The organism is Rhodococcus sp. T7 (assembly GCF_009872365.1).
GTDB lineage: Bacteria > Actinomycetota > Actinomycetes > Mycobacteriales > Mycobacteriaceae > Rhodococcus_F.
The window spans coordinates 237,316-294,986 of sequence record NZ_WXYH01000389.1 but is presented as its reverse complement, the minus strand read 5'-3'; the positions used below and the strand labels follow the sequence as shown (position 1 = coordinate 294,986).

Below are 57,671 nucleotides of genomic sequence, written 5' to 3'. Positions count from 1 at the left end.
GATTCCCCATCAGAATCTGACATGCCTCAACATTCCTGTCACCCGGCGTTCGGCATATCGATCGCTCCTTACAAGACCAGTCTGTTTATTTTCCGCGCTACGTGGCCGGTTGTCACTGGTTGTTCGACTGTCTAAGGGGTTCTGAGTACTGATGCGCGAAGGCGGTGGCAAGGACTCCATCTGCGAATTAGGTGACGCGCAGCCTCGGCGTGTGAGGTCGATCCTGATTTGACGATCCGTCTCAGGGCGGAGCCTGTTGCAGTGATCCGGAGCGAACCGGCCGTCGCGCATAGTTATGCGCTGTGATGCAGTGTTCTCATTCGTTCGATTACGGCCGACGAATTGCACCGATCGGGCGACATCGGCGACCTGCAACGACCTCCGGCCGAAACTATCGGCCGAAACCAAATCGGCCGAAACGTCGAGTTGGGCGTTTTCGGCCGGTCGACTAGACTCGGTCTCGACGCAGACGCGCGAACAGAGGGGGAACCATGTCGGATACTCAAATCGAAGACCGTCGGCTCACGATCGATCTGGTGGCTCTGTACGACATCACCCGCGACTACGCGATCGACCTCGAGTACCTCCTTCTCGAACACGAGGACGCCGCGGCGGACCCCACCGTCTCGGACCGATTCCACGAACGCCGCCTGGCCGTCAAGCGTGAACGGGAGAATCTGCCGCTCGGCACCGACCTCGAGGCACGCAAGGGATTGATTGCCGCCCAGGATTCCTGGCGCGGGGAGATCGCAGCCCTGCGCGCCGCATGAGGCCGCGCCGCAACCGCATCACCAACGAATACCTCGACCGCATCTTCACCACGAAGGTGCGGCGCCGGCTGTTCGATGACGCCCGCCCGCCGGAGACGGCCCGGCCGGTGCTGATCTTCGTCGGAGCCCAGCCCGGCGCCGGCAAGACCCGTGCGATGCACATGGCCATCCGCGACGTACCCCGCGCTCATCCCGTCGTGATCAGCGGCGACGACTTCCGCCAGTACCACCCCGAATACCGCCAACTCCTCGACGAGGACCCCATCCAGATGCCGATCGTCACCGCCGAGTTGTCCGGGCCGATGGTCCGCCGCAGCCTCGACTACGCCAAACAGGAGGGCTACAGCGTCGCCCTCGAGGGCACCTTCCGCGACGAGGTCATGGTGCTTGAGACCGCGCACGAATTCGCGGCCGCGGGATACGAGATCCACGTCGTTGCCGTCGCCACTCAGGCCGAGGTCAGCCGTCTCGCGATCGAGGACCGCTACCTGTCCGCACCATCGGAGCGGGCCCGCTGGACCCCGCCGACCGCGCACGATGTCCCGTACGTCAGCAGCGCCCACGTCCTCGAAGCCCTCGAAGCCTCCGACGTCGTCGATCGCATCAGCATCTACACCCGCGCCGACCGGGTCTACAGCAACGCACGCAACACCCAGGGCGATTGGGCCGAAGCACCCCGCGCACTCGAGATCCTCGAAACCGAACGTGCCCAACCACTGACACCCGCGGCCGCCACCGAGTGGCTCCGCGACTACGAACGCGTTCGCGTCGAAGTCCAGGAACGCCCCGGCTATCTCGAGGGTCCCGCCGGCAGAACCCACGACCAGCTCGAGCGCGATGCCGACACCGTGCGTGAATGGGCACACCCCACCGGACGCAGTCACGGTGAGGACCATTCGATCTCACCCGAACATCAACTCGGACACTGGGAGCATGAACCCTGGCACAATCCCATGCCCCACATCGACCCGCACCCCGACATCGAACACGGACGGCACCTGTGAGCATCATCGGCTACGCCAGAGTCTCCACCCTCGAACAGAACCCGCAGCTCCAAGAGCACGCCCTCCGCGAGGCCGGCGCGATCAAGGTCTTCACCGACTACGAATCCGGCGCCAAGACCGACCGCCCGCAGCTCCGCGCCTGCCTGAACTACCTGCGCGACGACGCCGGCGACGTCCTGGTGGTGTGGAAACTCGATCGCCTCGGTCGATCCCTGAGCGATCTCATCGACACCGTCAACGCCCTCGGCGAACGCGGCGTCGCGTTCCGTTCGCTCACGGAAGGTTTCGACACCACCACCGCCGGTGGCGAATTCCTGTTTCACATCCTCGGCGCGCTGGCGCAGATGGAACGACGGATGATCCGCGAACGCACCATGGCCGGCCTCGACGCGGCACGACGGCAGGGCCGCGTCGGCGGCCGGCCCAGTGTCATGACACCGGACCGCATCGAAACCGCGAGAATGCTGCGCGAGCAGGGCAAGTCATACGACGCGATCGCCGACACGCTCCGTGTCGGCCGATCCTCGGTGCGTCGTGCGCTCAGCGTGTCGTAACCGTCGCAACTTCCCGCGCAAGCTTCTTCTGTCGCCCGGACCGCGGGTCCTTCGCCATCATCACAAAGACCCAGCCCAAGATCAGCACCGCGATCAGGCAGTCGAGGGACGGAACCGCGAAAAGTGGCGCTAAGGAGTTACCGCAGATAGCGGCACACTATATGCGGTTAACCTCTGAGTCATCCTCGCTCGATACCTCTTTCGCGCCGAGGCGACTCGGGAAACTATCTGCGGTAGCTGGCTTCAGGTGCCACCCGGAATGGCGTCAAGTGCAAGAGAAGCGGCTTAGTGCCACTCTTCTCAGTCCTGCTCCTCGACCCCCGCGTAGGGCGGGGATGTGAAAAACAGGTCCACGCTCCCTGCCGGAAGCTCCGGTAAGAGTTCGGCTGCGTCACCGTGTACGACTCCATCAGCGAGTATTTGGTTCAGACGCACCCGATTCTTCATGCATGCATCGTATGGGGAGAGTCGGACAGAGCTTGGAGGCAGGTGCTGGGAAACGCGGGAGATGCCGGGCATTGGTGCTGCGACCCGACGGGCACCGTCTACGCTCGCCAGGCCATCACGGAGTCGTAGGTATCGGAGTCGGACAGCTTGCGAATGAGGTAGGTGACCCAGGACTCGGTGTAGACGTATCGCTCGAACGCATGGTTGTACCGGCAGAAATCTGCTTTCGTCTTCGCTGGGTCCTGAGCGCCCGAGGAAGGACGAACCTCGAAGTATCGCCACGCCTGAGTGTGGTGATGGAGAGTGAACGGCCGGGATATCGCCGCCGCGACTTTCTCGACAACTTGCACCGGGCGAAGCGTGCCCAGGTCGGACACAGGAACCTGCTTTTCTCGAATGATGGTCCGCACCTGGTCCATCACCGCGTTCTGTTCCTCCGTGAGATCCTCCGGACGGACGAAGGTCATCACGGCGTCGGCCTCGGTTTTTGCGCCCTTGTAGGGAATGAGGTAGATCCGGAAATCGAATCGTTGGTCAGCGGCGAGATCGGGTTCCAGCCCGGTATCGAAGTCCTGGACCCATTCGAGGACGCCCCGGGGCACTTGGGATCGCACTTTCTTCACCGCCTCGGCGGCGTCCTCCGTGATGGACGAGAGGAACAGCGGAAACCGCAGCTCGGAGGCTACGGCCTCGTCTTCCCCGAACAACTCGACGAGGGTGCTTTCGTAGTTGAGCAGGTATGCCTGGGTGCGGCCGGCAACCAAAGCCGCGATGTTCTTCTCGTGCCGATGCTCGATCCGATTGCGCAATCCCACGAAGAAGTCCAGGTTGACCTTTCGTGGGTCGTTCGGCTGGAAGAACTCGGCCATGAGCGCACTGAGAGACTTGTACTTCCAGTCGCCGTCTTCGTGCCGTATGCGCCGTCCACGCTGATCCCGGATGTAGACGTCACCACCGGACCTCTCGAAGTGGGCCTGCAGCAATTTCAGCCACCCCATCGACATGTGAACGATGAAGGCTTCGAGCTGACGTGCGTCCCCTGAGCGGTTGTACAGGTCGACAGCAAGTCGCACCTCGTTCTTGGATGCCTGAAGAACGTGCCACCAGTGCGGGCGAGGAGCCATGAACGCCAGGCTATGGCATGGGCCTTCCCGCCCGGCCAGGGGACCCGCGGGTGGGTGGGGGTGTGCGCGGGCAGCCCGCTGTTTGCGGGTGAAGCGGAATCGTATCCGCCGGCCGAATTCTCGCGGTTTCGGAACCCCGCGGACGCTCGCCACAACACCCGTCGAACCGAGGATTCTCACGGTACGAAGAAGATTAGCGCCGAACCACTCGTTCCGCGGTTTATCGATGTTGGTGACGACGCCTGTGCTCGTCTGCACGAAGGGCTGGACCGCTGCTGTAAATCGGTGCCCGAGGTGACGTTGGACAGGGTTTCTTCAGCCGACATCACGATGCGGGCCGTGCCGATGCCGTGCGGGGACGGCCGAACGGGACACCTGTGAACCCAGAAGTCAGAAGTGGTTGGAGCACAGCAGGTCTGGGGTCACTGCCCATCCGTGCCGCTCGAGCCAGGCCAGGACCGAGGCCGGAGGATCGTCGGTGCCGGGCTGCGTGCCGGTGACCAGGGGCCGTCGCCGCACCGGGAGCAGCTGACCACCAGGACATGCGTGTGGGGCTGACAGTGGGCGCAGTGGCGTGCCTCGCGCGGCTGGCCATGGTCGTCGAGGTGCAGCCAGACGGTCGCGAGGTCGGCGCGGTGCGGCAAAAGCTCCCGGCGCGTGGCGGGTTCGTGGCCGCAGGTCGGGCATGTCAACGGTCCGGCGGCCGGTGGAGGCGGCGCCGACACCGTGGACGGCGATGGCGGCTCCTCGATGGAGGCAGTTTCGGCGGTGAGTACCTCCGGCGGACGGGACGGGAGATGGCGGTAGAGGGTGGAGCGGGTCAGCCCGGTCTTGTCGGTGATCTCGGCGATGGTGGCGCCGTCGTTGCGCAGCTGGGTGGCGTGGGCGAGTTGGGCGTCGGTGACCACGCTGGGCCGGCCGGTGCGACGGCCCTTCTCGGTGGCCACGGTGCGGGCGTGGGCGGCGCGCTCGACCGCGTAGGTGCGTTCCATCTGCTCGAACAGCGCCAGCAGCGCCACCGTCAACTGTCCCATCGGGTCGTCCGGGTCGGTCGAGTCGATCCGGATCGGGTCCGCCAGGTTGCGGAACCCGATGCCGCGCCGGTGCAGGTCGTGTATCAGGTTCAGGGTGTCGCGGACGGTGCGGCCGAGCCGGTCGAGGGTGTGCACCACGATCACGTCGCCGGGGCGGGCGCGGCCGAGCAGAGCCTGCAGTCCGGGGCGCTCGGTGGTGGTCCCGGACTTCTTGTCCACGTATATGTTCGCCCGGTCGATGCCGGCCGTGGTGAGCGCGTCGAACTGCCGCCCGAGATCCTGCTTGCTGGCCGCCCGGGCATATCCCAATTCCACACCCGGAGCGTACCGAAAGTTATGTCCGCATCGGTGTTATGACACGCAATTATGGAATTAACTTTCGAGACGTGTTGACCAGCGGATTTGCCGATGGCCGGATTCGTCGGACCGCATCTCACTTCGGTTTTGGCGGTAGTAGTGGTCGGCGAGTTCGTTGCCGCGGGTTCCGCGGATTCGGTGACCGCATGCTACGTCCCGACACACCTGCGCCGACTCGGTGCCACGGCGTGCGGGAGCCTGCCCACATACCGAGGGAAGAAGCGATGGGTACTCGCCCCCCAGGACGTCGGCCGTGCGTCAGTTCTGCACGGAGATCGCCCAAACCTTCGACATCGATGCGGTCAACCCGACCGGCACACCGCCGCTGCGGCAGGTCAGGCTTCCGAAATGCGCGATTGACGCCGTCGGGCGGTCGATGGCTTGCAGTGAAACCGTGACGGAGCCGTTTTGCTCAACTCCGCGGGAGTCGGCCCACCTCGGGGGGATGGTCACGGTCGCGGTGTCGAAGTTGCCGCTGGTTGTTCGCAGTGCGCATGAGACGCCGTGGGGGTCGCGGGTCGGGTTCGTCAGCACGGTCTTGGCAAACACCGCGTGACCGCCGATGCCGCCGATCGGGTGGTGGATGATCTCCACGTCGGACGCGGGGGAGATCGCGACGGGGCCGTCACGGAAGGACTCGCTCATCGGCGGCACGGGCGCCAGCGGGAAGAAAGTGTGGTCTGCACGCGCCTGCTGCGCAAGGATGACAGGAATCGCCATCGAGGTGAGGATCGCGACCAGAATCCGCAGCGCGCGGGTGATCCGAACCGGTTGCCTTACGGACGAATACATGACTCCCACTCCCTGTTCCTACGATTGGACGTCCACCGAATCAGGGTGCTCCGACCCGGCACCCGTCGCGATCGGGGTGCGCCCGAACAGCCGCACCGGGTTCACCCGAAGCCGACGTTTCGCGCCGGTCGGGTTGGCGCCGGCTCACGCGGCGCCGACCCGGCCTTCACAACCTGGGGCGTGCGCAACCGTGGCATACACCACACCACTTCCCCGGACGACACGGAAGAATTCACATTTCTCCTTCGCCGATCGGTTCATTGGAGTGAATCACGAAGCGTGGCGGAGTGGCATCCGGATTGAAGGTGACGTTGACCGGCTTCTCATTGCGTGCGAGGTCGATGTAGTACGGAAAATGAACGATGTCGGCGTAGGCGACACCGGTCTTCGTCCCCGCGTTGAAGGTATTCGTGGAGGACGCCGCATCCTCCGTGAAGATCACGTAGAGCCGGTAATCATCTGCGCAATAGAAGTTGATCCTTCCGCTACCGCCGGACTGTGGGTACAAGGCGACGAAGTAGGTGTTTGCTTGTTTGATGAAAGCGGCCATGCATCCTCCCCCGACAATGCGGACATTTCCCTTTGTACTATGGCACTCCTGGCGAGGTCATGGGTCGATTCCCGGCAGGGAAGCGGCGGGGCCGCCCGGCGAAGTCGCTGAATAACGGTTGTGGCCTGTGGTTTCGGTGATCGATGACGTCGTGTCGAGCGGTCGAGAGCGGGCACGGTCGCTGCTGTGATGATTCAAGTTCCGACGCACACCCGAACGAACAGGAGAATCCGGCAGTCGGTCCCAGCCGGGACGATAGGGGCCCGCCCGAGGGCTCGGTCCGGATGTGGCGGGCAGGGCGACGTGCTCACCCCTGGCGGTCTGACGGGCTCACCGTCACCGCGTTCGCGGAACCGCTCACCCGCGCCGAAATCTGCATCGACGAAACACCGTCCACCTTGCCGCCGCACAGGGCTGCGTCATACCGTCCGGCCGGGCGAGGTCAATCTCTCAGCAACATGTAGGGTCCGTTACCAACTGGCTACTCCCAGCTGCCTTCAGTGCCATGTTGAGTGCGTCGCCGACAGGGTCCGCAGCCTTGACGACGACGTTGGGAATGGACCGTGGCCCCTCGCCGCAGTTCCAGTTGACGGTGTGCGTACCCGCAGCCAGACCCCGGAAGGTCAGCGAGACGGGACCTGTCCCGGTTGCTTGGTAGGTTTGGCTCGCACCCCCATCGACGTCGGCTCGGCAACCCGGTGCAAAAGCACCAGTGACGGTGGTGGTGATGAGGATCCTGGTGGGGCCACCCACGGCGGTGGTGGTCACATGAGCCGCTTGTGCCGTGCCCGCACCGGCGAAGAACATCAGGGGCGCAACTGCGATGATCGCGGCCGCGCGGTGAGCAAACTTCCGCATGACGAAACCTTCCGCGTTCACACCAGCCCTTCACATCCTGTGGGGCTGGATACCAATCGTGCGGTGAAGATCATTTGATTATCGTCCGTGCCGGTATTTGCACGCCACCCTTCGTCGACCCGGAATGCGGACACGCTGGAAGTCGATCCGGGGGGGGGTGGGTACTGGGCCGCCGAGCTCTGCCCCCGTTCACGTGCATGCACGATCTTCGCGCGGGGGTGTGACAGCGAATCCGGACGCCGGTAAACGATCAGCTCGTGCGGGTTCGTTGCGGTAGCTGGCTGGCGTGTCGTGTCATGCCGGGGGGTTGACCCCGAGCACCCGCAGCCACGCTTGGTGGCCGAACTCGTTGCCCAGCCACAACCCCTTCGCTCCCGTTGTCGGCAGGATGAAGGCCCGCGATTCGTTTCCCGCTTGGAGAATTACGCGGACAAGGTCGAGCTGGTACGCGTCGTCGTCGCTGGTGGTGAAGCCTCTCGCTTGTTTGCGGATGTAGACCTGCTGCACACTGTCCAGATCGATGCCCAGGCCCGCGGGATCGCACCGGCCGCCGGGCTCGGAGAAGTTCGGCCGGCGCCAGTCCGGTTGGGACGCCGGCGTCTCCCCGAGGACATACGTGATATGCGATCCGGCCTCAAAATCATCGCTTGGCGAATCCAGCGGAAACTCGCGACCGCCGTCGGTTCCAAAGATGCCGATGTAGAGATGGTCATCGGTACCCGAGCCCGACTCGGAGTGGGTCTGCAATTCGACCAGCATGCCTCGAATGTGTGACATCGCTTGTTCCCCTTCCCTCGCATGTGTCCTGACCGTCTGCCCAATCGCCGTCAGTGCGTAGCTAAAGCATGCGCGTTGGCGAGCTGTCCGAGGGCGTCTTTGCCGCGAACCGATTCTCGAATGGCGTCTGCACGGCCAGTGCGATAACTGAAATTATCGTGCCCGAGTGCGCATAGATCATGAGTGACACGGAGCGGCGGTGTCCTGGCTCGGTGAAGGTGGCGACGACGACGGCTCAGCGAACCTTGTGAAGTGACAGGCGGGTTGTCCAATTGACAACCTTTTTGTCCAATCGTGCCTACGGGGGCTTGTCCAGCCACTGAAGACCGCCCTCATGAAAGCCCCCCGACCGCGCTCGCTGCCCTGTGATCGCCGCAGGTCCGGACCCCCATCCCCACACGAGGATGGCTCCGGCCGGTCTTTTACGTTGGACAACGTCACTGACGCGACGCGCACGGAGACCGACGATTTTCGATCATTGGACAGGTTAATCGGCACACCGACCCGGCATTCCAGCAGCAACGCGATGGACAACTACCTGGTCCGATTGGACATCTTCGGTGTCACTTCACAACCGCGCTGCCGCCGGTGCCGCCGGTGCCGCCGCTGTCGATGGCTGCTCGGTGGAGTTCGTCGGAGCGGTCGTTGTGGATGTGCGCCCGAACTCACGGATCGATGCCCGGATTAGGCGCTGTTCGACAGGACGGTGTGTGGGTCGGTGGGCTGGGACTGCCGCCGGGCGGCGACGTACCGAGGGTGCGGGCGGCGAATCTGCGCTGGCTGTCCGGTTCGCATCCTCGCTGCCGCATGGCCGGACGGGCGTCGCATGGGTGCGGTATTCGCCTGTGTCGCGGCGGTTGGACGACGGTGGATGGGCGACGGTGTCGCCGAGGTAGGTGAGCCGATTTCGGTGGTGCCGATGCTGTTCTGCGTTGGCCAGTGCGTGGCACGAGGGCTGAACCCCCGAACCGTGAGGACGTCGAACCTGACCGATCGTGCCCGCGGGCAATCCGGACCGGGCGGAGTATCGGCGGCGCGCTCACGCAGCCGCCAGACGGCAGACCGCACCTGCCTGACGTGCCAGCCGCCGGGTCCTGGGACTCGTATTTCTATCCACCTCCCGATCACCGCACACTGCGCAACCTGTTCGACGAACGCCAATCCCCACGATCACGCCCAGCCATCCGGCCGCGCGTGAAACTACCAGCGCTGCGACGAGCAGCAGGACCGCGGCCGCCAGCAGTAGTGCCGTCATCGACGTGTGTAAGGTCACGGCCTGATTATCGATCTGCTCGATGATTCCGGCGGGGAAGCCATCGCGCAGATCGATCAGCGCGACGTCGCCCCGGTGCAATGCCGACGACGACGGGAGGAAGGCCCACGGCCGTCGGACACGAGTCGCAGTCGGTGAAGCCCTTGTGGGCACCGGCTTAGCGTAGAACGTGTTCTTGAAGCTGCAGCTCGCGGCGCTGGACGCTGCCGTCCCAGGACCCAAAGGGCGCGTGGTTGTGCAGCTTTCGGCGTGACGCTCGACCGCCTGGTGAGGGCCCGATCGGTTCGGTCGGATGGCCAACTGAACTTGATCCCCAGAATGCGGTGATTTTCCAACCCGGACCCTCCCCAAGCCCCGCAACCATACCGTTAGCAAAGTTCTCGAATCATATCCCATTCAACCTCCCTACTTATGCCGAAAGGACGGCAGAATCCCCGCTACGACCGACCAATTCCTCTCAGACACCCAGTTATAGGAGCCTAATGATTCCCAACTCCGGAAATGTCCTTCCTCCCCTGCAGTCATTGACAAACGCCGAGAACACGAGCGAGAATCATTGCATAGATCGTGATCCGAATCACATACCTGCACCAAACCTTCGGAATCCTGGACCAACGTGCGTAGCGCGCTGGCCCAGCCCCGGACTAATGAGATCTTCGTCGCCAAAAACGTCCACCGATGGGACTAAGTCGTGATCTCTTACAAAAGGCTCGAAGATGTCACTTCGCGTGATGTCGAAACTCTCTTTGCAAGTCGCGAGTCAGATTTGCACCGGAAGGTTGACGCCACTCGCGATGCATATTTCGGGTTTATCTTCCCAATTACTCGACCTGACTTCGTAGCTGTTGCGCGAGCGTTCGATCTGAACAACGAGATGGCAAAGGCTCTGTACAGCAGGGGGACTGCGTTCTCTACGTTTCGCCCGAATGGTCGTCTGGGTCAAATTACGAATCACATCGTTGGCTCGTCCCTGCTTGCCCTGCGCGACATGGACCTTGATACCGGACTGCGGGAAGTTAGCGATGAAACCCTCGCTGCGCTTATTTCGAGCAATGAGCACACGGTTGTAGAGATAGCGGAAGCTCGCCAGTCCTGGTTCGGACGGGTATTTTTTCCGGCGATTGCATTTGCAAATGCGATTGCAGTCTTTGGCGGAAGCGTCACCCCAGAATCTGTCTGGGACCTGGCGCAGGGCTACGGTTTCGCTGCCGCTGCAGGAGAACGACAGACCGTTCGCGGAGACTTCGGCATAGCCATGTGGCTGACGCTCCTCGCGCGCACGTAAAGCTCTCCGACTTGAACTATCACGAATCCCATTGCAAAGGTGTTCGACCAAATCGGAAGGAACGTAATGAAAGACGACGTACAGCGGCTGAGCCTAGACGAGTTCATGGAGCAGCCGCTCCCTGGCAACATTCACGAGCTCCTCGGCCATTTCAACGGTGGCTCGTTCATGGAGTGTCACCAGAAAGTCTTTGAGGCCACCGGCATTTGGGTAGACGAACTCGTGCCAGTGTTCCAACGTTTTGACGCGATGGTGGTTACCCGCGACGTCCGACCTGAAGCTGTACGTTAGCGCAGCGGGACCTGGCTGGTGAGTCCAGACCTTGAGACATCATTCGTTGACCTCCTTGATGAATGGGTTCCGCCTAACCAGGCGTTTCTCGCGAGGTCTGCAGGTCAATTAGTCAATGGATGGGCGCACGCTGAGGTAGCTTGCAGCAGTCACGCTTTGCTGGAGCCGCTAGTTCTTGCGTGGCTAACGAGTCCCACCCCGCATGTCAACTTGAATTCCCTGCTTGGCAGCCTTCCTCCGGACCAAGACTCGAATTGTGTGTCGGTGATCGTTGATGATGACGGCGTGGTGGAGCTGCCGGGGTTGGGTCAGTTCGACGGCAATCTCGCCGACGAAGTGTTGAATTTACGCCGGCTTGGCCACAACCGTGTACTCATCCGAGGCGATAAGGGCGAGACAGAAGCCGCGCTTCGGCCCATACCGATGGTTCCGGGTACACGCGCCGTCCTTGCCGGGAGCGCGCACCCGCTGCTAAAACGCTTCTATTGTGCCAACGCCGGCGAGTCGGCCATAGTTGAGACGCTGATCGAAACCCGTCGGCACTCCAGAAGTATCATCGAAGCCTTTTCGCTTCTCGCGCGCACTGTTCCCCTGCTACACGCTCATCTCGCGGACGCAGTCCGGCGAGTAACCGTTCACCGGGCAGGTCACGTGCACTCCTTTGCTACTCCGGCAGCGCACGGTGCTGTGTTTCTCGCTGCTGCGGAAGATGACACCGACATCGGATTCGTGGAAGATCTTGTACACCAGGGTGGTCACGTCCTTTGCACAGCTATGACGGTCGACCGAGAGGTATTCTTCACGGTCCCCGCCGAGACGCCGCTAGCCGACATCACCGGCATCGTTGACGAGACTCGTAGCTTGTATGAAGCTTTTCATGGCGTCTTCACCGAGGCCGCGATGATCTTGACCCTCAATCGCCTTCTCGATCTCGATGGGCTTACCCCCCGGCAGGCTCATGAGTCTCGGGGCCGGCTCGGGCTCATCGGATCACGTGCGGTCGCCGACTTGGCGAATGTTTGTAGACCTGGCCTCTTCACTGACGAAGGCCTACGTATCCTTAAGTATTGTCGTTTAGCACTCATCGAGACAATTGATCGTCGCCGAGAGGAGTTGGCGGCCCTCGACCTCACCGGTCAACCATATGCCTTCTCCTACGCTGCCTTCGTGGCCCGGAATCCGCTTGACCATGATCTCCCTTGACGAGCTAAGTCCAATAGGCTTCGGCTCTTATCGCGTGTCAACATCGGAGCATGGCTTCGCCCTTGCGGAGGCGATCCGGTTGGGCTGCAATCTGATCGACACTGCCGCTACGTATACCAACGGCTACTCCGAGCGTCTTGTCGGCGCCGTCGTGGCTTCAGTTCATTCCAGCGCTGACACCTTCGTAATCACTAAGGCGGGTTACCCCGACCCACCGGGTACGCAGCATTCAATCGCGCCAGATTTCCTCGCGGCAAGCCTGGATCGTTCCCTCGAACGACTTGGCCGCCCGTGGGTCGACGGATTCCTACTGCATAATCCTGAGCGCTTGCTTGACGATGGTGTGGAAACTGATGAGTTCGCCGACCGGGTTGCTGCAGCCTTCGTGTTTCTCGAAGGCTGCGTCTCCCTCGGGAAAATTCGATTCTACGGGATCAGCTCGAATGTCGTCGCCACTTCGCCCGACCCGGTGCTAGGCCTCGAGTCGTACATCACACTGGCAGCGCATGCCGCCACTCACCATCATTTCCGACTCCTCCAATTCCCCTGCAACCTTCTCGAGCGAGACGCCGTGTGCAACCCGGCTGGCGCGAGTCTGACCGTTCGAGCACGAGCTGCAGGTGTTGCGACTCTTGCCAACCGGCCACTGAATGCGTTGGTCGATGGCCGCCTCGTACGGCTAGCGAATTATGAATCCCACGCGGACAGGCCGACTAATGACGATTCGCGGCTGCTATCGATGTGTGTTGAAGCAGTGAGCGGACAGCTCGTGCGGTCAGGAGCGACAGCTACACCGCTAGAATTCCCAGTAATCCAGTACGTCGCCGACCACTGGGCTGACATCGAGACGACCGACGCAGTCGACGAGCTCTTCCTTGGACTCCTCCAAACCTTCCTGCGCGCACTCTACAAGGGCGACATACCTGAAGCTGAAGCGAGGCTTTTCGCTCGACTTCATCGACGTGCTCTTGATAATGCCCAGAAGAGAATGAGCGACCGGGCCGAGGCAACCAGGCGTGATCTTTACGCCAGCCGGATCCTGGATGCGACCGACAGTCACCCGCTACAGGTGGCGGCTTGTTCCTACTTACTCGACGCAGGGATCGACCATGTGCTCGTGGGGATGCGAAGCCCTGACTATGTGCACAGCCTACGAGAACTCATTATTAGCAACCGGAGGCCCCCGGGATGAGATAACCAACCACCAACCTCCTAACTGCTGGGCGCACGAGAACACCTCACTGCATAACATTCCGAGCGTTCACATTGCGTTCCGAGCGGGTTATTATAGACAAGTCGGGCACGGAGGCCGCATTCACCACAAGTGTGCCAACAGCGAGCACCATGGCGATTGCATGCGTGATCAGAAAATCAAGAACTTCCAATTACTTCGTGATTGCTGAGAGGTGGTTTCGATGAACATATTATCAATCCCTCGTATTGTGGATGCTCGCTTGGTTGAGCGATTCATATTTAATTTTAGGTTGAGACCGGATGCCTTGGACGAACGCCTGCCCGCCACCTGGTTAAAACCTCAAGTGTTCAACGGGTGGTCCGTTGCCTCATTCTGCGTATTGGCCTTGGACAGAATTACCGTTTGGCCTATACCGCCTTTCGCGGATATTAAAAATATCAAAACCATATCGTGCGCCTATCGCTGCGGTGCGGTAGACATTTCTAAGCCTACGGCGAATCCGACCGTGTACATTACGGATAGGAACGCAGACAACTCCGCTATCAGCTATCTCGCTCCGATGATCTTGAAAGACACTATCCCTCTCGTTAAAGCAGACATTGCACAATCTGACGGCACGACCGAAATCAGCATCAGTCATCCAGACGGACAGCGTCTCTTTTCGGCATTGGTACGTACCGCTCCAGATCCCAGTGCACTGGATTCCGAGGTCTTCGATTCTTTGGAAGCATTTGTTGCCTTCATTAAGGGCGGCGTTTCGAGCTGGACCCCGTCCGTGCAAGAGGGTGCATTGGCGCGAGTCGACTTGGCCAAGGAAGACGCGACCTACGAGGTACGAGAGGCTGATGTTGATTTCAACGCTCTCGAGAGCTTATGGCGAGATGCTGATCTGAAACTCGACAGTGTAGTACGAGCGACGGGTGGCAGATATCGATGGACTTACCGGGGCCTCGCTCGATCCGACCGCTTAGTCCAGTCGTCTCCACCGTCGGATCGTGGTCGCGCCAAAGCGTGATTTGTGCATGCTCCACGGTTTCAAGGGAGATTCAGTTCGCTAGAGTGTGGGCTCGTCCAGTTTCTCGCAGATTGTTGCAACCTGCCGTCGTGACGACGGGTAAGCAGCACACCGAGCGGGATCGTGGCACGTTACTGCACCAAATCCACTGGCTAGGAAACCAATCCAAGTTGCCGAGAATCTACCTTATGCCAACTAGTAAGTTGGTTATTCGCATGGTCTACGAAGCTTGATGTTCGTTGACGGGAGAGTGACATTTTTGACAGGTTTTGCGACACACTACGGTTTGGCGCTTGATTGTCGGGCATTGTGGCATACGGTCGTCTCGTAAAAACTTGATTGAACGCGCGTTTGAAACGCTGCGGGAAACGGGACCGTCGTGGCACAACTCACCACGCTCCGCAAGAAACGCACGCATCTACGACACCCCGATCCGCGACACCCAAGGGCGACGGCCCCCCAGGCGCCCATCGTCGACCTCGCCGAATCGCACCCGTGTCCCGTGTCCCGTGTCCCGTGTCCAGGATGAACACTGAAGCGGTTGATTGAATGTCGGAATCAAAGAACCACCGAGGACCTGAAACTGTTGTGCTGATTCGTCACGGGAAGACTGAGTGGAGCACCAAGGGTCGGTTTGCTGGAAGGATGGACGTTCCTCTCCTAAGCTCTGCCGAATTCGAGGCTATCGAAGTTGGTGATCGGATCCGGCGAATGTCATTCGACATGGTCATGTCCAGCCCCTTGTCGAGGGCTCGACGCACGGCCCAACTCTTGTGTAGCGGTGAGGAATTTATAGTTGATGACCGGCTTCGTGAACGTGACTACGGCGACTACGAGGGGCTCACTACTGCCGAAATCCGCCGCCGTCACCCGCGTTGGAATGTGTGGTCGGATGATGTGCCGAATGGTGAAACGCTTGAAGAGATGACATACCGCGTCGATTCACTGCACCGTGAGTTGCTCGACAGCTCGGCTGGTTCCGCCTTGATAGTCGCCCACGGTCACTGGATCAGGTTGTTCACGGCCCGCTGGTTAGGACTTCACCCCAGGCAGGCTGCGCTGTTCCGGCTCGAGGCTCTCGGAATAGTCAAACTAGGCTGGGAACGAGAGAGTCCTGTGGTGTTGGGTTGGGGCAATTGAACACCAACATTCTCCCTCTAGTTGGCATCCGAGGGTGCGTGACCAGAAGGCGAAGGGGAATGGCCCAAAATTTCAAGATGCCATTCAGGTGGTTTGGCCAGCATCGGCTGTAAAAGACGGGGGAGGAGTACTCCTGGACCTTTGTGGATCCAAAGTGATCCACTTGGTCGGTGAAGTTGCTTCTAACCTTATGGTTGACGTAGAAGTGGCAAAAAATCAGAACGCGTATCCGGTTATTTGCGCCAGAAAGTGACCTTTGAATTCTCCGGATTTTCCGCGCGTCTCAGAGGTACGCTGTCTCTATGCCTTCGGTAAGGGTCTGACCGAGGAGATTCCATGCGTGGTCCGATCGCAGCGGTGTTGGAGGATTCTCTTGCGCCGCGCCTGCAGTCTGATGCCCACCCGCACATCTACCATCCCGTTCCGCCCGCTCTCGGCGACGTCAAGCTGACCATCAGCGACACGACTAACGCCGTTGTTCGGCCGAAAGTCGACACGGTTGCAGGTACGGGTGGGGTGGAAGCTGTGGTGTGGGTGGGTCCAAACGCATACTTGAAGCTGGACTTCAACTTCCTTCACCGGACAGTTACCGAATACGTGCTGGCTCATCGACATGTCTATGGCGGAATAGTAAAAATGCACCGCACGGCTGACGTGAACTTTTCAGATCCCAATGCTAACAAGCCGTTACACGTCGGTCATCTGCGCAATAACTTCCTCGGCATGGCAGTGAGCGGACTGCTCGGGGCCACGGGTTATCGGGTCCGGCGTTCAGAGTTCATCTCGGATTGGGGCATCCACATCTGTCATGCCGTGGTAGCACACCGGCGGTGGGGGGGAGCTTCGACTCCGGCCACGGCGGGTGTGCGGGGTGACCGATTTGTTGGCGCGTTCTACGCCCGTTTCCATGCCGAGAACGCCGCCCTTAAGTCGGGGCGTGCAAAACGCTCGATCGAGCCTGGTGACGCCGACGGGGTCCAGACCGACATACGGACCGAACTAGAGCGAGAGGCGGCGCAATTGCTCGGCCGAATGGAGGCCGGCGATTGCGCTGCCGCGCGCGAGGTATTGCGGGCGGCAGCCTGGGCTGAGGAGGGTATCGGGTGCACGTACAGGCGGATTGGCACGCGCTTCGACGTGGTCATCAGGGAGAGTGAGGTGCTCGACCTCGGGCGCGAGATGGTTGAACGGGCGCTCGTGGCCGGCCACTGCGCCCGCCGACCGGATGGCTCGGTATATATCGATCTCGATGACTTGAACATGGGGGAGCTTACCTTCCTGCGGCAGGATGGCACGCAGACCGTCTACACGCGGGGATGCGCCGTGATGATTCCGCGTGGCGAGGCGGGGAACACTGACCGGATGGTCGACCTGCTAGGCCACCATTGGAAGGCCCGGTACGACGCTGCACTCCGAGCACTGTCTATTTTCGGGTACGAGTGGGCAGGGCGGGTTGAGCCGCTGTACTTCGGAATGGTCCGGACGCCCGAGGGGAAGGTGAGCTCACGAGAGGGCACCGCGTTGCTCGCTGACGCGGTCATCGACGACTTGATGACGAGGCTCAGCTCACATGGCCTAGAGGCGGCAGAACTGCTGGCTATTGGTTTGCTGAAGTATCACTTCCTCAGTATCCGGGCCGATCGGGACATTGTGTTCGACCCTACTGACGTGTGGCGGCGAAGCCTGCCTAAATTCGCCCTTGTGGTTCGCACAATCACGGCTCTTTCTACAGCAGAGTTGGCGGACTACGGCGTGGCAGCCGAAAAAAACGGTCCGGCGCTCCGGCGGCTTCTTCTGCACCTCGATGCGCTGCCAGGCGTGGTCGAGCGCTCGGCAGCGAGGCTGGACACAACCGCGCTCACGCATTACATAAACGTGTGTTGCCAGTGCGTAGACGCCTGTGCCCGAGACGGGATCGACCCGGCGACAGCTGGCGCGGTGGGTGTCATCCTCCAGCGCGCGCTGGGCATACTCAACATCCGGGTGCCAGACCAGTCCGACCGCCTCGGTCCGCCGTTCGCCTCAGCTGGCGGAACTGGTCGGGGTGGTCAGTCGCAATCACATCACCCGACCGAGGAGAGTGTCCAGTGACCGATGTCTTCCGGATCGGTGTTCTAGGCGCCGGAACCATTGCGGAAAAGGCCCATTTGCCGGGCCTGTTGCGCCAGGCCGACGTAGAGATCGTGGCTGTCTGCGACGTCAACGGCGAACGGGCACGCGTCGTCGCCGATCGGTTTGGCGTACCGGCGGCAGTTAGTGATCCCGAGGTGCTATTCGACATGGACATCGACGCAATTACCTGCTGCACGCCTAATGCTACCCACGCAGAACTGGCTACCGCCGCGCTTGAGGCCGGCAAGCATGTACTTCTGGAGAAACCGCCCGCCGTAGACGTGCCCTCTGTCCGGAAGATCGCTGCCGCGGCGCGCGCAAGTGGGGTCGTTTTCATGCCATTGTTTAACCACCGCTTCCGTGAGGAGGTTATCCTGGCGCGCCGCCTCTTCGTCGAGGGCCGAATTGGCTCGCCGTATTACGCGCGAACCACGCTCTGCGATCGGAGGGGCGCCACCCCGGGCTGGATTACCGACCAGAGTCGCTCTGGCGGTGGAGCTCTTATCGACCTTGGCGTCCATCATCTTGACTTCCTCATGTATGTGCTCGGGCACCCACGGGCCACGGTGGTGTCGGGCAGCACATATGCGAAGATCGGTGACTATCAGGTGCGCTACCGCCATGACGCGGCATGGGCCGTAGCAGACGAGCGTGGGCGTGACCTTCGACCGGGTTGGATGGGCGACGTCGAGGAGGCAGCTACAGGGTTGATACGGTTCGACAACGGCCTCAATATCTGTTTGGAGACCGCTTGGACCCTCAATATTCCGGGCAGGAGAGCCTGGGAGACGCTCGTCTTCGGTGACAGGGGAGGCATGCGAGTTGACCCAGCCCCCGTACTGTTGGCGCTGGACGAGGACGGGTACCTCGTCGACGCGGAGTATGCGGTTGAGCCGGTGCCCACCTATCCCGATACCCACTCGCGCGCCATCCGGAACTTCCTCGACACCATCCGCGGCGCGGCGGAGCCCGTCTCCACGCCGGCACATGCCATCCACTTAATGGAGATCATAGCTGCGCTGTACAGGTCGAGCGCCACCGGCCGAGAGGTCACCATCGAGACTGTTGAGGAGAACCAATGATCGTCACGCTTACCAATGAGTCCACAATTGAGAGCGTTGAAAAGTTCCTGGCGCGCTTCGATCTGCAAGTGCATAGGGTAGTCAGTCACCGAGGCATGCACGTGGCGACTTCGGGAGACGAGCGGGAAGTGCCGTTCGCCGAACTACGCCAGTTGGACGGTGTGGTTGATGTCATCGAGGTGCCGCCGCCCTACTACTTTGCCTCACGGGACTTTCACGATTCGGCGAGTACTGTGCAAATCGGCGGCGTGCCGATCGGCTTCGGAGCGCCACCGGTGGTGGTTGCCGGCCCGTGCGCGGTGGAGAACCGGACCGACACGCTCGATACGGCTGTCGCAGTGAAAGCGGCTGGCGCGCAGATCTTCCGCGGTGGAATATTCAAACCCCGGACTACGCCGTACAACTTCCAGGGAATCGGGCGGCGGGGCTTGGAAATCCTCGCCGCGGTACGTGACGAAGTGGGTCTGCCGGTTGTGACTGAGGTCCTCGATCCTGCGGACATCGGAGCGGTCGCCGAGGTGTGCGACGCCATTCAGGTAGGTACACGAAACATGACCAACAGTGCTCTGCTGAAGAGGCTCGGTTCGGCGGGCCGACCGATCGTACTCAAACGGGGGTTCGCAACTCCTATCGAGGAATTGGTGAGGGCTGCCGAGTTCATCATCGTGAACGGCAATCCGGATGTAATCCTGTGTGAGCGGGGCATCCAGACCTTCGAGCGCGCCACGCGCTACACCCTAGATCTTTCGGCGGTGCCAGCGCTCAAGGAGGTCTGTCATCTACCAGTGATCGTGGATCCGAGTCACAGTACGGGCCGACCCTCGCTAATCGACGCGATGTCCAGGGCCGCCGTGGTGGTGGGAGCCGACGGGCTTCTCATCGAGTGTCATGTCCGGCCCGAGAACATGATCAAACCGGGCGACGACTTCCAAGCGGTTCGTCCGTCACAATTGGCTGGCCTGGTGGCCTCGATTCCGGCTTTGCACTCCGTCATAACGCAGTTTCCTACGACGGCTGAATGAGGCGAATCAACCGGGCAGGTAGCTCGTCGATCTGACCGTCGGTGAGCGTGGCGGCGATTCTGACGTGCAGAGGGGCCGGCTCCTTGAAGTGCTGTCCGGGCAGACAGACGATGCCTGCCTGCAGGGCCAGCGCGTCCGCGAGAGTGCGGTCGGAGTAGCCATCGAGGCAGGCCCAGATGTAGAGGCCGCCTTCGGGTATCCGGGCCGACAGGCCCGCCTGCCGCAGTGCCGCAACCGTCCGATGCATGGGTTCCTCCACGGTGGAGCGGGCGGATTCAACCCAGCTGGTAGTCGACACGGCAGCACGCAGGGCACGCTCAACAGGCTCGGGGACTATCAGCCCGCGGCGGTCACGCAGGCGGCCTACCTGAGCCACCAATTCTGGGTCGCCGACGAAGAAACCAGCTCGCAAGCTCGGCACGTTGGCGAGCTTGGACAAAGTATGCAAAGCGAGGAGCCTGCGCCGATGACCGGACAAGACCGTACGAGGAGGCCCGTTCCAGCAAAATGGTGCGTAGGTCTCGTCCACAAGCAAGAAGATCCCATGGGTATTCGTGAACTGAACCGCTGCTGAGAGGTCCATGAGATACCCGTCAGGATTGCTCGGTGAGCAGAGCCACATGAGTAGCGTGTCGGCCCGATCCCGATCAGCTACTTGATTCAGGTCGAGTTGCCCATCCGGCCCTCGCGGTATCCGCACCACTTGCAGTCCATCGGACTCCGCACCACCCGCGAAGTGGTGGAAGGTAGGAGCAGGGACGAGCACCGTGCCCATGTCAGGGCGCAGCGGCCGGAGGTAGGCGGCAGCCGACCGTATGATCTCGGTGGCGCCCAGCGAGATACCGATCTCCTCGGGCGCGAGCTGTACGCCATAGACTCCAGCAAACCAGGCCCGGATGGCGTCCGTTGTGGCCGGTGCGGGTTGTTCGCGGGGGTATCCCCAGTCCCACGAGTCAGTGTCTCGAAGGGCCGCCACTAACTGCGGTGGGGGGCCGAGTAGGCCGCGGGCCTCGGATAGCAACAGCGGCTCCCAGCCTGATCGATCAGCCAGCGCCCTCAGGCGTTCGCGTTCCAGCAGGATCAGCTCGCCATCGGTGGCTTGAGTGCCGGGTGCGGGGCCCGCGGTCATGGTATGTCGATCCGGCGGCGCCAAGCTAGCTCCGTGCTGAGCATCCCGGCCGCCCGATACGCACACACCTGGGGAGTGTTGCTCACAGCGCTCGCTAATTCGTCGATCGGTATCGGCTGGAATCCCTGGCCCCGGAATAGCTCGGTCGCACCGGTACTGAGCGCGTACACGGCGGTTCGGCCATCGAGTCGGGCCTCAGTCAGAGCGCGACGGGCGAGGGCGTTGCCCCAGCCCCGCCGTCGGAACTTCGGCATAACAGCAAGGCTGCGGAGCAGACAAGCCCGTCCAAACGCTGCTTCCAGACCGACCACGCCGACAGGTCGCCTGGCGGAATCATAGGCCAGCCAATACCGCCCACCGCTGTGAACACCCTCGATGCTTAGCTCAGCTTCCACCAGTAGCTTCACCACTTCCGATAATTGCTTGCGCGTCACCTCGATGATCGCGGGTGGTTGCAGTTCTCCAGGGATTGGTGCCGACCCGTAGGCGAGGTAGACAGCTTTGAATCGAGCCGTGTCTACGCACATGTCTGGTACGTACTCTCGCAGGAGCGTCCACGGTCCGTGGTAACCCTCAAATGTGGTGATATACCGCCGCGAAGTCCACCATAAGTACCCGTTGACTACTACGTTCCATGTAGGAGCCCACTGGGTGCCTACAGCTACCACTCGTGTACGGCGACCAGCCGCGCTCAAAGTGTTAAGGACGGCCGCCCGGGAGCGCAGGATGTCATGGGTGGCGTAAAACAGGATCCGGTCAACTGCGAGAGCCGCCAAAGAGGCAGTCTCGGCGGACGAGTAGATGAGCCGCACGTTGACCCACCCGTTGGCGTCCAGCTTGGCCTGTGAGTGTTTGAGCATGTCAGCACTTTGATCCACCCCGATCAACTGTCCAGAAGGACCGATCTTCTCCAGAACGCCTGCAAAATTGCGGCCAGTGCCGCATCCCACTTCTAGCACAGTCTGCCCGGGCGCAAGGTCGAGCAGTTCAAGCGCTTGGGCGCGGAAATTGGCCAAGCGCGACGATAGGCGACGGTCGTATCCATCCGCGCGTAAGCGGTACTGCAGCATGCTGCGCGCACTGTCGGGCTGCGTCGGCATCAGAACACCCCGGTGTCTCGCGCGACCGCCATGAGTTCCTCCCGTCGAACAGGGTCGAGGGGAAGGAGGGGCGGACGGGTTGTGGGGAAGTCGATTACACCACTCTTAACAAGGACCTCCTTGAAGCATCGGATGTACTCGGACTTGCCAGAACCGCACACGGCCACCAAAGGAAGGAGCGCATCCCGATGCAGCCGACGGGCTTTGACCAGATCTCCGGAGTCATAGGCGTTGTGCAGACCCGCGACGGCGGCGGGGACGAGATTGCCGATGCCGATGCTACTTGCTGCTGCGCCGTATGCTAGGGCGAGCATGAGCATCGTGTCGTCGCCACAGATCGGGGCGATCCCGGGGGCGTCGGCAAGTACGGCCGATACTTTGCTTGGGTTCGGCAGCGAGAGCTTGACCATGCTGACGTTGGAGGCCTCGGACCTCATGCGCGCTAGGGTTGCGACACTTACTTCCCGACCGCCGCCACCGTCGTAAACCATTACCGGCGTACGGATGGCCGAGGCAATCTCGAGGATATGATGCGTGACCGCGGCATTGGAGTGTCCAAAGTAGTACGGTGGCGGGACCATTACCGCCGCGGCGCCCAACTCCTCGGCCCGCTTTGCCAGCGCCACGGCGTTCGCCGTTGCCGAGTCGCCTACGCCGAAAGTGAGCGATACCCGACCGCGTACCGCCGTGGCCATTGTGCTCATGATGTGCAGCCGTTCCGCCATGCTCAAGGTAAAGAACTCGCCTGTCGTACCCAAACCGATTACGCCGTGCACTCCGCCCTCGATCAGGTACTCCACGAGCGACCGGAGTGAGGCCTCATCCAATTCACCGTTAGTATCGAACGGGGTAACCGCCAGAGTGTGCGCGCCGCGCAGCGGATCGGTCATGTGGATACCTCCGTCACGGATACGTTGTTGGTGGCGGCTGCCCTAATTACGCTGCAGTACAGATCCACCACGGCCAAAGCGTCTGTCGCAGTGGTGGTCAGCGGCGGGATCAACGGCAGCACGTTTCCTGCACCGACCGGCCGGGTAAGGACGCCGTGCTCGGCGAGTTGGCGGCACAGCGCCGAGGCAATAGGCAGCGGAGTCCCCGACTCCCGATCAGTAACCAGTTCCACGCCGATGGCGAGGCCGACGCCTCGGATGTCGCCCACGATGGGTACACTTGTTAGACCAGCGCGCAGCGAGTCGAGCAGATCGCGACCCAGTTCTTCGGCTCGGGTGCACATTCTTTCGTCCTCGATGAGGTCAAGGTTGGCGAGCGCAACCGCGCACGCGACGGGATTACCACCGAAGGTAAATCCGTGCACCAACTCGCGGCCAGGACCGAGGAACGCGTTAAACACCTCGGTAGTGGCCAGCACGGCTGACAGCGGCAGATAGCCGCTCGTGATGCCCTTGGCGCATAACAGCATGTCTGGCTTGATGTCGTAGTGCTCGCTAGCGAACATCCGTCCGGTTCGGCCGAACCCAACCGCCACCTCGTCAACGACGAGCAGGATGCGGTACTCGCGGCAGACCCGTTGAACCTCCCTCCAGAACCGTGCCGTCGGTGGCACCATCCCGGCCAGCCCGAGGACAGGCTCCGCAAGGAAAGCGGCCACCGTGTCCGGACCCTCCGAGAGAATGCGCTCCGTTAGAGCTGCGCCCGTTTCGACGGGACACGAGTCTGGCGTGGCGCTTAGTGGGCAGTGATAGCAATATGGGGCGGGAATCTTCGGAAACTCTGTAGGCAGCGGAGCGAACGGATCCCGCTCCTCAGCCACGCCGCCCGCCGACAGTGCACCGATAGTGCAGCCATGCCAGCCGCGGTCGAGGCCAATCACCTTAGTTCGCTCGGGGTAGCCGCGCTGCCGCCAATACTGACGACTGATTTTGATCGCGGTCTCCACTGCCTCAGCGCCACCGGTGCCATAGAAGACATGGTTTAGGTCGCCCGGCGCGAGCGACGCCAGCCGAGCCGCGAGCAATGCGGCTGGCGGGTGAGAGCGCCCATTAAGAGGATAGTAGGCGAGTCGGCTGAGTTGCTCGGTGGCGGCTGCGATGAGCTCGGGACGACCATGTCCAACCTGGACATTCCACAACCCAGAAATAGCATCAAAGTAGCGGGTTCCGTCTGCGTCGAAGACAAAGGAGCCCTCACTCCGCTCGATCATGAGCTGCTCACCGGCGTAGGCGGCCATATCCGTGTACGGATGCCACACGTGGTCCAGGTCAAGCTTCGCCGCGTTGTTTTCCATGCGAGGCTTCAGCTCCCTTCGGTTCGAAGTCGATGCGAGCCTTAAAGACGTCAGGCGGGTCGAACAGCTCATTCGGGTCCGCGAGATCATCGAATCGGTGTACATGGCTGATCGTTGAGGGCAGGTCGACTGGTGCCTCAGTCACTGCCCGGAGCGCCAACGGGAAGTCCTCGTCGCGAGTCTCGGCGCTGCCGACGATCCGCAGGTCCGTAAGGCAGATTCGGGACGGGCTGACAGATACGTGACCGAGATCGGCAGCGTTGCCCAGCTCCACCAGAGTGCCGGCGTGGCCAAGTAACTCGAGCCCGGCAGCGAACGCGGCCGGCGTACCTGCGCACTCCAGCACGACGTCGACGGTCACGTCACCCGCCGATACTTCGAAGCCAAGGCGTCGGGCCAGGTCAGCTCGCGCGGTATCTCGCTCAACCACCACGACTGGGTTGCCATACCAGCACACCAAAGTAGCGGCCGCCAGGCCGATGGGGCCGAAGCCGATCACGGCAACGTCACTGCACTGCGGCGGTGATGGCGAACCGAATGCCTTATACAACCCGCTAGCCACACATGCAGCCAACTCAGTGAAAATGGCCCTGTCCGCTGCCAGGTCCGTGCTGAGCTGAAATACCCGTGAGCCGGGCAGTAGCTCCATGTGGGTAGCGAAGCCACCAGTCAGCCTGTCGCCGATCGCGTCTAATCCGTACACGATGCGGTTGGGACAGCCGCCACGGGCACCTGTGCATCGAAAACAGGTGCCGCAGTTTATACCTGGAGCCACGAGTACCCGATCCCCGACCCGGACGTGATCGCCACGAAGGTCGACAAGTCGCTCCACTGTACCGATTAGCTCATGACCGAGAATGGACGGTGCTGGCACCGGGATGCGGCCGGCCACGATGTGGCGGTCAGTGGTGCAGATCCCAGTGGTCTCAAGTGCGAGGAGGCCACCGTTTTGTGGGAGGGGGCGCTCAGCGAAACGCAACTGCCCCGAGCCAAGATACTCGATGATCGATACCGACTCAGCCATTCACAACCTCACTCCAATGGTCTGCTCAGGTCGGGAACAAGCTCCGAGTTGAGCCGTGCATACTCTGGTGAGAGGTCGGTGGTGAGCATCTCAGCATGGGCTGAACCAACGGCAAGGCTGCATTCGACGACGATCGCACGGTGGGTCAGGCCGGCCCGAGCAAGAGCGATCGCGTCCGGTCCAGCTGGAATACCCGCATCGAGAACGGTCACGCCGCCCATGACGATGGATAGTCTGTCGAAGTCGGCTTCGACCTGTGAGCGGCCGAGAGCAGCTGCCACCTGTCCCCAGTTGGCATCCCCGCCATGCAAAGCGCATTTCACCAGCAAGGACTGGGCAACTAACCTGCTCGCCTGGGATGCCTGTGTCTCGTCCATGGCGCCTTTAACCCGGACCAGGACTTCCTTGGTGGCGCCCTCAGCGTCGGAGATGAGTTGGCGGGCAAGGGCCCAGCAGACCTCAGTCAGGGCGACTACGAGTTCCTCCGGGGTCGGCGTCACGTCGGCGGCGCCGTTGGCCAGTATCGCAATGGTATCGTTCGTGCTCGTTTCACCGTCCACAGTGATCGCGTGGAAGGTACGTTCGACCGCCGTCCTCGACGCAGTGCGGAGCACCTCGGGTGTGACTCGAGCATCGGTCGTGATCACCGAGAGCATCGTCGCAGTGTTGGGAGCGAGCATCCCGGCCCCTTTTGCCATTCCACCCACGCTCCAACCATAGGAACTGCGCACAGCGGCGGTCTTGGGTCGCGTGTCGGTGGTCATGATGGCGCGCGCGGCTGTGGCGTCGTCATTGGTTAGCGCACCGGCCGCCAGCCGTGCCCCTGTGAGGAGCCTGCGTATCGGGAGGTACGTGCCGATGGCACCAGTGGAGCACACTAGTATCAAGTCGGGTGTGGTACCGAGTAGAGCGGCGACCCCGTCTGCGGTCGTCCTGGCGTCGTTGCACCCGCGCGCGCCTGTCATGGCGTTGGCGCAGCCGGAGTTGACCACCACCGCGCGCGCCACGCCGCCGGCGACGTGTTCCCGCGATATGACAACCGGGGCGGCTGCGGCGCGGTTGGTAGTAAACCATGCGGCCGCGGCAGCTGGCCGGTCAGAGACGATGAGCGCTAGGTCGAGCGCTCCCCCGAGTTTGATGCCCGCCGCAACGCCAGCCGCAGTAAAGCCAGCCGGTGCGCAGACGCCACCAGCGACAGTCAGGTACCCGTCGGATACCGCGCCGTCCAGCTGCGGATTCACCGGACATCACCGATGGCGAGGAGAACAGAAGGCGACGGGGGGGTCGTTATATTCGCATCCGGACGTGGGGAGCCGGTTCCGTTGAACATGGTCATGTGCACCAGACGGGATTCGAACCCGCATATCCCAGGTCCCAGGCCTGGACCTTTCGCCGACCGGTCCTCCGGCCCACACTTCTGCGTTTGTGTCGAGGTTAGGCGTGCCCTGGAAGACCTCACCTCGTTGCTCGCGCTCCGCGTGGGCGGATTCCCGCAGTGGCCTTTCCTATTAAGGTACTGGTGCTTGGTGTGATCGGATTCCGACGCGCTACGAGCCCGACGCCGGAACCCGATCAGCATTCCAGGGCAGACATTCCAGGGCACACATTCCAGGGCACACATTCCAGGGCACACATTCCAGGGCACACATTCCAGGGCACACATTCCAGGGCACTTCGGCTGGGCGCTGCTAGCTCGCCGGGCTGGCCGGTCAGTTCGCCGACGGGTCAAGTCGACGTACGGCGTCGGCTAAGCCGGCCACTGGAGCGTCGAGCCTCGCCACTGGAGCGTCGAGCCTCGCCAACGGATCGGCTAGGGCCGGGGCCAGTGGAGCGGCTAGGGCCGGGGCCAGTGGAGCGGCCAGGGCCGGGGCCAGTGGAGCGGCCAGGGCCGGGGCCAGTGGAGCGGCCAGGGCCGTGACAGCCTCCTCAGGGATAAGGGGTTCGGTCATGTTTCACCTCCTCTTCTTGTGTAGGGACCGACGGAATCGGTCCGCGCGCATCCGGTGGGTCTCGAACCCACGAGACCAACTATTAGAGGCTCGTTCCCCCGAACGGGTGCCGGACGCAATTGATCTCCTACTGTTGAAGGCAGTATTGAGTAGCCGGTTCTCACAGCATGTACCCAGCACGCGCTGCATCGTCGTAGAACATCCGCACTGTCTCGACGGACAGATCTTCGAGAGTGCGGCCGAGCATGGGAATTTTGCCCAGCAACGCTGGAGGGAGGGTGATAAGCGGACATCCAATGCGATCGGCCTGCACTAAGTTGAACAGCTCCCGCGAGCTTGCCCACATCAGCTGCACTTGGGGACACGACGCCAGAAGCCCAAGTGCCTCGCGTATCAATGGTATTGGATCCCGGCCTGTATCAGCAATTCTGCCCGCGAAGATAGAGATTATCGCAGCCTGGCTGCCACCAAGCGCCGCTGCCGCATCGCGAACCTGATCTAGGCAAAGTACTGCGGTCACGTTGACGCAGATCCCGTCTGCCGACAGCCGACGGATCAGTTCAGCAGAGCGCTCCCCGCGAGTATTCGTGATTGGGATCTTTACGTAGACAGATGGGCCCCATTCCGCGATTCTACGCGCTTGCTCTTCCATCTCGGCGAAGTCGTCGGCGACCACCTCGAAGCAAACAACATGCTGGTCAAGTTCGGCGAGAACAGCTTTTGCGAAGTCCGAATAGTCACTGACACCAGCGCGGCGCATCAGCGTTGGATTGGTCGTAAACCCCGCGATGAGTGGATGTCGCGCGAGTCGGCGGATCTGCTCGATGTCAGCTACGTCTGCGAATAGTCTGATTTGGCTTGGCGTATACATTCAGTACTTCCCTGGCGCTTCATCCAGGCAGAGTAAATCCACCCGGTGCGTGATGCAGCTATAGCGGTGACTGTCGGTGACGCCCGGTAGTGTTCGCGGCCTGGCCGATCGAGTCGAATCACGACAGGCCTCGGGCCGCAGCGCATGTAGTCGGTGGAAGACGTCGCCGGAACTGTAGGCGGAGGCCGGCGTCTACGACCCCCGGGCCGCCGCATCGCCGAGACCCTCACAGAGATCGTCGTGCGTTAGGCTAACCCTGGATCATGAGATCAACGAGGACCATGAGATTAACCCTGATCCTATGACCAACAGCAATGTCCACCAACTAATCCGGGGGAGCAGGGTGTCCCGCCCGTGTCGGCCCGGCCTAATCTTGCAATGTCGTGGACTTGGATGGCGCCGGACGGCGTCGTCCAATCGCATCCTGCAATCTCGGGAAGGCTATCTCGAGACGTCGTTTAATTTTGCCTCATATTGCCTCCAGTGTAGAGCCGCTTTGGGAGCTCCCGTGCCACCTGCCGAGAAATCCTCGAAGACGTTGTATTAATCACACGCCAGCTGAGGCTCGGCTGTCAAGGTATTGCTTTGTCGCATTGAAGTTTTCGTGTCGGCGAATCGAATTTGGACGCAAAACAGACCTATGAGTTTGATTCATAGCGAGAAAACATACCTTGCGTTGATTAATACGTCCGCGAAGTCGGCTACTCTGCTGTGCCTTTCGGGTGTGTCGACGTTCGCCTCACGACGTGCAGAACAACGGTGACGACTTCGCTGCGGCCCACCGCCCCTAGCGGCTCGGCCTAAAACAATGCGAAGGGGCTCGGCGATTGCCGCGGCGGAGGCATTCCTCGACGCGTTCAGGGTCGTCACCCCAGATGCGGACGATAGAGACACCTCCATACGGGCGATGTCGTGCAGCTCACTCCTGACAAGAAGGTCAGGAGACTCGTGTGCACCCCTCGGAGAACCACATGCTCGCAGTGCACTCGTCCTCTGAAATTGACAGGGCTACGCGAGGGTCTCGACCGCCGAACAGACCGCCGATTCGCAGAGGGACGCCCTGAGCGCTGCCGGCTGCTCTCGCGTGTGGACGGACACCGCGAGCGGGGCGACAACATCACGCGCGCAGCTCAACGATCTCCTCTCGCACCTGCGGGAAGGAGACACCCTGGTGGTGTGGCGGCTCGACCGGCTCGGCCGTTCACTCCCCCACCTGTTGCAGACGGTGGAGAACCTCGACGAGCGCGGCGTCGGATTCCGCTCGCTCACAGAGTCGATTGACACCACCACCTCCGGAGGCAAGCTGATCTTCTCGATCTTCGGTGCGCTCGCCGAGTTCTCTGTTATCTGGACACGCCGGGACACCCACCTCCCTGATCTGGGAGTTGCAGCCTGATGCACTGAGTACCGGCACAGGGAGGCCGGTATGCGGGTGGTCAAGGATGTGGACGGCGGCATTGTCCGACGGGTGATCCTGCTGGACGACTCCGGGTACGAGGTTGTCCCGGTGACCCGGTTTCTGGCGCATCTGCAGGATTCCGGTTACAGCCCGAACACCCTGTCTTCGTATGGCTACGACCTGCGACGGCTGTTCATGTTCCTCGACCAGCACAGCATGGGCTGGACCGAGTTCCGCCCCTCGACCGCGTTGGAGTTCCTGGGGTATCTACGTAGGATCCCCAGCCGTGGCCCGGCTCAACGGCTCGGATTGGCGGTCGCGACCGCCGAGGGACGGCTGCTGTCTCCGGCAACGGTGTCCCGGATTCTGGCCGCGACGTCGAGTTTCTTCGAGTGGGCGATCGCCGCCGAGTTGTACACGACCTCAGATAATCCGATGCAGAAGCGCGAGGACGCCGCGCTCGCACGGGTCCCGGATCGGCACCAGCCGTTCGTGGGTGCGGCGAGTCGGCAACGACCGGTGCGCCGGGCGGTCCGGGTTCGGCTGCCAATCCGGCTGCCGCGACCGCTGAGCAGTGAGGACATTGAGGCATTACTGGTGAGCATGTCCTCGTTACGGGATCTGGCGATCTTCCTGCTGATGCTCGACGGCGGCCTGCGCCCGGGTGAGGTGCTGTGCCTGCGGCTCGACGACATCGCCTACGGACGCCGCCGGGTGACGATCCGCAAACGCGACGACCATCCGCGCGGTGCCCGGGCGAAGGCCCGCCGGGAGCGGGTGGTCGACCTGCATGAGCCACGTACGTTGGATGCGGTCAGCCGGTACGTGCTGCATGAGCGGCCCCTCGAGGCCACCAGCCCGTTCGTGTTCCTCGTCGGCGGCACCGGGGCGAATCGCGAGAAGCCGCTCAGTTATCAGGCGGTGGCGCGTGGATTCGCCCGCCGCCTGGACCGGTTGGGGATCCGGACTCCGGACAAGACACCCCACGCGTTGCGGCACACGCACGCGACGGCGATGTGGGATTCGGGGATGAGAGAGCTTGCCTTGCAACGTCGTTTGGGTCACGCGTCGACGGAGTCGATCCGCATCTACACCCGCGTGTCCGACGAGCAGGTGGTCACCGAGTACGACACCGCACTCGGGCGTCGGTCGTGACATCGCCGGCCAGGATCGGCGCAGAGGCCTCATCTCGAGAGCGCGTCCGGGTTGCGCATGTGGACCGGGCCGCCTATCGCGACTGGTTGTGGCGGTATGTCGGCAGCGGCGCCCGATACTCACGCTTGTACGCCTACGACGACTTCGTTGCGCGCTGGCCGTCGCTGACCGACTGGTTCGCCGCGCCGCTGTCGCAGCGCACCTTCGACACCGACAATCCGGTGCCAGGCCAGCATCCGCACGGCGGTGCAGGCATGATCATGCCGTACCTGTCGTATCTGTCGCTGGTGCAAGGCGTCGGCTTGGATTACGAGGTGTTGTTCGCCCGCACCTTCGCGAGCCCGTTCACCGCATCCGCGGCGTCGACCGGTCTGGGAATCGATCGGGGCGTGTTCGAGTCGCACGTGAGCCGACTGGTTCAGCTCGGATACACCCAGGCCAGTGCGCGAACCGACCTGAGGGCCGCGCTGGGGCGACTGCTCCTGCACCGCGGCAATCCCGACCTCTCTGCGATCACCATGAATGATCTCGACGAGCTGCGAGGCGCGGTTGATTCCTTCACCGAGCGGCTTCGCCGCGAACCCATCCGCGAGTTCTACAGCCGATCCCGCGGCAAACGACTGCCCGCCGATCCGATCGAGGCGTTCCACCACTCGCTGACCAGGCGGATCAATGCCGCGCATCTACTGTTGTTCACGATCGGCCAGGTAGATGCCGCGCCTCCGGGTCGGGTCGACGCCGCCTCGTGGACCACCCGCCTCGCCCCGGTCGGCACGCCGCCCAAGATGCGGGCGGTCATCGACCGCTACCTGCGGCTGCATTTGGAGGCCAACCTTGGCCGCGAACAGACGGTCCGTCATTCCCGAGATGCATTGCGGCGACTGACCTCCTGGCTACGCGGGCAGCATCCGGAAATCACAAGCTTCGACCAACTGCGCCGCGCGCACGCGGAGGAGTTCCTGCGCTGGCTCGGTGAGCAGACGAGTGAACACACCGGGGTACCGCTGGCGCTTACGACCCGGCGCTCGATCGTCACCCTCCTCGCCCGGTTCGTCAACGAGACCGCCGCCTGGGGATGGGATGACGTGCCAGGGCGGGTGTTGTTCACTCGCGGCGACATTCCAAAGATCGCCCGGACGGTGCCCCGGTTCATCCCCGACCACGAGCTCGCCGCCCTGATGTCCGCGGTCGACCGGTTACCCGACCCCTATCAGCGGGCCGCATTGATCGTTGCACGCTGGTCCGGCGCCCGCCGAGACGAGATCCGGCGGCTCGCGATCGACTGCCTCGACACTTATCCGGACGGTCATCCCCGACTGCGGATCCCGGTCGGTAAGGGATACACCGAACGGACGATTCCGCTGCACCCCGAGGCCGCGGCCGCGTTGCGGCCGCTGATCGATCTCGCCCGAACCAGACACGCCCGCGGCCGATACGACCCCAGTGTCGGACGCGCCGTCGAGCACATCTTCACCGTCCGCGGCAAGCTGCTGTCCAAGGCGTTCCTGTTCGACCTCGCACTCAAGACTGCCTGCACCACCGCAGGACTGCTCGACTCGCAGGGGCGACCCACGATCAGCGCACACCGGTTCCGGCACACCATCGGCACCCAACTCGCCGAGGGCGGGGCGCGGCTGCAGACGATCATGGCGGTCCTCGGCCACCGCACCCCGCACATGTCGCTGATCTATGCGTCCTTGTCGGATCCGACCGTCAAACAGCAGTACCAGGACGCCCTCGACCGGCACCTCGACGGCGTCGCGCTCGCCGGGCCGGCCGCCCAGGCGTTGCGCGAGCACCGACTCGACCCACAGGCGGTGTCCTGGCTGCAAACCAACTTCCTCAAGACTGAACTCGAACTCGGCCACTGCTTGCGCCTGCCGCAGGAAGGACCGTGCGAGTGCGATCTAGTCCTGACCTGCTCGAAGTTCCTCACCACCAGCGACTACGCGCCCCGACTCCGAGCGCGGCTGGCCACCGAACAGACCCTGATCGCCGACGCCGTCGAACGGGGATGGGACCACGAGGTCGAACGGCACCAACGCACCGCCGACCGCATCAACGCACTCCTGTCCGACCTCGGCGAGGAACGGCAGCACTGAACGCGTCGGTGAGGATCCCTCCGCTGAAACGGGTACTGGCATTCCTTCGAGGCGCTTGACTTCCAGAAGTTGTCCACATAATCGAGCGGGCGGTCATTCAGGAGCGGACGGTAGCCGGTCTCGCTGCAGCACGGGCGCGCGGCCGGATCGGCGGCCAGCCCAAAGCGATCGACGCGGCGAAGGCTCGCCACATCAGGCAGATGATCGAGGCCGGAACCCCGAAAAGTGAGATCGCCGCAGTTCTGGGGATCGGCCGCGCCACGCTGTACCGGCATCTCTCGGCTCTGTCGCCATGAGGCGCTGCCTCATGGCGACAGATGTTTGTGCACAGCGCTTCTGACCACTGGGATATCAGAAGTCCTCTGTACTCATCGCGAAACTCCCAGGTAGCCGGGTAATCGACTTCTAAACTGACAGCCGAGCTTCCCGAGCCATGCCACTTGGCCGGCAACGTCCTGTTTGGTGAGGTTGAGCACCGTGCGTTAGCCGATTTTCATGCTCGTCAGTATCGCCGGACGGCTCGACAAGTCGTTCGGCTTCCGGCGCGTCGCCTGTCTGGCAGCATATTTGGCGCATTCGTCTGTCTTCACCCTGCTCGCCAGGCGCGTAGACCGGTGGCAGGCGGTCGACCTGGTGACCGATGGATGCCCACTGCCAGCTCTGACCGGCAGAGGAGTTAGCGATGCTGGAGGTGATCGAAAGCCGAGTTCGGCGGCGATCTCGTCGCGAAGCGGTTGCTCGGCTGTAGATTTGAGCTCGAAGGGGGCGGGCATCGATGGGTGAGAGGAACGACGCCGAGTGCGTGAGCTGAACAAACGCACTGAGGTTATCTCGACGGTGTCCACGGTATGGAGGGGGATTTCCTCGCGATCGCCTCATGCAACCGGGGTACTATTCTCCGGCGAAGTCGGCACTCCTGCCAGCCTGGGTGGTGGGTGCGTCGGCAGCGCCGCACCCCGCATTGGAATTTGTGCCCCGTTGCAGCAGGTGATTCTGCTTGAATTTGTGAATGCGATCACCTAATCCGCGCCTGTGGTCAACCAAGGCGAAGGCAATCAACCTAGGCGTGTTACTTCTCGTATTGGTGGGCGGAGCCATCTTGTTTGCCCGTCTTTCTCATAACCCGTGGCCACAATCCCTTGCCGCGGTTGTCGCCCTCTCATCCTTGGTAGCTACGGCCGTTGCGGCCTACAACGCTTTCGCGCGGTCCCGCCGCAAGGACACTCTTGCTGCCTTTTCTTTGTGGTCAGATAAGCACTACCCAGTGCGGGTAGCGCTTAGCAAGCAACTCGGTTCTCACCGGATCTCAAGGGAGCAGGCTCTCGCCCTCGTTACAGCGGCGCCCTTGAATGACAAGAACGGTGCCCCTCTTAGTCAAGAAGACAAGCAGCAAGCGCGTGAACAGATCTGTGAGGTTCTCAACGGCCTTGAACGCTTAGCGACTGGCGTCAACCTAGGTATTTACGATGAGCGAGTGCTCCGCAAGATCGGTGGCACCATCATCGTTCGCACGTATGAGCGATTCGAGCCGTATATCAGAGCGCGGCATAGCGAAGCTGCTGCGGAGGGGCAACAGAGCAAGGCATACGAGCAGCTTGCAATCTTGGTGAAAATTCTCGATATGCCCAGGCTGGACGCGACGAGGAAGAACATGCGGGACGATATCGACAGAGGAAGGCTGGAGGCCCTTCGTTAGAACCTCCAGCCCCGTGACTCGACTAAGTCGGGTCTTCCTCTTCTCTACGAGAGCGGACGTCGCAGTACATGCCCAACCTCCTTATGCCTATTACCGTACCTCTGGCGTGTGGCGGATTTGGTCAACCCCACCTGCGTTCCTCAACACGTGCAGGAGAGCTTACATTCCTGCCATGCAGGCAGCGATCCTATTCTTCACCTGTCCGGTAGCTAGTCTAGCAATCGCTCGCTTGGGTGGAGGATGTGTATCTCCACAGGGAGCGCACCCATGACACCTCGGCGACGTCGAGATCCCGCAGTGAAAATCGACGGCCATCCCGGCAGCGGGCCGACCACGACTTCTCCCGTTGCTGATCCGCCATGCACGTTGACCGTGATCGACCGGTCGATGAGTTCGGCGGTGAGGGCTACGCGGCATCCTTCTCTGACTTCGACGATCGCTCCTCGTTGAGGAGTCGGCTTGCCGCTTCGTTCGCGCGCCAACGCGCAAACACGAACAACGTAGCCGCTGCGGCAGATGAAAGGGCTGCCACTGCGGCACCGAGGAACTGGCTACCGCCGCTATAGGTCGGCTCGTAGGTGATCAGTCGAACTATTAGTAGCGCTGTCGCGACTAGGAAGAGTGCCAGTGCGCCGCGCCTGAACCAAAACGTGATGATCACCGAACGCTCCGCGCTGGCTTCTGTCGCGCTCGCGCCCGGCCGTTCCACGTCACCTTCGAGCACGCGAATGTCCAGCACGAGCCGGGCGACCAATCGCTCTACCGCTTCTTGGCCATTCAGCCCAGTCGGCCAGGTGTTCAACACTTTGACCAGCGGGTCAAGCCGGTCATACGGGCCTTTCCGTGCAGTGCGGATACCGACCCATGCCACGGCTATCACGCCGATAAGGGTCACCATGGGAGGAAGTGCCTCGAAGAGATAGTCCCAAAACGTCTTCGTCGTCTCTTCTGCGGCCCACACCCACATCCCCATACGTGGATTCTCCGCTAGGCGTCTACTGCGCACTGCCCTTTGAATCCAAGGCACCCGCCACGGCCAGGATATTTTCGTTGGTGCGGAACCTGCAGATCACACGGTAGCCATCGAAGTCGAGCCGGGTTCTGGTCCCGGCGTCGAGACCTCCGTGGAACATGAACTGCTGAGGAGGAGCGTCGGATGAGCGAGAACAGGCCGGGTAGGCCCCGGGAGTACGCGTCGGACGCCGACCGCGTCCGCGCCTGGCGGGCGCGGCAGAAGGAGAAGGTGGCCCCGGCCGCGGCGGAGTTCGTGGAGACGCCGGTGGGTCCGGCGGAGGCCGCGGTGACGCTGTCGCAGGTCCTGCCGCTGCTGCGGCAGGAAGCCGAGGGCGCGGTGGCGCGGCTGTCCGCGGTCGCCGATCGGATCATCGGTTCCGTCGACCTGCTCGGGGACCCGGCCGCCGTCGATGCGCACCTGCGCCGCGCCCAGGTGACCGCGGACAAGGTGCGAGCTGATGCCGCCGCCGAGATCGAACAACTCCGCGATCAGCTCGACACGGCAGTCGACGACCGGGCCAACGCCGACGCCGCCGCCCGCGCCGCCGAGCAGGCAGCAGAGGAATCCGCCGGTGCTCTCGCCGACGCCCGACGCGACCACGGCGACCAGCTGCACGCACTGGCGGTGGTACACGAGGAGGAGATGACCGCCCTCACCGCCGAGCACCGCGCCAAGAACGCCGAGCAGCATTCCCTCATCGAGTCCCTACGCACTCGCACTACCGAACTCGGCGAGGAGATCACCCAGGTCCGCGGGGCAGCCGACCGTGCCGCCGCAGCGTCGGCCGCCACCATCGGCCGGCTCGAATCGGACCTCGACGAGGCCCGGATCGCGATTCAGTCCGAACGGACGCGAGCCGACGAAGTCCGCGACGAACTCGCCACCACCAGAGCGGATCTCGCGACCGCGCAAGCGCAAGCGGCTGCGGCCCGCGAACGAGTAGAAGAGCTGCGCGCTGACCTCACTGAAGCTCGCAGCCGTGTTGCCGCGGTTGGTGAAAGACGGACGGAGTGAACAAACCACCAGCTCACGGCAGGGCGCCACCGCCAGATTGCTCGAGAACCGACAGACAAGGGGGCAATGCTCGGTCGGAGTTCTCAGGTCGGTCATCGGGCGGCACACGCTCGCGTGCACGAGCTGCCGGGGCGTATCGTGAAAACGTCGATGGTGCGGCACCCACTCCGAGTCTTAGGTGGATAGCCATGGGCTTCCTTAAGAATCTTGTTTCCGAGTTTTTGCCGACGAACGGTGGCGACGCGGCCACCACCGGTGCCGACGAAGCGCCGCCGGAGGCACCGCCACCGCCGGAGGCAGCGCCATCATCGACTTCACGCGAGAGCGAGGCAGGTACGGAGGTAACACGTCTGTACACCGCGGGGATCGAGGCAGTACAGCGCGGCCGAACGGGCGAGGCCAAATCGTGCTTCGAGCGGGCGGTGTTGGCTGGCAGTGGCAAGTGCGATGCGTTCGAGGTAGCGGTACCGGTCGCGTCGAGTTACTTCGAACTGGGACGCCTTGCGACTGGTCCTGATCACCGACACGAGGCAACACTGCGGTTCCAGCAGAGTGAGCGCGTCTTCGCCCGGGCCAGCGAGCAGGCCCGGGAACAGGGGCTGGGTGAGCTGGCGGACAGGCTTCGCGAGGAGGCGATGTCCGCGGCTGAGCAGGCTTCCGGTGCGGCGACCAACTCGGCGGGTGGGACGTCGAGCGCGATGCCGAACCTGCTGCAACAAGAGAAGGATCTGCGAGCCCGTCAGTGGGAGAGCTGGGCATCGCACCTCGGACGTATCTGAGGGGAACCAATGTTCAAGCGGAAAAGTCCGACCCCTCCACGGATTGTGGGTCCGTCAAACACTCTGCCTCCCGGAGTAGATCCGACGGGAGCGTTCCGGTTTGCTGAGAGCACGACCGAGTACCCGTTCATGCATCCGACCTTCTCGCGGGTCTACGCGTTCTTTACGTTCCAAGATGGCGGTCGCATCACGATCGCGACTCCGCTGGTACCTGCGGAACACAGCCCGCGTTTCGCACTCGCGGATCTCCCACACAACGAGTGGGTCCAGTTGCAGGATGCGCACGGGCGCCCGCTTCCAATTGCGGTTCTGGTGGACGATCTCGGTGCCAGCGGGCGATGGCTGTGAGGGGAAGCGGCAGGTGACGGACTGGGCGCGGGATGAGCAGATCCGACGGGAGGAGCAAGATCGCCTGCTCCGCGCGCAGGAGTTCGCGGCGGAGGCCGCCCGTTCCGATCAGGAACGGCAACGCCGCGCAATGGAGTCCGCGGCGGACGCCGCCCGCCAGGCCGAACAAGCTCGGGTACGACAAGCCCAGGAGTCGGCAGCGGAAGAGAATCGTCGAGCCGACGTCGAACGCGCTCGACGAGAACAGGAACATGCCGACGACGCCAACCAGGCCGCGGCCCAAGATTTGAACGACCCGCAATACGGGTTATTCGCCCGCCTTAGCAAGGGCCACCGCCAAGAGGTGGAGGCCACCGAGAGGATGCGGCAGCAGGCGGCCGAGGAAGACCTGCGGCGCCAGGAACTCGCCGCACGTTCGGCCGAGCAGATACTGCCCAGGCCGGATGATATTCCCAGGCGGCTGGACATGCCCGATGAGGAGTTGTTCTCTAGACCCGAAGATGTAGCTCGTGCCGCACAGCAGGATCTCGTAGCACTGGCCGGGCGCCCGTTGGAAACCCCTACTCCTCAGGACGAGTATGACAAGGACAGCCGGGGCATCGACGAGCAAGAGCGGGAACGACTGCGCCGGGACGAGGAACTACGGCCAGAATGGCCGCCGCCACCGCCCCCACAACCCGCCGAGCCGCGCGACCGCCAAATGGATCTGGTTACTTCGGTGCAGGAAACGCCGGATAAGTTGTGGCATAGGGACCACCTCCGGGAGTTCATTCTCGATCAGGAATGGGTACTGCGAGAGATCGCTCAGGATGCGAAGTTCAAGGAGTGGAAATATTGGAACGACCCAGTGAATGGGTTCTTCGCACGTATGCGGCGCGACGACGAACATAACCTCTTCCTCATCGAGGAAGAGAAGTTCAAGGAGAAGCTTAACGAAGCATACAAGTTCATCCGTGATCGTCACGAACAGCAGGCTGAGGCCGCTCTGCGCGTTCATGAGGCGCGGCACGCGTCCGCGGCCCGCGGCTGGGATCCGCGACCGCTCAAACCCGTTCCCGAGACAGATGCTTGGATGGCAAGCCTCGGTGTCAAGCAAGTGGACTTGCCCAACCTCGAGGAGGGTGGCGATCGCGCACTCTTCGAGGTGTATGTCGACGAGGACAAGTTGAAGAAGCTCCTGGAGGAGATCCAGAAGGATCCCACGGAGCGTCGGCCTGAGCGCGTCTGCAAGTGGCTTGGTCGAATTCCGGAGAACTCCTGGGAAGCAGCCGCCCGCGGAAGGCAATTGGCCGACCATTGGTACACGGGCAACGATAAAGAATCCGATGTCAAGATGTTCAAGGTCGTGGTCGTACTCGACGACGAGAGCACACAGTGCTGGATGAGCAAAATCGGCTCGCAACGTGGACATCCTGCTGTCGGGTCGGAGCAACGGTCCCAGCCGGCGCGCGCGGAAGGCGTCTTCTACCGACGCGAGACTGCTGACGGGTACGAGAATGTCGTGGCTCGATGTCACCAGTACTACCGGCCGGATGGGTTCCGAGTGCGCCTGGCCACCGACGAGGAGAACCGATGGCTACCCCAAGTGGAAGAGGTGGCCACCCTCAACCCGCAACCCGATGTCGAACAGAGGCCGCGATGACCATTCGAGCGACTCTGTCCAACGGTGCGCTTACGCTCGAGGACGATTGCATCGTGCTCGAATGGGGTGGACGGTTCGATCCCCGAAAAGAGCACGACCCGCAGCGGATCTCCCTGGACGACATCCGAACCGTGGAGTTTCGGCCCGACACCAAGTGGCGACGCGGCTGGGTGCGATTCGGAGGCGATCACCTCGGCAAAGTGTCCGCCCTGGCCGGAGAGCCTCCGGCTGCCGACCTTGACTGGATCTTGGTTGGCGCCCATGAGACGGAGAACACCTTCCTGGTGGAAATCGTGCAGACAGTGGCCGAACGGATAGGCCAACCCGATCCGTTCGCGCCCACTTCGTCACCCGCGAGGCCGGCCTCCAAACCGCCGACGGGTGATGGCAACGCTAGAACCACCTTTTACATCCACGCTCTCGGCCCCTCCGGTTCCGGCAAGACCGTGTTCATGGCGAGTCTCTACAACCGGCTCCGGCTCCGTCGGCCCGAGCTGGCGTTCCACCTCAAAACGGATCACGACAACTCCCTGCACCTCAACACGGTCTTCAACCAGGTTGCAAACCCAGACGAAATGTGGCCCACGGCGACTCAGGGGGTACACGAGTGGCGTTTCCGGGCTCGGCTCTCGTCTCCCGCCGGTGACTTCGAGCCCATAGAGTTCGTGTACCTCGACTATCCGGGTGGCGTGCTCACCAACCCGCGGGCAGCCGGGGACCCGGCTATCCAAGAGCTGGTGACGCGTCTGAGATCAGCCAACGCGCTCCTGATTCTGCTCGACGGACAGGCGATGTTGTCGCTGATGCGCGGCGAACGCCACGGACACCGCTACCTCGAGTTCGACCTGACCAGCAGCTTGGAAATTGCACAACAGAGCCGCTGTCCCGTGCACTTTGTGATCACGAAATGGGATCTCCTGCATGAGGCCTACACCCTCGACGCCGTCAGAGATCGACTGATGGCCGACGAGAATTTCAGCGACCTCATCGCCGCGAAAGTCGAGGACATCCCGGCACCTATCCGTCTCATACCCGCCAGCGCCGTGGGATTCGGTTTCGCGAAAGCACTACCGTCGGGTGAGATGGAAAAGACCGGTCGCAGCCTGCGGCCCCACAATGTCGAGCTGCCGCTCGTCAGCGTGCTTCCGGACTTCTTTCAGTTTGCCTACCACGAGATGCAGTCGCGTGAAGATACCCTGGCTCCCGACTACTTGTCGCGCGCCTCGGCCTGGCTGTCGGACAACCAGCGTGCGGCGAAGTTGCAGGCTTTCGCCGAGGCTGCGATGCCAAAACTGAAGCGGGCAATTGTCATGTCGAATCCGAAGCTGGCACCCCTGTTGAACGTGGACACCGAAGGCATCGCGGCCAAAGCCGTGGGATTCGCCCTCCGCCTCGCGCAGAGCCGCGCAGAACGCAGCGCTGCCGGTCGTGCGGCCTACGCAGAATCGGTGAACGCCCAGCGTGCATCCGTCAACAGCGAGTCGGCCGCCCTGCAGCTTCTCACCCTCCAGTTCGAGCAGATCCTTTCCGATTACGAGATAGCACAGCCCGCTTCGGTGCTCGGATGTAGCCTCGAGCAGTTCAACCCGGAACCCGAGCCGGCGTGAACTCCGAAGCCTGGCCCTTCGTCGTCACGCGCAACTCCACGCTTGACTGGCGGCCCATCGCCGCTCCACCCTTCGTGATAGACGCCCGAACCGACTTCCTGCTCGTACGTCACACAGCGGGCGACGGCGCACACCCCGTGCCGCTAACCGTGCGCCACGTCGATGGGCCCATCGTCGGCAGTTTGACGCTGGCTTTCAGGAGCCGCGCGGCGACTCGTGCACTCCTCGCCGACAGCCGCGATCAGGAATCGCAGCTCCGTGACCGTTTCGGTCGACCCGTGTTTGTCGTCGAGGGCTTGGCTTTGCGAGGTGACGTGCACCTGGAGGAAGCAACCGCCACCGCCGCGATCGACAGGATTCAAACCATCACGACCAAGCACTTCCCATCGTTCTGGTGTGAGACGAATGAGGCGGCGCTGGCAATCCCTACGGCCAGCGTGGAGATTCAAGCGGACCGGACAATGAGCGTCAGTCCAACAGCGTTAGGACTGTCCGGCCGCGCCGTCGCCTGGGCGATACGCATGGTCAGACGGTTAACACCACCGAATAGGGAAACCCGGTAACCTGCAGATCGCAGAAACGGTGAAGGGCCAGGCCCAGCGTGGGTCACCGCAACTTGCTTCGATCATCCAAGCGGGGCGGCGCGCGACCCCTGACTTCGCTGCGGCGCCGGCCTGACGGCTCCGGAAACTATCTCAGCTCGCTGCGCACCACATCTGCGGCGTCCGTGGGGAAGGTGCCCGGCACGCCCGCAACGAGAAAACGGGCGCAAAAGACCAGGCCCGGTAGCCCTGGTTCGGTACCGGGTTCACCAGATGGCGAGCTGCCCCGAATCGTGCTGGCACGGTGCGCTCGGCGCGGCATCCCAACGTTTCCGGGCCGCTCGGGCGCTCAGGCCGGTGACCTCACCGATCTCCGACCACTGCGCACCGGCGGCCCGTGCGCGGGCGATGTCCTCGGCCAGGTCGAAATGCGCCTGATGCGCGATCGCGATCCGCACCAGTAACCGCGCCTTCGGGGACGCCGCCGACGTGTTCCGTAGCGCATACCAGGCTTTCGATCCCGGGGCCGGCGAGGCCATGACCCGATCGGCGAGGCGCTCGAGCAGCACGTCTGCCTTCTGCGTCAGCAGTTCCGCCGCGTCGGCGATCGCCGACCTCGACACCTCACTCTCGCTCATGCCGCGCAGCGTAGCGGCGGGGTACGACATTGATGATGCAAGCGTGCCCCGCACCGGCGTCTCGTCTTCCCGCCCCCTTCTCCGACGTGAGCCCCAGCCGTGACACGACGACGAAGGAGCCCTCCTCACATAGAGGTGGAGCCGCAAAGCGCCCAGCAGCAGGGTCTTCCCTACCCGCCGCTGGCGCTGCTCAGCACTATACAACACACTCGAAAACGTGTTCGATAAATGGGTGCGGTTTGTGCGACCCCGAAGTCATATCGTCTGTGACAACAGGCGATAGTTGTCACTTCTAGATCATTGTTGTCAGGTGTTGGTGTCTGGCCGTCTTTGCGTCAATTTGTCGTCTCCCCGGGCTGAGGTGGCCACGATGCCGTTGCTGGCTCCACTAGCTGCATCCCGTCGACCGACTACCTCTACGGTTGGTGGCGCGGGTTCGGGAGTGTCCGCGGGATCTGGCAAGGTGGGAGCACGCTAGACGCCGCCGGAAGGGGAATCCGAATGACCGATCAGGCCGATAGACACTATGTGACCGGCCTGGACGAGTGGTCGACCGAATTGCTCGAGCGGTTCGTTTCCGATCTTGAGCGAGCCGCGGACTCCAGCCGCTCGTTCCGCACCCTCGACGCCGCCAGAACTGAACTCGCCTCGCGCGCCGTGCGACCGGCCGGCGACCCCTAGAGGCAGCCAAGGACGGACCCGGCATGACGGGGTCCCGACCACTAGAGAGGTGACGTCGACACCCATGGAAGGCGCCTGTATCGATATCTGAAGTGAAACATGCCCGGCAACCCGGCATCGCGATCCGAGAACCTAGGCCTGCTCGATGGAGTCTCGCCTATCCGCTCACCACGTCGAGATGTAAGTACATCGAGGGCATGAACGTGCTGCGCGGACCAGGGGTCTGTCTGGCCCTCCGGATACGATCCCCACCGTGCTAACTCATGAGCGACCCGTCCTGACTGCAGCTGCGATGTTTGCTGGCATTGGTGGCGTCGAAGTCGGGCTCGCTAAGAGCGGGGTGGAGACGATCTCAATGGTTGAGAATTGGGAACCGGCGCGCGCTGTGTTGGCCCACCGTTTCAGTCATGCAGAATTACTCAACGACGTCGCAACGGTGAAGACCCTGCCGCGAGTGGACATCCTGACTGCCGGATTTCCCTGCACTGACCTATCTCAGGCCGGCCGCACGCAGGGCATTCGCGGTTCGGCTAGTGGCCTCGTGAGTCACGTTTTTCGCCTACTCCCGAAGGCACGCCCAACATGGCTCGTACTGGAGAATGTCCGGAACATGCTTGCTCTGGACGGCGGCCAGGCGATGATGTTCTTGGTCCAAGAATTAGAGTCCAGGGGATACAACTGGGCGTACCGATTGATCGATTCGCGGAGCACGGGCGTACCGCAGCGTCGACAGAGAGTCATCCTTGTCGCGAGCCGCACGGAGGATCCGCGGGCCGTCCTGTTTGCGGACGATGCGACCGAGCGTGACGTCGCGTCGTATGACTCCACCGCATTTGGCTTCTACTGGACCGAGGGATTAAAGGGACTGGGATGGGCGCCGGACGCAGTACCGACCCTCAAGGGCGGTAGTTCGCTAGGTATACCCAGCCCACCGGCGATCTGGATCCCCGACGCTCCACTGGGCCGACGCGTCGTTACGCCGACTATCGAGGACGCAGAAGCCCTGCAGGGATTTCGACGTGGATGGACACGCGCTTCCTCTCCGGATGGTCGGCGAAATGGTCCCCGATGGAAGCTTGTGGGCAACGCCGTGACGACGGGTGTGAGTACGTGGGTCGGAAGCCGCCTCGTTACCCCCGGGGCCGCGAATCTTACGGGGCAGCAGCGCCTCGAACCTGGAGGTCGCTGGCCAATTGCCGCCTACGGAGCGAGCGGAGAGGCCTGGTCGGTCCCCGTGAGCATGTGGCCTGTCCGCAAGCGATACAAGCATCTGTTGGACGTCGTCAATCCCTCGACCGCTGTACCCCTATCCGCGCGAGCTACCGCAGGGTTCCTGGAGCGCACCGAGCGGAGCTCCTTGAGGTTCGACTCTGAATTCTTGGTCGCGATGAAGGAACACTTGCGGACTGTCACCGAGCAGCGGTATGTCGGTGCAGTGCCAGTGCCGTCCTAACCAGATCCAGGCCCCTGCATAAGAGCACGATTGTTGCGCCCGCAAGAGAAGGAATCCCGCATAGTGCTTTCAGAGAACGATCTTCGTCAGACGATAGACGAATACCTACTCCAGCTGGAACGAGGCGCCCCCGGCGCCAAGGGCAAGATCAAAGCGCTGATCTCGAAAGAAGCGGGAGTATCGAAGGACGCGATCGCTGTCTCCATAGCTCGCGGTGGGACGAAGCAGACACGTAATCGACTCGGACAAGCCGAAGTTCAAAAAGGAACAGAACTCACGATCTTCCTCCTGGACGAATCAGACCCGATGGACGCCTCCGTCCATTACGTCATCGATTCCATCCGGGGTCGCAATGACGCCCGCCCACCCGTTGGGCCGTTGCTATTTGCTACCCCTAGGCCGAACCAAAGCACTCTTCTTGCCATGGTCGAGGGCAGACCAACGAAGGCAAGCCGAGTGGTGCGCGACATCTACGACGTGACACCCGTCGATCCCCGGGACGCGCTGGCTCCCCAACTGCCTTCGGGTGTGTCACTTTGGCTGCTCATGTCCAGCGGCCAAAGCCTGAATGGGGACATCGACGGTGTCCGATATCACTTCTCCACCTCGATACCGAACGGGCAGCGCGTGAGGGCCGGTGACGTGATAGTGGCCGCCCGGACGAAGGGAAGCTCCGAGCAGGGCGGGGACTGCGTTATCGGAGTAGGACGAGTGGGGCGACGGGTCGACGTCGACGAGGATCGCCACGCTTTGGCCTATTTCGACAGGTACCTGCGGATGGATCCAGCCGTACCGCTCGACGAGCTGAAAGACCCTCGCAAGAACGTCGACTCCATAGTCCCGCTGGATGCAGAATGGGTTGCCCAGCTGATGAAGTTGGCGAGTGTCGAGTTGGTTGAGGATCTGCCCGTACCAATCACTGCACTCAGCCTCGACAGTCTCATTGCTGGAGTGCGGAGCGATGGTCTCATTTTCGAAGACTCGCTGATCGGGAGTGTTCTGGCTGCGATTCGTAGCGGAAAGCACATCATGCTGACCGGCGCCCCAGGAACTGGGAAGACCAGTCTGGCTCTATCCATCGCGGCCGCGGCCAAGGACGCCGGGCTCTGTAACGAAGTCCTTCTAACGACTGGAACCGCTGACTGGACCTCGGCAGACACCGTCGGCTCCTATCGGTTGACCAAGGATCAACAGCTGCGCTTCCACCCTGGCCACGTTGTATTGGCACTCGAACAGGACCGTTGGCTCATCATCGACGAACTGAATCGCGCTGACATCGACAAGGCGATTGGTCAACTCTTCACGGCGCTATCGGGCCAGGCTGTGACCCTTCCCTTCGAGGAGCATGACGAGGACGTGGGTAGCGACGTACCGATCTCCATCGTGCCTCCAGGGCAGCAGCCTCCGGTGGGCACCATTCCCAAGCGCATCCAGGAGAATTGGCGTCTCATCGTCACCCTCAATGATCGAGACCGGGATCTCTTGTTCGACATGTCCGAGGCGTTACTGCGCAGATTCGCTGCCATCGAGGTTCCCGCCCCAGCCGTCGCAGCGTGGCGTCAAATCATGCGCAGCGTTGGGGGCACGGGGCGCAGTGAATGGGACAACGCACTGGAACGACTGATTGGATCAGACGAGTTGTCGGCCCGTCCTCTGGGCGCTGCGGTCTTGCTTGACTGCGTGTACCACCTGAGAGAGATCGCGCATCTGCATGAAGAGCTGGGCACTCCGGTGGACCCAGCCGCGGACCTGCAGAAGACCCTGAGTATGTACGTCGCGCCTCAACTCCGCACGCTGAGCGCGTCGGTGAAGTTGGACGCGACAAGCTTGATGCAGAAGACGACGGACGGCAATACGTCTTCAATCCCCGGCGGCTCCTAGAGTCATGGCCGGATCACTGTGGGACCGCGATCTAGCAGCCAAACAGCTGCGGCCTCAACTGTGGCGTTATCTCAGCGGTGCAGCACGCATCTATCAGGGAGAAGCGGTCAGGCCTGAATTGTCGCTTAGCCGTTCAGACCTCGTTCGAATCTTTGCCACCCACCTGGCCCTGGCGGAAACCACTCAGTCGGCACTTGCCGCAGCACACACGCTACTTGACCAAATGCCGAGCTCGGCCGCCCTGCAGCACATCGAACTTCCCGGTGAAGTCAGAGGCCAAGTGGACTGGCCTCGATCCCATGAGCGACGAGTGGTCACGGGGGATCCCACCCTGTTCGTCTGTTCACCCCCTGAACGGCGATATGACACACCACTCGGCCGCCTCATCCACCTGGCTCTCCGCTGTATCACACGACTGTCGGACCTCAGTTCGCTACCAGCTCGTGGCCAAGTAGGTTCTGTCGTTCACGAGACGAGCGATCAAGCACGCCGCCTGCTCCTGCATCCGAAGTTGTCGAAGGTACGGCGAGTGGATGCTCGTTCGCTACGCCATACGGACGATTTGGTGAGCCGTCGGCCGCTCGCAAAGGACTTGGTCGATCTCGTTCACCAGTACGTCGCGGGGATCGTTGAGGGCGATACGGATGAACTTCGTAGGCTGCTGGAACGCCAGTTCTTGGCGCCAGACGATGACTCGCGTCTATTCGAGTTACAGGTCGGTTTCGACCTGCTGACAGCATTGCAGACATGTGGGTTCGCGATCGATCCGCCATTGCCATTGCTGCCAGGCGGCAAGGCGCCCTTCGCGCTGGTGCGGAAAAACGGGGGGCAAGGCTCAATCTATTGGCAGCGGCCGGCGTGGGTGCTCGCACCAGACTTGAGCCAGTCCGGAGCCTGGTGGCGAACACTCGACGACAACAACCTGCCGAAACAACCATTGCGGCCCGACTTCGTTGTCGACCTTCCAGCGATAAATCGCCGGTTCATCGTCGAGGTGAAATTGACGAGCCTCGCCGAGGGCAGTCCAGACCGCGACGGGTTACGCGACGCGATCGCGTACTTGGCCGATGCCGACGACGTCTTTCGAGAGTACGAACCACCCCATGCCATTGTGGTGGCATGGAACTCGACTGCCACAAATGGCAATCCGTTAGGTGTAATTCGTGTTTGTAGTCAAGAGACGTGGCGCGACGACCTCGTCAAAATGCTCAGTTTCGCCGCCATTAGACGCGCCGAGTAGTGCCGTGAAGAGCGATGCCATTGGCGAAGCATGACCGATGCAGTGAGGAGCCGGGAGACGCGACCGTCGACGTCGACGGAGTGCCGCGACACTCGGCAGCCGGAGAGCCAGCAGCTCTCGATCTGGTAGGAGAAAAAGACTTCTAACAGGGAAAATGGCGCAAAAATCGCTACGGTGAAACACTGACAGTGCGTGTTGCGTAAAAGTAGACCACATATGCGGTACCATTTTGCGCAACACCTCCGAAGGGGGCCTTAATGGCGACCGAGCTCCGCAAGTCAGATGTTGCGCGGGACTGTGAGCGGCGCCTCGCCGCCTACGGGCTTTCCATCGACCTCTTTCACACCGCGCTGAGGCCGGGGCTTTCTCATGCGACGAACCGGTCGGCGCTCGCGCTGCGGTCTTCTCCGGGGACGGACCTGTACCACGACAGCATGGAGCAGTTCGCGCTCCGACTTGCGGACGCGAAGTGGAAACCGGTGTACGTGGACAGACAACCCCGCTTCCTTCATCCGGAAGGGCTTCTCTCTTTCACTCTCGCATCTGCCGTTGATGTCGCGAATCCGGACCTCCGGCGGGAGCCTCGTACGAAAAAGAAGGGCAAAGCGACCCGGAGCGCGCTGTCGGCACCGCACATCGAGGATCCGACCCTGTTCGGGACGGAGGCCGAACAACCTGAGGCGTTGGTAGGCGAGGCGAGACGTGCTCCGCTCTGGCTTCTGCTACATGAGCGGACCGAACGTGGGCTCAAGCTGGAGTTTTCGAGGCCGGAACTCATGACGGAACACGGCATCGTTCACGGGTGGGTTGATCGTATTCCTATGCCCTTCCTCGATCTCGACGGCGACCTGTCGGTCTTTGACAACCCGGATGACGGAGACGGTGGCTTTGATGTCCCGGTCGAACCGCTGCGCTAGCGACACACCTTTCGACCCACCTGTGTTTAGTCCCGCGCGCTTGAAGTTGGCACGGCAACGTCTCGGACTGACCTTGACGAAACTGGCTGCGCTCAGTGACGTTTCACTTCGATCGCTCACCAACTACGAGACTGGCAAGCTTCCGCCAAGTGACGAGTCACTGCGGAAGCTCGCAGATGCTTTGGCCGTGCCACCATCATTCTTCGAACGAGATGCGCTCGATGCGGTCCCGGTGGAGGCGGCGAGCTTCCGCAAGCTCAGCAAAACCACTGCCACCAGAAGAGATGCCGTGCTCGCATCAGCAAGCTTGACCGTGGAGTTTTTCGACGCCATCGCCTCGAAATTCAAACTGCCAGATGCTGACATTCCAACACTGGACAAGCTGGCTCCAGACCACGCTGCGGATCTGGTCCGTAGACGGTGGAATCTCGGTGATCGACCGATCTCCAATATGGTGCACCTACTCGAGTCCAAGGGTGTACGCGTGGCGGCAATCCGGCACGAGTACAACGACATCGACGCGTTCTGTTTCTTTCGGGACACCACGCCATATGTATTCCTGAACACGTCCCGAACCGGCGAACGTCAGCGGTTTGATGCCGCTCACGAACTCGGCCATCTCGTTCTGCACAGTGAACTGGACATGGAGCCAAGCACATCCAAGGAGCGGGAGGTAGAAGCCAACCAATTTGCTGCCGCCTTCTTGATGCCCAGGACCGCGGTATTTGCGCAGTCGATGAGCGGGGCAAGTCTTGACCGCATCCTGGCTGCTCGGTCGTACTGGAAAGTGTCGGCTATGGCCCTTACACACCGACTGCACGACCTCCATCTGCTCAACAACTGGCAGTACCGAACCATGTGCGTAACCCTTTCCGACCAGGGTTATCGCTCGTCTGAGCCGGGAGGGATTGTGCCGGAATCGTCTCAACTCCTCCGCAAGGTCATGTTCGGTGCAGCTAGCAAGATCACCGTTCGAGAGGCAGCCGAAGAACTAGACCTACATCATGCCGATATACGGGGATTTGTTCGCGACCTCGTTCCGACGGCATCTTGAAGATCGAGAGCTAGGAGGTCGGGTGGTCGACGAGTTCGAGTTCTTAGGTGCGGAAGCACCAACTGAGGTGACTTACGCGCTCGGACGACTGCCCGACCGGATCTACGTCAGTCGGAGCTTTCCCTCGACCTTCGCGCATCGCAAGATGTCGGGCATCCAGCTCGCTACATCACCAAGGTCTTCGACGAACTGGCGGCAGAGCAATCTCGTCCGGAGTCAGGCTTCGACCATGAGGAGTTCGTAGTGCACACAATCCCGGGCGGACGGAAGCAGGTGAAGCTCCAAGTCGTGCGCGAAGCCGGCAATGTCCGTGAGCTCGTCTCCAAAGGGTCCCAACCAATCCTGCAGCCGCGAAGATGGATACCATTCTAACTCTCGACCGAGATGGTGCACGGCGGCTCATCGACCTCGTGAAGCTCCTGGACTGCACTGCACCCTTCTTGACGGCGAGATCTAGAGCTGACGATCCGTGTGAAGCTGAGGCAGATTACGTCACCTGTGGTGGCGTAGTCCCAAACTATCGGCATTGGGCGTTACCTACGGGATCACGCGCAGAGCGGGCATCGGCGGGTCCCTGGTCCCCGGGTTCGGCAACCCGATCGGGCCGAGTTGATCATGCCGTGGCCGCGGAGGCCGTGAGGTGTGTGAAGGTCCCGACCCGAAGAACGCTGCCGCCTGGGGCACAGCCACCCACCCCTCGCCACCGACCCGCAGCTCCTCGGTGAGTACCACGTCGGGACCACCAATTCCACACCGAGGCCCCCGGTTTACAGCGACGGGGGCCTCGGGCCTTCGCGGGTATCAGACGATCGCCGACCTCGACGACTTGCGGGTGAACATCAGCCTTCGATGCGTCCGAGGGGAAGAGGAAGGCGGGCGGGCTGTGTTTCACATTGGAAATGAGACGCCCCCAGAACGCATCTGTAGGCCGCAAACACCCAGCTCAAATCGTTTCAAAAGTTATTCCACAACCTCGTGTCACAACAGTCGTACAGATGTGACTTTCGGTATGCTCCGCACATGGAATTGGGGTATGGGCGGGTGTCGACTAGCAAGCAGGACCTCGCGCGGCAGATCGACGCCCTCACCAAGGCCGGAATCGAGCAGGCGCACATTTACGTGGACAAGAAGTCCGGGGCCACCACCGAGCGTCCGGGATTGCAGGCACTGCTGGGATACGCCCGCACCGGCGATGTCATCGTGGTGCACACCCTCGACCGGCTCGGCCGCACCGTCCGCGACACCCTGAACCTGATCCACGACCTGCATCAGCGGGGCATCGGTCTCCGGAACCTGGCGGACCCGATCCGGGTCGACTCGACGAACCCCGACGACCCGATGGGTCAGCTCGCGATGGTGCTGCTGGCCCTGTTCGGGGAGATGGAGCGCACCTATGCGGTCGAGCGGGCCGCCCACGCCCGGTCGGTGGCCACCGAGAAGGGTCGCCGCGTCGGCCGGCCCAGCGTGGTCACCGACGCCCAACTCGCCTACGCCACCCAACTACGCGACGGTGGCGCCACCATCGCCGAGATCATCAACAAGACCGGGCTAACCCGCTCGACCCTCTACCGGCATCTCCCGACACGACCGGCCGAGACGTTCACCGCGGAAACCGACCCCGTCGACGACAAGGACTTCGTCTCAGCAAGTTCGGTGGCGCCGCCAACGGCCGCCGGACCGCTGACCTGCCCGACCTGCGGACATCAGCCCACCACCAGGCGTGAGCTCGTCCCACACCGCGCCGACCTCGCCACCGTCTGGCTGCACCTCGACGACCGCGACCGGGTCCGCGAGCAACATCACTGCGCCCGCTGCCAGCCGCACGGCCACGTCCTGGTGATCAGCTGCTCCCGATGCGGCGACGGCCCCCTGGTCACCGGCACCGCATCCGACAGCAACGATCCTCCGGCTTCGGTCCTGACGTGGCTCGAACGGCACGGGTGGACAGTCGGCCCGGATCTGCTGTGCCCCAACCACTCCTGACATCTGGGTTCAGCGACCCGCGTCAGCACGGGCCCGCGCATCGTGATATCCCTTGAGGAAATACCAGGAAATTGGGCAGCTCGCGGTGGCCATCCTGTGAGACACGTGAGCGTTATTGCGCCCGCGGGCGAGGGGTCACTCGGAACATCATGCGTAGCACCTGTCCATCGGGTAGGCATTGTGCAGTGCGTCGGACGACCCGGTCGGGACGGTTCGGAGCACACCGTTCGGCCGAGAATCTCGCTACCACGGAGGGCCATGATGGGCACGCAGGCGCGGGCGGAAGTCACTCGTCGGGTCTTGCGCGATGCCGCGCCCGAGGTGTTCACCCGCCGCGGCTACCGACAGACGAAGCTGAGCGAGGTCCTCACCCGGGCCCTGGCCACCAAGGGGGCGCTGTACTTCCACTACCGCTCCAAGGAGGAACTCGCCCGCGCCGTGATCGAGGAAGGCACCCAGCGATTCACCGCCGTGTGCACCCCGCATCTCACTCCCGCACGCCGGCATTCGACGCCATGATCGGCACTTCCTCCGTCACGGTCGACGCCGCCGTGACCGATCCGGTGATGGGGGCAACTGCTTAGCGTGACAACAGATCATCTTCAGGTCTTCTCCTCAGAAGGCGTGGGGCATGCGGGTTGCGCCGGGGGTGCGGGCGATGGGCATAGCCCTCTTTGCCCGGGCGGAGTGATCCATCCCGCAATTGACTTCGGTCGGTGCGCCCGGTCCGTTACGGGCCGATGTCCTCGGGGGCTCGAAGTCGCGTCGAGCTGCCCGGCTCCTCGGCTGGGTCCAACTCGGGCCGCCGTGGGGGGGCCGAATCAGGAATCAGGTTGACAGAGCCACGCACCCATTGAGGGATGCGGCGGCACGGACAGCTTGGATGTGGTGGGCGGCAGGCTAGGTCTGTGGCCCATTGCCTTGGCCGGCCCCAGGCGTGAAGTCCTTCACGGCCCCACCAGGTGTACGGAAAGCACCACCTGTTCCAGTGCTAATGGAATCCGGAACGGAGCCCGGCATCTTTGCAAACTGACTAATAGTCTCGCCGGGAGGCCCGCCGATTTGCCCGGGGACACCCCCGACTCCGACACCGTCACCGGGGTCTGCCCATGCCACTCCAGCGAGCGGAACAGTCAGGGCTCCCGCGGCCATCACAGTCACCAACACTTTCTTGAGCATGTTCTTCCTTTGATTCTCGTCATGTTGGGGCCGCCGTTGATGGCGCCGTGTCAAACAAGGTCCGTGGGTGACGGGTCGGGGATCAGCACCGTTCCCGCACAGGGGTGCACCCGCCTCAGCGCCGGATTTCCGACGAATCAGACGCCGAAGAAGAGCCCTAGATCGTCACAGATGCTGAAGTCGACCGGCGTGAAGTTGTATCCGCCGCCGGTTCCAGCATTGGGCGTCAGCAAGTTGCAGCTGAACCGGGTCCAGTCGTCGCCGAGATGCGATGAGTTTTCCGTCGTTGTCGTGACCTCACCGGCACCCTGCTGCGACTGCGTAGTTGTCGTCACGCGGAAGAGGGTGACCAACGAGGTTCCTCGATAGAAGCTCCTGTCCGGGGCGACGGGCCCGTCGAGGGATCTGCCCGCGCGGTCCTCGGCTGTGCTCACCGTTACGCAGTGCTTGGTGCCCTGCTCCACCGAGAAGGTGCCGCCCTGCGCTTCGCAGGTCGGCTTCAGGATCTCGGGCGGCGCCGCGAACGCGGCCGTCGGCGCGGTAAGCAGTAGGGCGGCGGTGAACAGGGCGCTCAACCCTGCGGTGGTGATGCGCACGCCAGCACCACGAACGCCACCCAGGCCTGAATCCAACTTGCGCATGACGCTACCTTTCTTGTCGAGCGCTAGCTCGAATGAGAATGAACTCACCGGGCGCGGGAGATGTGATTGCCGTCACACCCTTATCGGTCGCCGTACCCGGCGTGTTACGGGCCGCACCGCCCCCGCACCGATCGTGGAGGCTGACTATGCACAAGTACGTGACGGTGGGGATCTTCGCACCCGATATGCGTGAGCGTGATGCCGTTAACACTGTCCGGCACGGTGGCGGGGCGGTCTTGCCACTCCTCGTAGAGCTGCCGCGCGAGATCCTGCTCGGTCGTCGACACCCGGGCATAACCCAACTCCACGCATGGAGCGTACCGAAAGTTAGGGCTGTACGGATGTTGCGACACGAAATTATGAGACTAACTTTTGAGACACAGTGACCTGCGCATTCGCGACAACCGAGGGCGGCCCAGATGGTGTCTCACTACCAAGGAAGTGGGACGTCGATTGTGGTGTGCTGTTGAGGTGGCGTTGGCGCTGTGGCGCTTTGGTACCGTCGGCGGGTGATCGCCTGTTGCGAAAGGCCGGCGCCGCTCGTGATGCTGGTGCGCTTCGCGCGGTGCAGCTTGTGCAGACCCGAATGTGCGACGACGGGGCGTGATCAGTGGTGTGCGGCCGATCATCCACTTTCCCATCCCCCGATTGGGGGGAGCGCGCGCGGATTTGACCAGCACATACTGGGGACATGATCGTTGTGCGGAAGACGCAACCGTTCCGCTGGAGTGTGCGGGACGCGGCGCTCGGAACCGACGACACCTCGGAGTTTCGGCACGCGGTCCTCGGGGCGATCCGGGCCCAGATCCCTTAGATCGGGGCTGTATAGCCATGGTCGATCCGGCGACGTTGATGTTCACCTTGTCGACGTTGGTCGACATCTGGCCACTCTCATCAGAGCCAATCGATAAATGCGACGGTATACACGTTGATGTCCGGGCTCACGTTGACCTTGCGAGGCTGCGTTACCCCTGACGCCTCGACGGTGTACAGCTGGTTGCGGTCATAGGTGAATGCAACCGTGTTGCCGTCCGGGCTACCGATGGGGTTGGTCACCGCTACGGTGTTGGTTGGCGGCAAGAGGGGACTACCGTCGCCGTCACCGCAGGATCCGACGTGCTCGACGTTGGCGATACTTGCCTTGTAGATCTGTGTGCGAAGCGGTACGAGGTAGGTGTCCGGTCCTAGCCATCCGATCTCTGAGTGCGCACCGAAACATGAGGATTCGTTGAAGTGGATCACGCCGTCACCGGTTTTGAAAGGTTTCGGTGGGACCTTGCCTTGGGTGACGACGAATTGGGCGTCTGCGACGGACGTCGATCCGGCTGGTACTCGGAACACCGTTTGTCCGTCGTTGTGGTGCTCCGTGTAGTAGAAATCACCTTTATTGTCGAACCCGATGGCGATGTTTCCTTGCGTGCCACCGAAGGGGTCCGCGGTCTCAGTGCGGTTGATGTCTGTGAATGTGCCGGCGAGATCGACCCAGCCGGCGTGGAGGTCTCCGTTGACGGATTTGGTGAGGGCGTACCGGTCCAGGCTCGGCGCAAGACCCAGTCGAAATCCGGGTAAGGTGTTCTGCCAGTTCGACACATCGAACGAAGCGAGTGCGTCGTAGGTACCACTGCCGGGATCGACAAACCCGATCTCGAGGGTCCTCGCACTGCCGTTCCTGTCCTCACCCTTCTTTTGGCCGATGAGAATTCCCGACTTCGTGGTGGGGGCAGGTCCGTTGGTCGAGGTGACCGTCGTTGACGGAGTCCTCGGTAGATCTATCCCGTCGAGTCGTTGAGTCGCAGATGTCGTGGTTCCCGTGGCCCCATCGTCCGACGGGGTGCATGCCGCGCCAAGGGCACACGCGATCCCGATGCAGACGGTCGTGGACACGCGGCGCCACGAAAGGGAATGGTCGCGAGGACTTCGCATTGTTGGCTCCTGTTTAACTGAAGGGTGCTGCTAGTTGGGCCTGCGCGGGTCAGGTTTTGTTGTGCGGCACGTCGCGTGAGTAGATGTCGCCGAGAGCCCGTCGCGCTTCGGCGGCTGCGACCTGTTCGGAGTCGCTGGCGCGGCCGGCGGTCAGGGCTGAGATGACGTCATCGACGGCGGTGGCCACGATGAGGTCAACGGAACGGTTCGGTGGTGTGTTTGAAGTGGCTGTCGACTCGTGGTGTCCATACGGGGCATAACGGTGAACCACCGACGCTGCATAGATCCACAGGGCTGCCGTGTTTGCGACCATGATCATTGTCGGGCCTGCGCTATCTGGGAAAGGTTGGAGAGCGGCAAGGGCGAGTGTGGGGACGGCGGCAAGCGCAGAGTGCCACACCCATGTTCGGGTCGGTTTACGTATCGCATTCCGTGATAGGCCCGAAGCCCGGTCGGTGTCGGGCTCAATCAAGGTCGTCGATCGTGATCAGCCCGTCCTGCAGGGCGCGGGCGAGCAGAGCGCTCTTCGAGGGCGCTGGTCGGCCCTTGGCCGAGTACTTCTCGCGAATCCGAGCAAGGTGGGTGTTCACGGTCCCTAAGGAGAGGAAGAGTTGCGTGGCGAGGACTTCCTTGGAATCGCATTTCAGCCAGCCCAGGAGCACTTCGGTCTCCCGCGCGGAGAGCTTTGGGGCTTCGTGTCTGATCGTGTTGCGCACGGTCATCGACGGATTGTGAATCGATCCCGGTATGGGATGTTCTTCCACGACGTTGTTCACAGTGGCTCCCTCTGTCATCACAGCTCGCGAGAACGGCGACCTGTCCGGCCCCCGGTTCTTCCCTGACGGAGAAGTTATCGGCGTTGTCCGGCGCGGACGAGACACCAATTCGGGGGACGCTCGAACTGGGGGCACCATTCGCAATGCGACCTGCCTGTGTTCAGGTTCGGTCGCGCCCGATGATGTGGCCGTCGTGTGCTAGCTCGACACGGCGGGAGCCGCTTTCGTTACTCACGAGCACCGACGCAGTCAGTGCACGACCGGGTGGGAGGACTCGGGCGGTGATCGACCCGGATTCTGCCCGGTTGAGTTCGTCGGCCACGGTCAGCAGGATCCGGCGTCGCGCAACGGGATCTATGCCTTCCATCCCGTGGTCGTCGAGGAGGACGACGTCGACTCCTCGTCTGCGGGCCGCACGGGCGGCATCGTTGATCAGCGGATCGGCCAGTGCAGGTGCCCGGAGGGTGTCACGTAGATGTGCTTCGAGGAGCCGGCATTGCAGCATCTCCTCGGTGCTGAGCGGCGTCCCGGTGGAGATGCGTTCGAGCATCGGTCGTGCCAGCGTGTCGAGCCGGTTGAGCTGTGCGTCGCGTTCGGACAGTCTGGCTGCGGCGGCGGCCTCGTCAGCGATCTGTCGGGTGGATTCTTCCCTCAGCTGGAAGATCGCCTTCGCTGAGGGGCGGATCGTGTAGGCGAAGAAGGTGCCCATCAGCAGTGGGCCCGCGCTGATCGCCGACATGGTGATTCCGTGGATCGCGCCCTGCCCGGTCACCTGTGACCACACGACGCATACCGTGACTATGCCGAGTAACCCGGCCCACGCCGGCCAGGTTCGCCCCCGGACGCACATGAACGTGTACACGGCTGTGGCGGCACCGATCGGCCATGTTTGCAGTGGGCTCGTGATCGGTACCGGGAGCGCGGCAAGGACCAGCGCACAGGATGCCGGCCCGGCAAGAGTGATGGCGGTCGTCGCTCGCCAGGGAAGCGGGTCACCGGACACCGCGATAAGCGCGATGGCCGATGCGGCATTGACGATCACCGCCAGCGCGATGGGGAAGACGGACGACACACCGTCGAGGGTGCCTGCTGCCGCGAGTGCAGTTCCTCCGATGTAGATGCTCACGATCACCCATGCCGCCCGCGTGTGCATTCCGAGCAGAGTGGTGACGTCGTCGTCGCGACGGTGGTCTGCGCGGGCTTCGGAATGTACGGGGCCTGGAGTGGTCATTGCTCGCTCCCTGCCCAGGTGAGTTCGATCCTGGTGCCGATTTTGGGGCGGGACTCGACGGTGGCCGATCCACCAGGGAGGTGGTTCATCCGATCCAGGATGCTGACCGCGAGGCCCAGTCGGTGGGCCGGTACGGAGGAGATGTCGAAGCCCTTTCCGGTGTCGGAGACGATGACGCTGAGTCGTCCCGGGCCGAGGGCGACGATGACATTGCGATGTGCGCCGGCGCCGGCGTGACGCAGGCTGTTACGCAGCGCTTCGGCGAGGGCGGCGCCGATGGTGCGGACCGTTTCTGCGGGAATGAGTGTGTGTTCGGATCCCGGGCTTCGGTGTACGGCAAGGGAGATCGATTCGTCGACCTCCGACGCTGCGGCACGCAGGTGGGAGAGCACTGCGGGAGGGTCGAAATCCTGTGTCGGGAGCACACCGACCCGGAGCCCGTCCAGCTGGGTCAGGGCGATGTCGGCCTGACGGATCAACCCCTCGTTGAGTGGTATCCGCGACGCCGCCAGCAGCGTCGACATCACGCTGTCATGGGTCAACGCATCGAAGCGTTGCCGCTCGACGGTCCG

The 57,671-nt window shown here is 62.4% G+C and carries 52 protein-coding genes and 1 pseudogene; 31 read left to right on the top strand and 22 right to left on the bottom strand.

The genetic code is table 11. The features are described 5' to 3' along the window. The first annotated feature begins 491 nt into the window (after positions 1–491). Genes MLGJGCBP_RS45380 through MLGJGCBP_RS45370 form a run of 3 tightly spaced genes read left to right on the top strand, consistent with a single transcriptional unit; the run spans position 492 to position 2,328 of the window. The gene (locus MLGJGCBP_RS45380; protein ID WP_160093663.1) at positions 492–770 is read left to right on the top strand and encodes a hypothetical protein; all 279 of its coding nucleotides are present in this window, start codon (positions 492–494) and stop codon (positions 768–770) included. Next, complete coding sequence (locus MLGJGCBP_RS45375) at positions 767–1,774, top strand: zeta toxin family protein (RefSeq protein WP_160093664.1); 1,008 nt, start codon at positions 767–769, stop codon at positions 1,772–1,774. Before MLGJGCBP_RS45380 ends, MLGJGCBP_RS45375 begins: the two co-directional genes overlap by 4 nt. Then, complete coding sequence (locus MLGJGCBP_RS45370) at positions 1,771–2,328, top strand: recombinase family protein (RefSeq protein WP_160093665.1); 558 nt, start codon at positions 1,771–1,773, stop codon at positions 2,326–2,328. The genes MLGJGCBP_RS45375 and MLGJGCBP_RS45370 overlap by 4 nt, the downstream gene beginning before the upstream one ends. Before the next feature lie 545 nt (positions 2,329–2,873). Here MLGJGCBP_RS45370 and MLGJGCBP_RS45360 read toward each other — a convergent pair. The 4 genes from MLGJGCBP_RS45360 to MLGJGCBP_RS45345 all read right to left on the bottom strand — a co-directional run bounded on the left by MLGJGCBP_RS45360 (position 2,874) and on the right by MLGJGCBP_RS45345 (position 6,632). Further along, positions 2,874–3,899: a DUF3644 domain-containing protein gene (locus MLGJGCBP_RS45360; RefSeq protein ID WP_201452917.1), complete on the bottom strand. Its 1,026-nt coding sequence runs from the start codon at positions 3,897–3,899 to the stop codon at positions 2,874–2,876. A gap of 422 nt (positions 3,900–4,321) precedes the next feature. Further along, the gene (locus MLGJGCBP_RS45355; RefSeq protein ID WP_236580849.1) at positions 4,322–5,248 is read right to left on the bottom strand and encodes a recombinase family protein; all 927 of its coding nucleotides are present in this window, start codon (positions 5,246–5,248) and stop codon (positions 4,322–4,324) included. A 300-nt stretch (positions 5,249–5,548) separates the two neighbouring features. After that, positions 5,549–6,082: a hypothetical protein gene (locus MLGJGCBP_RS45350; RefSeq protein WP_160093667.1), complete on the bottom strand. Its 534-nt coding sequence runs from the start codon at positions 6,080–6,082 to the stop codon at positions 5,549–5,551. 232 nt (positions 6,083–6,314) lie between these two features. After that, a complete protein-coding gene (locus MLGJGCBP_RS45345; protein ID WP_160093668.1) occupies positions 6,315–6,632 on the bottom strand; it encodes a hypothetical protein in 318 nt (105 codons plus the stop codon). Positions 6,633–7,400: 768 nt separating this feature from the next. Between MLGJGCBP_RS45345 and MLGJGCBP_RS45340 the strand changes: the two genes are divergently transcribed. Then, positions 7,401–7,568 (top strand): hypothetical protein, encoded by a 168-nt coding sequence (locus MLGJGCBP_RS45340; protein WP_160093669.1) that lies wholly within the window; start codon positions 7,401–7,403, stop codon positions 7,566–7,568. 216 nt (positions 7,569–7,784) lie between these two features. Here MLGJGCBP_RS45340 and MLGJGCBP_RS45335 read toward each other — a convergent pair whose 3' ends face one another. Both MLGJGCBP_RS45335 and MLGJGCBP_RS52635 read right to left on the bottom strand, forming a co-directional pair. Continuing rightward, on the bottom strand, positions 7,785–8,249 hold the full coding sequence (locus tag MLGJGCBP_RS45335; RefSeq protein ID WP_160093670.1) for a PLAT/LH2 domain-containing protein: 465 nt from the start codon (positions 8,247–8,249) through the stop codon (positions 7,785–7,787). 1,057 nt (positions 8,250–9,306) lie between these two features. Continuing rightward, entirely contained in the window at positions 9,307–9,621 is a 315-nt protein-coding gene (locus MLGJGCBP_RS52635; RefSeq protein WP_236580850.1) for a hypothetical protein, read from the bottom strand. 610 nt (positions 9,622–10,231) lie between these two features. Here MLGJGCBP_RS52635 and MLGJGCBP_RS45325 point away from each other — a divergent pair. The 9 genes from MLGJGCBP_RS45325 (at position 10,232) to aroF (ending at position 19,885) form a co-directional block, all read left to right on the top strand. After that, positions 10,232–10,825, top strand: a complete 594-nt coding sequence (locus tag MLGJGCBP_RS45325; RefSeq protein ID WP_160093671.1) for a hypothetical protein — start codon at positions 10,232–10,234, stop codon at positions 10,823–10,825. A gap of 66 nt (positions 10,826–10,891) precedes the next feature. Then, positions 10,892–11,116, top strand: coding sequence for a hypothetical protein (locus MLGJGCBP_RS45320; protein ID WP_160093672.1), 225 nt, complete (start codon positions 10,892–10,894; stop codon positions 11,114–11,116). Positions 11,117–11,374: 258 nt separating this feature from the next. Beyond that, complete coding sequence (locus MLGJGCBP_RS45315; protein WP_160093673.1) at positions 11,375–12,319, top strand: hypothetical protein; 945 nt, start codon at positions 11,375–11,377, stop codon at positions 12,317–12,319. After that, on the top strand, positions 12,306–13,511 hold the full coding sequence (locus tag MLGJGCBP_RS45310) for an aldo/keto reductase (RefSeq protein WP_236580851.1): 1,206 nt from the start codon (positions 12,306–12,308) through the stop codon (positions 13,509–13,511). The genes MLGJGCBP_RS45315 and MLGJGCBP_RS45310 overlap by 14 nt, the downstream gene beginning before the upstream one ends. A 223-nt stretch (positions 13,512–13,734) precedes the next feature. Further along, positions 13,735–14,529: a hypothetical protein gene (locus MLGJGCBP_RS45305; protein WP_160093675.1), complete on the top strand. Its 795-nt coding sequence runs from the start codon at positions 13,735–13,737 to the stop codon at positions 14,527–14,529. Positions 14,530–15,078: 549 nt separating this feature from the next. Continuing rightward, entirely contained in the window at positions 15,079–15,669 is a 591-nt protein-coding gene (locus MLGJGCBP_RS54535; protein ID WP_160093676.1) for a histidine phosphatase family protein, read from the top strand. A 336-nt stretch (positions 15,670–16,005) separates the two neighbouring features. After that, positions 16,006–17,760 (top strand): arginine--tRNA ligase domain-containing protein, encoded by a 1,755-nt coding sequence (gene argS / locus MLGJGCBP_RS45295; protein ID WP_160103968.1) that lies wholly within the window; start codon positions 16,006–16,008, stop codon positions 17,758–17,760. After that, entirely contained in the window at positions 17,757–18,863 is a 1,107-nt protein-coding gene (locus MLGJGCBP_RS45290) for a Gfo/Idh/MocA family protein (RefSeq protein WP_160102356.1), read from the top strand. The genes argS and MLGJGCBP_RS45290 overlap by 4 nt, the downstream gene beginning before the upstream one ends. Next, the gene (gene aroF, locus MLGJGCBP_RS45285; protein ID WP_160102358.1) at positions 18,860–19,885 is read left to right on the top strand and encodes a 3-deoxy-7-phosphoheptulonate synthase; all 1,026 of its coding nucleotides are present in this window, start codon (positions 18,860–18,862) and stop codon (positions 19,883–19,885) included. Before MLGJGCBP_RS45290 ends, aroF begins: the two co-directional genes overlap by 4 nt. Here aroF and MLGJGCBP_RS45280 read toward each other — a convergent pair. From MLGJGCBP_RS45280 to MLGJGCBP_RS45245, 8 genes are all read right to left on the bottom strand, one after another. Then, on the bottom strand, positions 19,869–21,014 hold the full coding sequence (locus tag MLGJGCBP_RS45280; RefSeq protein WP_160102360.1) for a pyridoxal phosphate-dependent aminotransferase: 1,146 nt from the start codon (positions 21,012–21,014) through the stop codon (positions 19,869–19,871). The two genes, aroF and MLGJGCBP_RS45280, sit on opposite strands and share 17 nt — an antisense overlap. Then, positions 21,011–22,114 carry a GNAT family N-acetyltransferase gene (locus MLGJGCBP_RS45275; RefSeq protein ID WP_160102362.1) on the bottom strand — a complete coding sequence of 368 codons (1,104 nt, stop codon included), beginning with the start codon at positions 22,112–22,114 and terminating at the stop codon, positions 21,011–21,013. Before MLGJGCBP_RS45275 ends, MLGJGCBP_RS45280 begins: the two co-directional genes overlap by 4 nt. After that, positions 22,114–23,004: a dihydrodipicolinate synthase family protein gene (locus tag MLGJGCBP_RS45270; RefSeq protein WP_160102364.1), complete on the bottom strand. Its 891-nt coding sequence runs from the start codon at positions 23,002–23,004 to the stop codon at positions 22,114–22,116. Before MLGJGCBP_RS45270 ends, MLGJGCBP_RS45275 begins: the two co-directional genes overlap by 1 nt. Further along, positions 23,001–24,359 (bottom strand): aminotransferase family protein, encoded by a 1,359-nt coding sequence (locus tag MLGJGCBP_RS45265; protein ID WP_160102366.1) that lies wholly within the window; start codon positions 24,357–24,359, stop codon positions 23,001–23,003. The genes MLGJGCBP_RS45270 and MLGJGCBP_RS45265 overlap by 4 nt, the downstream gene beginning before the upstream one ends. After that, the gene (locus tag MLGJGCBP_RS45260; RefSeq protein ID WP_160102368.1) at positions 24,334–25,383 is read right to left on the bottom strand and encodes a zinc-dependent alcohol dehydrogenase; all 1,050 of its coding nucleotides are present in this window, start codon (positions 25,381–25,383) and stop codon (positions 24,334–24,336) included. The genes MLGJGCBP_RS45265 and MLGJGCBP_RS45260 overlap by 26 nt, the downstream gene beginning before the upstream one ends. A gap of 8 nt (positions 25,384–25,391) precedes the next feature. Continuing rightward, positions 25,392–26,624, bottom strand: coding sequence for a bifunctional glutamate N-acetyltransferase/amino-acid acetyltransferase ArgJ (gene argJ, locus MLGJGCBP_RS45255; RefSeq protein ID WP_236581604.1), 1,233 nt, complete (start codon positions 26,622–26,624; stop codon positions 25,392–25,394). A 468-nt stretch (positions 26,625–27,092) separates the two neighbouring features. Then, positions 27,093–27,332 (bottom strand): hypothetical protein, encoded by a 240-nt coding sequence (locus MLGJGCBP_RS45250; protein WP_160102370.1) that lies wholly within the window; start codon positions 27,330–27,332, stop codon positions 27,093–27,095. Between the two features lie 160 nt (positions 27,333–27,492). Beyond that, on the bottom strand, positions 27,493–28,203 hold the full coding sequence (locus MLGJGCBP_RS45245; RefSeq protein ID WP_160102372.1) for a transaldolase: 711 nt from the start codon (positions 28,201–28,203) through the stop codon (positions 27,493–27,495). A 1,006-nt stretch (positions 28,204–29,209) separates the two neighbouring features. On the opposite strand from MLGJGCBP_RS45245, the pseudogene MLGJGCBP_RS45240 reads away from it, so the two are divergent. The 5 genes and pseudogenes from MLGJGCBP_RS45240 to MLGJGCBP_RS45220 all read left to right on the top strand — a co-directional run. Next, positions 29,210–29,542, top strand: a pseudogene (locus MLGJGCBP_RS45240) (recombinase family protein); the annotation flags it as partial. Positions 29,543–29,629: 87 nt separating this feature from the next. Then, complete coding sequence (locus MLGJGCBP_RS45235) at positions 29,630–30,757, top strand: tyrosine-type recombinase/integrase (protein ID WP_160102374.1); 1,128 nt, start codon at positions 29,630–29,632, stop codon at positions 30,755–30,757. A gap of 59 nt (positions 30,758–30,816) precedes the next feature. Next, positions 30,817–32,859 carry a tyrosine-type recombinase/integrase gene (locus MLGJGCBP_RS45230; RefSeq protein ID WP_236581605.1) on the top strand — a complete coding sequence of 681 codons (2,043 nt, stop codon included), beginning with the start codon at positions 30,817–30,819 and terminating at the stop codon, positions 32,857–32,859. A 77-nt stretch (positions 32,860–32,936) separates the two neighbouring features. After that, complete coding sequence (locus MLGJGCBP_RS53385) at positions 32,937–33,155, top strand: helix-turn-helix domain-containing protein (protein ID WP_328799693.1); 219 nt, start codon at positions 32,937–32,939, stop codon at positions 33,153–33,155. 713 nt (positions 33,156–33,868) lie between these two features. Beyond that, entirely contained in the window at positions 33,869–34,555 is a 687-nt protein-coding gene (locus tag MLGJGCBP_RS45220) for a DUF4760 domain-containing protein (RefSeq protein WP_160102376.1), read from the top strand. Positions 34,556–34,961: 406 nt separating this feature from the next. On the opposite strand, the gene MLGJGCBP_RS45215 is transcribed toward MLGJGCBP_RS45220, so the two are convergent. Beyond that, positions 34,962–35,528, bottom strand: coding sequence for a hypothetical protein (locus MLGJGCBP_RS45215; RefSeq protein WP_160102378.1), 567 nt, complete (start codon positions 35,526–35,528; stop codon positions 34,962–34,964). A 183-nt stretch (positions 35,529–35,711) separates the two neighbouring features. On the opposite strand from MLGJGCBP_RS45215, the gene MLGJGCBP_RS45210 reads away from it, so the two are divergent. The 5 genes from MLGJGCBP_RS45210 to MLGJGCBP_RS45190 all read left to right on the top strand — a co-directional run bounded on the left by MLGJGCBP_RS45210 (position 35,712) and on the right by MLGJGCBP_RS45190 (position 41,523). Further along, positions 35,712–36,584: a hypothetical protein gene (locus tag MLGJGCBP_RS45210; RefSeq protein ID WP_160102380.1), complete on the top strand. Its 873-nt coding sequence runs from the start codon at positions 35,712–35,714 to the stop codon at positions 36,582–36,584. A gap of 422 nt (positions 36,585–37,006) precedes the next feature. Continuing rightward, complete coding sequence (locus MLGJGCBP_RS45205; protein WP_160102382.1) at positions 37,007–37,363, top strand: hypothetical protein; 357 nt, start codon at positions 37,007–37,009, stop codon at positions 37,361–37,363. 277 nt (positions 37,364–37,640) lie between these two features. Continuing rightward, the gene (locus tag MLGJGCBP_RS45200) at positions 37,641–39,353 is read left to right on the top strand and encodes a hypothetical protein (RefSeq protein WP_160102384.1); all 1,713 of its coding nucleotides are present in this window, start codon (positions 37,641–37,643) and stop codon (positions 39,351–39,353) included. Then, a complete protein-coding gene (locus MLGJGCBP_RS45195) occupies positions 39,350–40,960 on the top strand; it encodes a hypothetical protein (protein WP_160102386.1) in 1,611 nt (536 codons plus the stop codon). The genes MLGJGCBP_RS45200 and MLGJGCBP_RS45195 overlap by 4 nt, the downstream gene beginning before the upstream one ends. Then, positions 40,957–41,523 carry a hypothetical protein gene (locus MLGJGCBP_RS45190; RefSeq protein WP_160102388.1) on the top strand — a complete coding sequence of 189 codons (567 nt, stop codon included), beginning with the start codon at positions 40,957–40,959 and terminating at the stop codon, positions 41,521–41,523. Before MLGJGCBP_RS45195 ends, MLGJGCBP_RS45190 begins: the two co-directional genes overlap by 4 nt. Before the next feature lie 245 nt (positions 41,524–41,768). Here MLGJGCBP_RS45190 and MLGJGCBP_RS45185 read toward each other — a convergent pair whose 3' ends face one another. Beyond that, positions 41,769–42,140 carry a hypothetical protein gene (locus MLGJGCBP_RS45185; protein ID WP_236581607.1) on the bottom strand — a complete coding sequence of 124 codons (372 nt, stop codon included), beginning with the start codon at positions 42,138–42,140 and terminating at the stop codon, positions 41,769–41,771. A gap of 501 nt (positions 42,141–42,641) precedes the next feature. Between MLGJGCBP_RS45185 and MLGJGCBP_RS45180 the strand changes: the two genes are divergently transcribed. The 8 genes from MLGJGCBP_RS45180 to MLGJGCBP_RS45145 all read left to right on the top strand — a co-directional run bounded on the left by MLGJGCBP_RS45180 (position 42,642) and on the right by MLGJGCBP_RS45145 (position 51,868). Further along, positions 42,642–42,821, top strand: coding sequence for a hypothetical protein (locus tag MLGJGCBP_RS45180; protein ID WP_160102392.1), 180 nt, complete (start codon positions 42,642–42,644; stop codon positions 42,819–42,821). Between the two features lie 292 nt (positions 42,822–43,113). After that, positions 43,114–44,274, top strand: coding sequence for a DNA cytosine methyltransferase (locus MLGJGCBP_RS45175; protein WP_160102394.1), 1,161 nt, complete (start codon positions 43,114–43,116; stop codon positions 44,272–44,274). A 63-nt stretch (positions 44,275–44,337) separates the two neighbouring features. Next, positions 44,338–46,155 carry an AAA family ATPase gene (locus MLGJGCBP_RS45170; RefSeq protein WP_160102396.1) on the top strand — a complete coding sequence of 606 codons (1,818 nt, stop codon included), beginning with the start codon at positions 44,338–44,340 and terminating at the stop codon, positions 46,153–46,155. A gap of 4 nt (positions 46,156–46,159) precedes the next feature. Beyond that, positions 46,160–47,395 carry a hypothetical protein gene (locus MLGJGCBP_RS45165; RefSeq protein WP_160102398.1) on the top strand — a complete coding sequence of 412 codons (1,236 nt, stop codon included), beginning with the start codon at positions 46,160–46,162 and terminating at the stop codon, positions 47,393–47,395. A gap of 257 nt (positions 47,396–47,652) precedes the next feature. Continuing rightward, the gene (locus tag MLGJGCBP_RS45160) at positions 47,653–48,312 is read left to right on the top strand and encodes a hypothetical protein (RefSeq protein ID WP_160102400.1); all 660 of its coding nucleotides are present in this window, start codon (positions 47,653–47,655) and stop codon (positions 48,310–48,312) included. Next, complete coding sequence (locus tag MLGJGCBP_RS45155) at positions 48,287–49,366, top strand: helix-turn-helix domain-containing protein (protein WP_268960809.1); 1,080 nt, start codon at positions 48,287–48,289, stop codon at positions 49,364–49,366. Before MLGJGCBP_RS45160 ends, MLGJGCBP_RS45155 begins: the two co-directional genes overlap by 26 nt. A gap of 1,020 nt (positions 49,367–50,386) precedes the next feature. Further along, the gene (locus MLGJGCBP_RS45150) at positions 50,387–51,349 is read left to right on the top strand and encodes a recombinase family protein (protein ID WP_160102402.1); all 963 of its coding nucleotides are present in this window, start codon (positions 50,387–50,389) and stop codon (positions 51,347–51,349) included. 258 nt (positions 51,350–51,607) lie between these two features. Beyond that, on the top strand, positions 51,608–51,868 hold the full coding sequence (locus tag MLGJGCBP_RS45145) for a helix-turn-helix domain-containing protein (RefSeq protein WP_236581609.1): 261 nt from the start codon (positions 51,608–51,610) through the stop codon (positions 51,866–51,868). Between the two features lie 797 nt (positions 51,869–52,665). Here MLGJGCBP_RS45145 and MLGJGCBP_RS45140 read toward each other — a convergent pair. From MLGJGCBP_RS45140 to MLGJGCBP_RS45115, 6 genes are all read right to left on the bottom strand, one after another. Then, positions 52,666–53,124, bottom strand: a complete 459-nt coding sequence (locus MLGJGCBP_RS45140; protein ID WP_160102404.1) for a hypothetical protein — start codon at positions 53,122–53,124, stop codon at positions 52,666–52,668. A gap of 939 nt (positions 53,125–54,063) precedes the next feature. Further along, the gene (locus MLGJGCBP_RS45135; protein WP_160102406.1) at positions 54,064–54,759 is read right to left on the bottom strand and encodes a hypothetical protein; all 696 of its coding nucleotides are present in this window, start codon (positions 54,757–54,759) and stop codon (positions 54,064–54,066) included. Positions 54,760–55,141: 382 nt separating this feature from the next. Beyond that, positions 55,142–55,279 carry a hypothetical protein gene (locus MLGJGCBP_RS45130; RefSeq protein WP_160102408.1) on the bottom strand — a complete coding sequence of 46 codons (138 nt, stop codon included), beginning with the start codon at positions 55,277–55,279 and terminating at the stop codon, positions 55,142–55,144. A gap of 277 nt (positions 55,280–55,556) precedes the next feature. Continuing rightward, complete coding sequence (locus MLGJGCBP_RS45125; protein ID WP_236581610.1) at positions 55,557–55,868, bottom strand: LuxR C-terminal-related transcriptional regulator; 312 nt, start codon at positions 55,866–55,868, stop codon at positions 55,557–55,559. A gap of 160 nt (positions 55,869–56,028) precedes the next feature. Further along, a complete protein-coding gene (locus tag MLGJGCBP_RS45120) occupies positions 56,029–57,099 on the bottom strand; it encodes a tripartite tricarboxylate transporter TctB family protein (protein ID WP_160103966.1) in 1,071 nt (356 codons plus the stop codon). Then, positions 57,096–57,671 (bottom strand): sensor histidine kinase (locus MLGJGCBP_RS45115; RefSeq protein ID WP_236581709.1); only part of this gene is annotated, 576 nt, incomplete at its 5' end. The genes MLGJGCBP_RS45120 and MLGJGCBP_RS45115, both read right to left, overlap by 4 nt.

Bases quoted from the DNA above. Each gene is read 5' to 3' on its own strand.
- MLGJGCBP_RS45380 (WP_160093663.1), top strand. From the start codon at position 492: ATGTCGGATACTCAAATCGAAGACCGTCGGCTCACGATCGATCTGGTG.
- MLGJGCBP_RS45245 (WP_160102372.1), bottom strand. From the start codon at position 28,203: ATGTATACGCCAAGCCAAATCAGACTATTCGCAGACGTAGCTGACATC.
- MLGJGCBP_RS45145 (WP_236581609.1), top strand. From the start codon at position 51,608: ATGATGGGCACGCAGGCGCGGGCGGAAGTCACTCGTCGGGTCTTGCGC.
- aroF (WP_160102358.1), top strand. From the start codon at position 18,860: ATGATCGTCACGCTTACCAATGAGTCCACAATTGAGAGCGTTGAAAAG.
- MLGJGCBP_RS45155 (WP_268960809.1), top strand. From the start codon at position 48,287: ATGTCCCGGTCGAACCGCTGCGCTAGCGACACACCTTTCGACCCACCT.
- MLGJGCBP_RS45150 (WP_160102402.1), top strand. From the start codon at position 50,387: ATGGAATTGGGGTATGGGCGGGTGTCGACTAGCAAGCAGGACCTCGCG.
- MLGJGCBP_RS45275 (WP_160102362.1), bottom strand. From the start codon at position 22,114: ATGCCGACGCAGCCCGACAGTGCGCGCAGCATGCTGCAGTACCGCTTA.
- MLGJGCBP_RS45305 (WP_160093675.1), top strand. From the start codon at position 13,735: ATGAACATATTATCAATCCCTCGTATTGTGGATGCTCGCTTGGTTGAG.
- MLGJGCBP_RS45165 (WP_160102398.1), top strand. From the start codon at position 46,160: ATGGCCGGATCACTGTGGGACCGCGATCTAGCAGCCAAACAGCTGCGG.
- MLGJGCBP_RS45280 (WP_160102360.1), bottom strand. From the start codon at position 21,014: ATGACCGCGGGCCCCGCACCCGGCACTCAAGCCACCGATGGCGAGCTG.
- MLGJGCBP_RS45265 (WP_160102366.1), bottom strand. From the start codon at position 24,359: ATGGAAAACAACGCGGCGAAGCTTGACCTGGACCACGTGTGGCATCCG.
- MLGJGCBP_RS45350 (WP_160093667.1), bottom strand. From the start codon at position 6,082: ATGTATTCGTCCGTAAGGCAACCGGTTCGGATCACCCGCGCGCTGCGG.
- MLGJGCBP_RS45215 (WP_160102378.1), bottom strand. From the start codon at position 35,528: ATGGGGATGTGGGTGTGGGCCGCAGAAGAGACGACGAAGACGTTTTGG.
- MLGJGCBP_RS45235 (WP_160102374.1), top strand. From the start codon at position 29,630: ATGCGGGTGGTCAAGGATGTGGACGGCGGCATTGTCCGACGGGTGATC.
- MLGJGCBP_RS45175 (WP_160102394.1), top strand. From the start codon at position 43,114: ATGTTTGCTGGCATTGGTGGCGTCGAAGTCGGGCTCGCTAAGAGCGGG.
- MLGJGCBP_RS45375 (WP_160093664.1), top strand. From the start codon at position 767: ATGAGGCCGCGCCGCAACCGCATCACCAACGAATACCTCGACCGCATC.
- MLGJGCBP_RS45160 (WP_160102400.1), top strand. From the start codon at position 47,653: ATGGCGACCGAGCTCCGCAAGTCAGATGTTGCGCGGGACTGTGAGCGG.
- argS (WP_160103968.1), top strand. From the start codon at position 16,006: ATGCGTGGTCCGATCGCAGCGGTGTTGGAGGATTCTCTTGCGCCGCGC.
- MLGJGCBP_RS45360 (WP_201452917.1), bottom strand. From the start codon at position 3,899: ATGGCTCCTCGCCCGCACTGGTGGCACGTTCTTCAGGCATCCAAGAAC.
- MLGJGCBP_RS45345 (WP_160093668.1), bottom strand. From the start codon at position 6,632: ATGGCCGCTTTCATCAAACAAGCAAACACCTACTTCGTCGCCTTGTAC.
- MLGJGCBP_RS45220 (WP_160102376.1), top strand. From the start codon at position 33,869: ATGCGATCACCTAATCCGCGCCTGTGGTCAACCAAGGCGAAGGCAATC.
- MLGJGCBP_RS45120 (WP_160103966.1), bottom strand. From the start codon at position 57,099: ATGACCACTCCAGGCCCCGTACATTCCGAAGCCCGCGCAGACCACCGT.
- MLGJGCBP_RS45185 (WP_236581607.1), bottom strand. From the start codon at position 42,140: ATGAGCGAGAGTGAGGTGTCGAGGTCGGCGATCGCCGACGCGGCGGAA.
- MLGJGCBP_RS45310 (WP_236580851.1), top strand. From the start codon at position 12,306: ATGATCTCCCTTGACGAGCTAAGTCCAATAGGCTTCGGCTCTTATCGC.
- MLGJGCBP_RS45260 (WP_160102368.1), bottom strand. From the start codon at position 25,383: ATGGCTGAGTCGGTATCGATCATCGAGTATCTTGGCTCGGGGCAGTTG.
- MLGJGCBP_RS45200 (WP_160102384.1), top strand. From the start codon at position 37,641: ATGCGCACGGGCGCCCGCTTCCAATTGCGGTTCTGGTGGACGATCTCG.
- MLGJGCBP_RS45210 (WP_160102380.1), top strand. From the start codon at position 35,712: ATGAGCGAGAACAGGCCGGGTAGGCCCCGGGAGTACGCGTCGGACGCC.
- MLGJGCBP_RS54535 (WP_160093676.1), top strand. From the start codon at position 15,079: ATGTCGGAATCAAAGAACCACCGAGGACCTGAAACTGTTGTGCTGATT.
- MLGJGCBP_RS45180 (WP_160102392.1), top strand. From the start codon at position 42,642: ATGACCGATCAGGCCGATAGACACTATGTGACCGGCCTGGACGAGTGG.
- MLGJGCBP_RS45195 (WP_160102386.1), top strand. From the start codon at position 39,350: ATGACCATTCGAGCGACTCTGTCCAACGGTGCGCTTACGCTCGAGGAC.
- MLGJGCBP_RS45335 (WP_160093670.1), bottom strand. From the start codon at position 8,249: ATGCTGGTCGAATTGCAGACCCACTCCGAGTCGGGCTCGGGTACCGAT.
- MLGJGCBP_RS45320 (WP_160093672.1), top strand. From the start codon at position 10,892: ATGAAAGACGACGTACAGCGGCTGAGCCTAGACGAGTTCATGGAGCAG.
- MLGJGCBP_RS45340 (WP_160093669.1), top strand. From the start codon at position 7,401: ATGAGCCGCTTGTGCCGTGCCCGCACCGGCGAAGAACATCAGGGGCGC.
- MLGJGCBP_RS45250 (WP_160102370.1), bottom strand. From the start codon at position 27,332: ATGACCGAACCCCTTATCCCTGAGGAGGCTGTCACGGCCCTGGCCGCT.
- MLGJGCBP_RS45270 (WP_160102364.1), bottom strand. From the start codon at position 23,004: ATGACCGATCCGCTGCGCGGCGCGCACACTCTGGCGGTTACCCCGTTC.